At 73.4% G+C, this 42899-nt stretch carries 34 protein-coding genes; 20 read left to right on the forward strand and 14 right to left on the reverse strand.

Translation table 11 applies throughout. From position 1 onward, the window contains the following. Positions 1 to 115: 115 nt before the first annotated feature. The 5 genes from AB0G16_RS31830 to AB0G16_RS31850 all read right to left on the reverse strand — a co-directional run bounded on the left by AB0G16_RS31830 (position 116) and on the right by AB0G16_RS31850 (position 6084). Complete coding sequence (locus tag AB0G16_RS31830; protein ID WP_362813415.1) at positions 116 to 1483, reverse strand: DUF58 domain-containing protein; 1368 nt, start codon at positions 1481 to 1483, stop codon at positions 116 to 118. Positions 1484 to 1485: 2 nt separating this feature from the next. Next, positions 1486 to 2439, reverse strand: coding sequence for a MoxR family ATPase (locus tag AB0G16_RS31835; RefSeq protein ID WP_362813507.1), 954 nt, complete (start codon positions 2437 to 2439; stop codon positions 1486 to 1488). 299 nt (positions 2440 to 2738) lie between these two features. Beyond that, positions 2739 to 3983, reverse strand: coding sequence for a DUF4350 domain-containing protein (locus AB0G16_RS31840; protein ID WP_362813418.1), 1245 nt, complete (start codon positions 3981 to 3983; stop codon positions 2739 to 2741). Then, positions 3980 to 4615 (reverse strand): DUF4129 domain-containing protein, encoded by a 636-nt coding sequence (locus AB0G16_RS31845; protein WP_362813421.1) that lies wholly within the window; start codon positions 4613 to 4615, stop codon positions 3980 to 3982. The genes AB0G16_RS31840 and AB0G16_RS31845 overlap by 4 nt, the downstream gene beginning before the upstream one ends. Next, positions 4615 to 6084 (reverse strand): hypothetical protein, encoded by a 1470-nt coding sequence (locus tag AB0G16_RS31850; RefSeq protein ID WP_362813424.1) that lies wholly within the window; start codon positions 6082 to 6084, stop codon positions 4615 to 4617. The genes AB0G16_RS31845 and AB0G16_RS31850 overlap by 1 nt, the downstream gene beginning before the upstream one ends. Before the next feature lie 372 nt (positions 6085 to 6456). Here AB0G16_RS31850 and mtrA point away from each other — a divergent pair, with 372 nt between their 5' ends. The 6 genes from mtrA to AB0G16_RS31880 all read left to right on the forward strand — a co-directional run bounded on the left by mtrA (position 6457) and on the right by AB0G16_RS31880 (position 13668). Beyond that, positions 6457 to 7134 (forward strand): MtrAB system response regulator MtrA, encoded by a 678-nt coding sequence (gene mtrA, locus AB0G16_RS31855; RefSeq protein ID WP_030907316.1) that lies wholly within the window; start codon positions 6457 to 6459, stop codon positions 7132 to 7134. A 23-nt stretch (positions 7135 to 7157) separates the two neighbouring features. After that, positions 7158 to 8894: an MtrAB system histidine kinase MtrB gene (gene mtrB, locus AB0G16_RS31860; RefSeq protein WP_362813428.1), complete on the forward strand. Its 1737-nt coding sequence runs from the start codon at positions 7158 to 7160 to the stop codon at positions 8892 to 8894. Beyond that, positions 8884 to 10692, forward strand: a complete 1809-nt coding sequence (locus AB0G16_RS31865; RefSeq protein ID WP_362813431.1) for an LpqB family beta-propeller domain-containing protein — start codon at positions 8884 to 8886, stop codon at positions 10690 to 10692. Before mtrB ends, AB0G16_RS31865 begins: the two co-directional genes overlap by 11 nt. 276 nt (positions 10693 to 10968) lie before the next feature. Next, entirely contained in the window at positions 10969 to 11673 is a 705-nt protein-coding gene (locus AB0G16_RS31870; protein ID WP_362813436.1) for a phosphoribosyltransferase family protein, read from the forward strand. 530 nt (positions 11674 to 12203) lie between these two features. Next, a complete protein-coding gene (raiA, locus tag AB0G16_RS31875; RefSeq protein ID WP_362813439.1) occupies positions 12204 to 12869 on the forward strand; it encodes a ribosome-associated translation inhibitor RaiA in 666 nt (221 codons plus the stop codon). 94 nt (positions 12870 to 12963) lie between these two features. Continuing rightward, positions 12964 to 13668: a response regulator transcription factor gene (locus tag AB0G16_RS31880; protein WP_362813442.1), complete on the forward strand. Its 705-nt coding sequence runs from the start codon at positions 12964 to 12966 to the stop codon at positions 13666 to 13668. A gap of 109 nt (positions 13669 to 13777) precedes the next feature. On the opposite strand, the gene AB0G16_RS31885 is transcribed toward AB0G16_RS31880, so the two are convergent. Together AB0G16_RS31885 and AB0G16_RS31890 are read right to left on the reverse strand one after the other, a co-directional pair. Beyond that, positions 13778 to 14980, reverse strand: coding sequence for a crosslink repair DNA glycosylase YcaQ family protein (locus tag AB0G16_RS31885; RefSeq protein ID WP_362813445.1), 1203 nt, complete (start codon positions 14978 to 14980; stop codon positions 13778 to 13780). A 142-nt stretch (positions 14981 to 15122) separates the two neighbouring features. Continuing rightward, complete coding sequence (locus AB0G16_RS31890; protein ID WP_362813447.1) at positions 15123 to 15428, reverse strand: HGxxPAAW family protein; 306 nt, start codon at positions 15426 to 15428, stop codon at positions 15123 to 15125. A gap of 250 nt (positions 15429 to 15678) precedes the next feature. Here AB0G16_RS31890 and secA point away from each other — a divergent pair, with 250 nt between their 5' ends. Then, on the forward strand, positions 15679 to 18492 hold the full coding sequence (gene secA, locus AB0G16_RS31895) for a preprotein translocase subunit SecA (protein ID WP_362813450.1): 2814 nt from the start codon (positions 15679 to 15681) through the stop codon (positions 18490 to 18492). Between the two features lie 72 nt (positions 18493 to 18564). On the opposite strand, the gene AB0G16_RS31900 is transcribed toward secA, so the two are convergent. The 3 genes from AB0G16_RS31900 to AB0G16_RS31910 all read right to left on the reverse strand — a co-directional run bounded on the left by AB0G16_RS31900 (position 18565) and on the right by AB0G16_RS31910 (position 21930). Further along, complete coding sequence (locus AB0G16_RS31900; RefSeq protein ID WP_362813453.1) at positions 18565 to 19272, reverse strand: Rv3235 family protein; 708 nt, start codon at positions 19270 to 19272, stop codon at positions 18565 to 18567. Positions 19273 to 19509: 237 nt separating this feature from the next. Next, a complete protein-coding gene (locus AB0G16_RS31905) occupies positions 19510 to 21066 on the reverse strand; it encodes a PTS transporter subunit EIIC (protein ID WP_362813455.1) in 1557 nt (518 codons plus the stop codon). A gap of 123 nt (positions 21067 to 21189) precedes the next feature. Next, positions 21190 to 21930: a GntR family transcriptional regulator gene (locus tag AB0G16_RS31910; RefSeq protein WP_362813458.1), complete on the reverse strand. Its 741-nt coding sequence runs from the start codon at positions 21928 to 21930 to the stop codon at positions 21190 to 21192. 160 nt (positions 21931 to 22090) lie between these two features. Between AB0G16_RS31910 and AB0G16_RS31915 the strand changes: the two genes are divergently transcribed. From AB0G16_RS31915 to AB0G16_RS31945, 7 genes are all read left to right on the forward strand, one after another. Then, the gene (locus AB0G16_RS31915; RefSeq protein WP_362813461.1) at positions 22091 to 23125 is read left to right on the forward strand and encodes an SIS domain-containing protein; all 1035 of its coding nucleotides are present in this window, start codon (positions 22091 to 22093) and stop codon (positions 23123 to 23125) included. A gap of 242 nt (positions 23126 to 23367) precedes the next feature. Next, the gene (locus AB0G16_RS31920) at positions 23368 to 23604 is read left to right on the forward strand and encodes a PTS glucose/sucrose transporter subunit IIB (protein WP_362813464.1); all 237 of its coding nucleotides are present in this window, start codon (positions 23368 to 23370) and stop codon (positions 23602 to 23604) included. A 43-nt stretch (positions 23605 to 23647) separates the two neighbouring features. Next, positions 23648 to 24103 (forward strand): PTS glucose transporter subunit IIA, encoded by a 456-nt coding sequence (locus tag AB0G16_RS31925; RefSeq protein ID WP_362813470.1) that lies wholly within the window; start codon positions 23648 to 23650, stop codon positions 24101 to 24103. A gap of 84 nt (positions 24104 to 24187) precedes the next feature. Next, complete coding sequence (locus tag AB0G16_RS31930) at positions 24188 to 25006, forward strand: HAD family phosphatase (protein WP_362813472.1); 819 nt, start codon at positions 24188 to 24190, stop codon at positions 25004 to 25006. A gap of 61 nt (positions 25007 to 25067) precedes the next feature. Beyond that, complete coding sequence (locus AB0G16_RS31935; RefSeq protein WP_362813474.1) at positions 25068 to 25325, forward strand: HPr family phosphocarrier protein; 258 nt, start codon at positions 25068 to 25070, stop codon at positions 25323 to 25325. After that, positions 25322 to 27004 (forward strand): phosphoenolpyruvate--protein phosphotransferase, encoded by a 1683-nt coding sequence (gene ptsP / locus AB0G16_RS31940; RefSeq protein WP_362813476.1) that lies wholly within the window; start codon positions 25322 to 25324, stop codon positions 27002 to 27004. The genes AB0G16_RS31935 and ptsP overlap by 4 nt, the downstream gene beginning before the upstream one ends. Positions 27005 to 27106: 102 nt before the next feature. Next, positions 27107 to 28456: a glycoside hydrolase family 3 protein gene (locus AB0G16_RS31945; RefSeq protein ID WP_362813478.1), complete on the forward strand. Its 1350-nt coding sequence runs from the start codon at positions 27107 to 27109 to the stop codon at positions 28454 to 28456. A 94-nt stretch (positions 28457 to 28550) separates the two neighbouring features. Here AB0G16_RS31945 and AB0G16_RS31950 read toward each other — a convergent pair whose 3' ends face one another. Beyond that, entirely contained in the window at positions 28551 to 28694 is a 144-nt protein-coding gene (locus AB0G16_RS31950; protein ID WP_362813481.1) for a hypothetical protein, read from the reverse strand. Positions 28695 to 28760: 66 nt separating this feature from the next. Continuing rightward, positions 28761 to 33323, reverse strand: a complete 4563-nt coding sequence (locus AB0G16_RS31955) for an HAD-IC family P-type ATPase (protein ID WP_362813484.1) — start codon at positions 33321 to 33323, stop codon at positions 28761 to 28763. 143 nt (positions 33324 to 33466) lie between these two features. Between AB0G16_RS31955 and AB0G16_RS31960 the strand changes: the two genes are divergently transcribed. The 6 genes from AB0G16_RS31960 to AB0G16_RS31985 all read left to right on the forward strand — a co-directional run bounded on the left by AB0G16_RS31960 (position 33467) and on the right by AB0G16_RS31985 (position 40813). After that, positions 33467 to 34978, forward strand: a complete 1512-nt coding sequence (locus AB0G16_RS31960) for a hypothetical protein (RefSeq protein ID WP_362813487.1) — start codon at positions 33467 to 33469, stop codon at positions 34976 to 34978. A gap of 788 nt (positions 34979 to 35766) precedes the next feature. Further along, entirely contained in the window at positions 35767 to 36411 is a 645-nt protein-coding gene (locus AB0G16_RS31965; RefSeq protein WP_362813490.1) for an HAD family phosphatase, read from the forward strand. Positions 36412 to 36583: 172 nt separating this feature from the next. After that, the gene (locus AB0G16_RS31970) at positions 36584 to 37090 is read left to right on the forward strand and encodes a hypothetical protein (protein WP_362813493.1); all 507 of its coding nucleotides are present in this window, start codon (positions 36584 to 36586) and stop codon (positions 37088 to 37090) included. A 72-nt stretch (positions 37091 to 37162) separates the two neighbouring features. After that, positions 37163 to 37783 carry an HAD hydrolase-like protein gene (locus AB0G16_RS31975; protein WP_362813496.1) on the forward strand — a complete coding sequence of 207 codons (621 nt, stop codon included), beginning with the start codon at positions 37163 to 37165 and terminating at the stop codon, positions 37781 to 37783. A gap of 226 nt (positions 37784 to 38009) precedes the next feature. After that, positions 38010 to 38744, forward strand: coding sequence for a haloacid dehalogenase-like hydrolase (locus AB0G16_RS31980; protein ID WP_362813510.1), 735 nt, complete (start codon positions 38010 to 38012; stop codon positions 38742 to 38744). Positions 38745 to 38854: 110 nt separating this feature from the next. Beyond that, the gene (locus AB0G16_RS31985; RefSeq protein WP_362813498.1) at positions 38855 to 40813 is read left to right on the forward strand and encodes an acetoacetate--CoA ligase; all 1959 of its coding nucleotides are present in this window, start codon (positions 38855 to 38857) and stop codon (positions 40811 to 40813) included. 117 nt (positions 40814 to 40930) lie between these two features. On the opposite strand, the gene AB0G16_RS31990 is transcribed toward AB0G16_RS31985, so the two are convergent. Next, on the reverse strand, positions 40931 to 42535 hold the full coding sequence (locus AB0G16_RS31990; protein ID WP_362813501.1) for an FAD-binding oxidoreductase: 1605 nt from the start codon (positions 42533 to 42535) through the stop codon (positions 40931 to 40933). Positions 42536 to 42636: 101 nt separating this feature from the next. Further along, on the reverse strand, positions 42637 to 42899 hold a 263-nt coding region (locus AB0G16_RS31995), incomplete at its 5' end, for a ferredoxin (RefSeq protein ID WP_362813504.1).

Here is a 42899-nt window from a genome sequence, read left to right on the forward strand (position 1 = left end):
CGGGACCTGCGCGTCCGCGCCACCGCGCCCGGCGGGGGTCCCGGACGTCCGCGTCCCCCACGTCCCCCACGTCCCCCGCGTCCCCCGCGCCCGGCGGGTTCGCGAGGGCTCGCCCTCAGAGCCGTCCGGCCGCCTTCAGCGCCAGGTAGGCGTCGGCCAGGGCCGGGGCGAGCCGGTCGGGGGCGGCGTCCACCACCTCCACGCCCTGCGCGCGGAGCAGGGCGGTGATCCTGCGCCGTCCCGCGGCCAGGTGCTCGGCCGCCGCGGCGCCGTAGACCAGCTCGGAGGTGCCGCGCCCGGCCGCCATCTCCGCCACCTGGGGGTCCGAGACCGCGGCCAGGAGCACCAGGTGCCGCGAGGAGAGCCGTGGCAGCACCGGGAGCAGGCCCTCCTCCAGCGCCGCCGGGTTGAGGTCGGTCAGCACCACCACCAGGCAACGCCGCCTGGCCCGCGACAGGACGGCCGCGACCATCCCGGCCGAGTCGGCCTCGACCAGCTCGGCCTCGATCGGGGCCATGGTGGTCACCAGCGAGGAGAGCAGCTCCGTGCGCCCCGTGCCGGACACCCAGGCCCGTACGGCACGGTCGTGCGCCATGAGGTCGACCCGGTCGCCGGCCCGGGAGGCCAGCGCGGCCAGCAGCAGCGCCGCGTCCATCGACCAGTCCAGGCGGGGCCAGCCGGGCACGACCCGCGGCTCGCCGGCCCGGCCGGTCGAGGGGGGCTCGGCGCCGGCCGTGGGGACCGGGGCGATGCCCACCCGTCCCGCGGAGGTACGGCCGGTGTCCAGCACGATCAGCACCCGCCGGTCGCGTTCGGGCCGCCAGGTGCGCACCACGACGTCGTCGCGGCGCGCGGTGGCCCGCCAGTCGATCGAGCGGACGTCGTCGCCGGCCACGTACTCCCGCAGCGAGTCGAACTCGGTGCCCTGCCCGCGGACCATCGAGGGGTGCTGCCCCTCCAGCTCCCTGAGCCTGGACAGCTTGGCGGGCAGGTGCTTGCGGCTGAGGAAGGGCGGCAGCACCCGGACCGACCAGGGCACCCGGTGCGAGCCCTGACGCGCCGCGACGCCCAGCGGGCCCAGCGTCCGCACGGTCACCGTGACCGCCTCGCGGTCGCCCCTGCGGGTGGGGGTGAGCGTGGTGACCAGGCGGCGGCGCTCGCCCGGGGGCACGTCCAGCGGCAGGTGCCTCGGCGCGGCCCCCGCCGAGGGGGGCCAGGCGTCCCTGAGCACGCCGCGCGCCCTGCGGGGGCCGGGGTTCTCCACGATCAGCTCCACCGTGACCGACTCGCCGAGCCGGACCAGCCGCTCGCCCGCACGGGTGAAGCGCAGCGAGCGTACGCCCCCGGCCAGCAGCAGGTCGGCCACGACCAGCGCCGCGATCAGCAGCGCCACCGCCGCCATCGCCAGGCCCGGCCGGGGGGCGAACAGCACGGCCAGGGTGCCCACCAGGGCCAGCAGGGCGGCCCGTCCCGTCAGCGCCATGGTCAGCGGGGCACGGGGACGGAGGCGAGGATGGCGTCGATGAGGCCGTCGGCGCTCGCGCCCTCCAGCTCGGCCTCGGGCCGCAACTGGATCCGGTGCCGCATCACGGGCCTGGCCAGCGCCTTGACGTCGTCGGGCGTCACGTAACCGCGGCCGGACAGCCAGGCCCACGCCCGGGACGCGGCCAGCAGCGCGGTGGCGCCACGCGGTGAGACGCCGAGCCGGAGCGCGGGCGACTGGCGGGTGGCCCTGACGACGTCCACGATGTAGCCGAGCACCTCGGGGCTCGTGTGCACCCGGCCGGCCGCGGCGCGCCCGGCGGCGAGGTCGGCGGCGCCGGCCACGGCCCGGACGTGCGACAGGTCGCGCGGGTCGAAGCCGAGCGCGTGCCGCTCCAGCACCGCGATCTCCTGGTCGCGAGGCGGCAGCGGGACGGTCAGCTTGAGCAGGAACCGGTCGAGCTGCGCCTCGGGGAGCTGGTAGGTGCCCTCGTACTCCACGGGGTTCTGGGTGGCGGCCACGATGAACGGGTCGGGCAGGGCGCGCGCGTCCCCCTCCACGCTGACCTGCCGCTCCTCCATCGCCTCCAGCAGCGCGGCCTGCGTCTTCGGGGGCGTGCGGTTGATCTCGTCGGCGAGCATGAGGTTGGTGAAGACCGGTCCCTCGCGGAACTCGAACTCCGAGGTCTTCGCGTCGTAGATCAGCGAGCCCGTGATGTCGCCGGGCATCAGGTCGGGGGTGAACTGCACCCGCTTGAAGTCGAGCGAGAGCGCCGCGGCCAGCGTCCTGACCAGCAGGGTCTTGGCGACGCCCGGCACCCCTTCGAGCAGGACGTGCCCCCGGCAGAGCAGCGCGATCACCAGGCCGGTGACCACGGCGTCCTGGCCGACGACCGCCTTGGAGACCTCCGTCCTGAGGGCCGCCAGCGCCTGCCGCGCGGCGTCCGCGCCGGGCACCTCGCCCGCGGCCGGGACGGCCGGGACGTTCGGGACGTTCGGCGCGCCCCACGTCCCGGGCACTCCGGAAGGCCCGGAAGGACCGGAGGGCCCATGAGGTCCGGAAGGCCCGGGGGCCCCGTAGGTCCTTCGGGTCTCGGACGTCGCCGGTGCTCCGGGACCGTCCGGCGTTCCCGGTGCTCCGGGACCGTTCGGTGTTCCCGGCGCGTTGGGGCCGTTCGGCGTCCCGGGCGTGCCCGGCTCGGTCCCGGCGGGAGAGGAGACCCCTGCGGCGAGATCGCCGTTCCCCGGTGGTGTGGTCACGACTTTCCGACCTGCCTTTCCACGAAGTCCATGTATGCGGCCAGGGCCACCAGCCCGGCCTCGTCGACCGGCGGCGGCCCGTACAGGGCGGCGCCGACGCGCGGCGCGGCCTGGCCGGTCCGCTCGGCGATCGCGTTCACCACGGCGTCGGCCCCCGCCCCGTAGGGCAGTCCGAGCCGGGGGGTGACCCGGTCGACGAAGCCCGCGCGCAACGCCGCGGCGGCCCGGTCCCTGGCGCGCCTCGCCCGGTACAGCCTGGCACGTCCCTCGACGGTCTCGGCCGCCCTGACCACGACGGGCAGCCGCTCGGCCACCACCGGGCCCAGCCTGCGGCCCCGCCACAGCGCGAGCAGCAGCACCGCGACGAGCACCTGCGCCACGGCCCACTTGACCCCGTCGGGAACCAGGTCGTAGAACCCCGGCGCCCCGGCCGCCCGGGGCCCGCTCTCGGGTGTCGTCAGCCAGATCAGGGTGGGCCTGGCGCCGGCGAGGTTCATCGCCAGAGCGGCGTTGCCGTCCTCGGCGAGCCGCAGGTTGGTCATGAAGTCGTCGTCGCCGGTCACGGTGACGGTCCTGTTCCCGGCCGTCAGGGAGACCAGGGTGGGTTTCCGGGCCGAGGGGTAGCAGCCGACGGCGCCGGTGGGGAGGGTGAGGGTCACGCCGCCGAGGTGGGCGCTGCCCGCCCGCGCCGCGGCCGGCAGGTCGCACGCGGGTTCGCGGGAGCGTGCCCGCGCCTCACCGTCCGGGCCCACGCCCGGGGCCAGCAGCCGCAGACGAGAGCGCACCCCGGCCAGCAGCAGGTCGGAGGGCGTCGTGGCGAGCCGCTCGGCCTCGTCGGCCGTGAGCGGGAAGCCGGAGCTCACCAGCAGCGTGCTGCCCGCCGGGCCCGCCCGGTCGGACAGCGAGGCGGCCTCGGCGACCGAGGTGACCCGCGCCACCCGTACGCCACGGGCCTGTACCAGCCGGGCCAGGCCCTTGCCGCCCGACAGCGAGGTGTCGGCGGGGTCGAGGGGTCTTCCGGTCTGGCCCTGCCCGCCCAGCAGCACGGCGGCCAGGGCGCCGGCGACCATCATGACCGTCACCAGCAGGACGCTCCTGCCGCCGCGCCAGAGGCCGGCCGCGGTCGGGGAGACGGAGGTCCCGGTGACGGCCGCGCGTGCCGCGGGGGGCGGGGGCGCCGCGAGCGCGGGGGAGGGGGGCGTGCCGGGAGCCTGCGCCCGGCCGGGCGCGGACGGGCTCACGGCGCCGCCTGGCCGGCGGGCGCCGGGCGGGCCGCGCGCAGGCGCTCGTCGAGATCGCGCATGATCCCGTACGCCTCGGGCGTGCCGGGCACCTCGCCGTAGGTCACGTCGTCGAACACCCTGGCCGCCACGGCCAGCTCGGCGGCCAGGGCGGGCAGCGCGCGCCCGGCCTCGGCCGCCAGCTCCCCGGCGGTACGGCCCGGGACGACGTCGACGATCACACGGTCCTCCAGGTCACGGGCGACGGCCCGGAGCCGTTCGCGGATCGCCTCGGCCCACCTGCCCTGCTCCGCCAGCCGCTCGGCGGCCTCGCGGTGCTCGGCGGCGGTGAGACGGCGCTCGCCGAAGACCCCCTTCGCCCGCGCGGTGCCCCTCCCGGCCGTCCTGCGGGCGACCAGGAGCAGGGCGACGACGACGCAGACCACGATCACGACGAGGGCGACCCGCGCGGCCACGCTGCCGACGACGCCGATGGACTCCTGGTCGAGCAGGTCGCCGAGGAACTGGTCCGTCCACCGCCAGAAGCGGTCGAACAGGGACTCCCTGGCGTACCCGGGTTCGAGGAGTTCCCCGACGGCCCGGCGGCGGGCCTCCTCGCGGTCGATGCCGATCGGTGAGGTCAGGAGCGCCATCACGAGGCTCCCCGGTCCGGACGCCCCTGCCCGGCGAACACGCCGGGGGTGACGGAGGGGGCCCACAGGTCGTCGACCGGGACCTGCGCCCGGCCCTGCCGCCGTTGTTCGAGCGTCTCGGTCTGCAGCACCAGGTCGAACGCCTCGGCGCGCATCCGCCGGTCCGCGTACAGCAGGCCGTTGACCCCGGCCCGCAGGGGCTGGGCGATCGTCGCGCCCACGGTGACGCCCACCGTGATGAGCACGGTCGCGGTGATCTGCGAGGCGGGGAAGTCGCCCAGCGTGCCGACGAGGGTCCCGGCGAGCACGAAGGGCAGGCCCAGCACCTGGCCGACGAGGAAGGCGATGAACTGGGTGAGGAGCAGGATGCCGAGGGTCCGCCAGAAGCCGCCCGAGACCAGTTGCCAGGATCTGCGCAGCGAGCCGGCGACCCCGAGCCGCTCCAGCACCGCGACGGACGGGGCCAGCGCCAGCCGTGTGGTGAGGAAGGCGAGACCGGCCAGGAAGGCCAGCGCTGCCAGCACGCTCACGAGCGTCGTCACCACCTCCCCGGCCCCGGCCGCGCCGAGCACGGCGAGGAGCCCCAGGATCAGGAACAGCGGGACGAGCACGAGGAGGAGGATGACGAGGACCAGCCCGAACAGGGTGGGCACCCGGCCGCGGGTCCGCGCCCAGGCCTCGCCCGCCGTCATCGTGCCGCCGAAGACCGCGCGGCCCAGGATGGCGGTCAGCATGCCGGTCAGCAGCGTGATCACGACGAACTCCACCCCGTAGGAGAGGAGGGTGTCGCCGATCAGGGAGCCGAACCCCGGGGCGGCGGGCTCGTCCAAGGAGGTGATTGTCGTGTTGCCCGAGGGGCCCTGGCTCAGGTCGGGCAGGTCGATCGTGCCCAGGAAGACCACCTGCGCGAGGGCCGTCAGCGTGGCGGCGACCGCGGACAGGCCCAGGACGCTTCTGCGGTTGGAGCGGATCAGCTTGGTCGCGCCGTCCAGGATGTCGCCCAGGCCGAGCGGGCGCAGCGGGATGATCCCCTGAGGCGTCGCCGGGGGAGGCGTCCGCGCGCCGTGCGCCGGCGTCCCGTGGGGGCCCTGCGGGGGCGCTACCTCGTCGTACGGCGGCCAGGGGCCCGGGGTGGCCTGCGGCCCGGGCTCGGCGAGCGGGACCGCGAAGACGCCGGGGACACCGGGGACACCGGGGACACCGGGGACACCGGGGACGCCGGGACCCCTGCCGGGTGTGGCCCACGGCGCCCCCTGGGCTCCGGGGCCTCCCGGGCCTCCCGGGGCTCCCGGGATTCCCTGGGACTCCGGGGTGCCGCCGTAGGGCGGTGGGCGGTGGGACGCCCAGCCCGAGGGTGCCCCGGAAGCGCCCGGATGCCCCGGAGCCCCGGAAGCGCCCGGAGCATCCGGGGAATCCGGGGAACCCGGGGAACCCGGTCCGCCGGGAGCGGGGCCGTGACCGTCTGACATATCCCAATCCTGGCATGTGGACACACCGGTCGGGGTGATCGGGTGATCCCGGCGCCCTTCCACCCCGCAAGACCGCCCCCGGGCGGCCCTTTCCGTCCCGGAGATCGACGGAGATGACCGAGAGATGGCCGAGACGCCGTCGTTTACCGCAGACTGGGACCGTGGTCATCACCGCCCGGTGTCCGCAGTCGCCGGGGCCGGAGACGGCCGTGCGGGGGCATCACTGCGCGCTCCACGTCGTGTACGCCTAAAATTCGTCATTCGGACGCCCGGTCGTCGACCGGTGTCATCTGGTAGGCGGACGAGGGTAATCTTCGACCACCGAGCGGTTTATCCCATTACTCCCGAACTGCGTAAACCGAATGAGGGGCCATGAAAGGACGCGTGCTGGTCGTCGACGACGACGCGGCTCTCGCCGAGATGCTCGGGATCGTGCTGCGCGGGGAGGGTTTCGAGCCTTCCTTCGTCTCCGACGGGGACAAGGCGCTCGACGCGTTCCGCGACACCCGGCCGGACCTGGTCCTGCTCGACCTGATGCTGCCCGGTGCCGACGGCATCGACGTCTGCCGGCGCATCCGGGCCGAGTCGGGGGTGCCGATCGTCATGCTGACGGCCAAGAGCGACACCATCGACGTGGTCCTCGGGCTGGAGTCGGGGGCCGACGACTACATCGTCAAGCCCTTCAAGCCCAAGGAGCTCGTCGCCCGGGTGCGCGCCCGGTTGCGCCGCACCGACGAGCCCACGCCGGAGATCCTGCAGATCGGCGACATCACGATCGACGTCGCCGGGCACTCGGTCAAGCGGGAGGAGGAGACCATCAACCTCACCCCGCTGGAGTTCGACCTGCTGGTCGCCCTGGCCCGCAAGCCGCGTCAGGTCTTCACCCGCGAGGTCCTGCTCGAGCAGGTCTGGGGGTACCGTCACGCGGCCGACACCCGCCTGGTCAACGTGCACGTCCAGCGGCTCCGGGCCAAGATCGAGAAAGACCCCGAGCACCCCGAGATCGTGGTGACGGTCCGAGGGGTCGGGTACAAGGCCGGACCGGCCTAGCCACGGCTCCCCCCGGACCCGAGATGCCTTCCGCACCCAAGAGACGCCGTCGCACCCCGCGCCAGCTGCTGCGGGGTGTGCGGCGGCGTACCCGGCGCGCGGCCGGGCGGGTGCGCCGGATCTTCTGGCGCTCGCTCCAGTTGCGCGTGGTCACCAGCACGATGGTCATCTCCATCGTGGTCGTCGCCGTGCTCGGCGTCTTCCTGATGCAGCAGATCGTCAGCGCCACCCTGGAGAACAGGGAGCGCGCCGCCAAGAGCGAGGCGCAGGCCGACAGGAACGCGGTGCTGGGCTACCTCAGCCAGCCGGCCGCCGAGGCCGCCAAGCAGCCCGCCGACGCCGGCCAGGTCCTCCCGGGGGCGGGCGACACCCCGCTCGGCCAGGCCACCGCCGCGCTGGCCCGCCGCGCCGGGTCCGCCAGCCGCTACTCGGTGATCATCCGCAACGAGACGCGGCCGGGGGAGTTCTACGGGACCACGGACATCGACCCGCGCAGCATCCCGGCCAGGCAGCGCGAGGAGCTGTTCAAGAAGGAGCCCGGCGAGGAGAGCACCTGGTACACCCCGCTGCACTACGTGGGGCAGAAGACCGTCCCCGGCATCGTCATCGGCACCCGCCTGGACACCTCGGGCACCGCCCTGGACTCCTCGTACGAGATCTACCACCTGGTCCCGCTGGAGCGGGAGGAGCTGATCCTCGCCTCGGTGCAGCGGATGCTCGTCCTGGTCGGGGCGGGGCTCGTGCTGCTGCTGGCCGCGATCGCCTCGCTGGTCACCCGGCAGGTCGTCACACCGGTCCGGCTGGCCAGGCAGGCCGCCGAGCGGCTGGCCGCGGGCCGCCTGGACGAGCGCCTGAAGGTCCGCGGCGAGGACGACCTGGCCCGGCTGGCCGCCTCCTTCAACGAGATGGCCGCGAACCTGGCCCTCAAGATCCACCAGTTGGAGGAGCTCTCCCAGGTCCAGCGGCAGTTCGTCTCGGACGTATCGCACGAGCTGCGCACCCCGCTGACCACCGTGCGGATGGCCGCCGACCTGCTCTTCGACGCCCGCGAGGACTTCGACCCCATGGCCGCCCGGTCGGCCGAGCTGATGCAGAACCAGCTCAACCGGTTCGAGGAGATGCTCGCCGACCTGCTGGAGATCAGCCGCTACGACGCGGGCGCGGCCGACCTCGACGTCGACTCCGTCGACGTCAGGGACGTGGTGCTGCGCGCCGTGGCCGACTCCGAGGCGCTGGCCGAGCGCCACTCCACCCGCTTCGACCTGCGCCTTCCCGGCGAGCCCTGCATGGCGGAGATGGACAGCCGCAGGGTCGAGCGGATCCTGCGCAACCTGCTGTTCAACGCGATCGAGCACGGCGAGGGCCGCGACGTCGTGGTCTCTGTCGCCGCCGACAGGGACGCGGTGGCGGTGGCCGTACGCGACCACGGGGTGGGGCTGAAGGCCGGCGAGGAGAACATGGTCTTCGACCGGTTCTGGCGGGCCGACCCGTCCCGGGCGCGCACCATCGGCGGCACGGGCCTGGGCCTGGCCATCTCCCGCGAGGACGCGATCCTGCACGGCGGCTGGCTGCAGGCGTGGGGCGCGCACGGGGAGGGCTCGCAGTTCCGGCTCTCCCTGCCCCGGGTGGCCGGGGCGGTGCTCCGGGGCTCGCCGCTGCCGCTGGTCCCGCCGGAGGTGGAGATGCGCCGTACCTGGCGTGGTCAGATGACGCCGGTGCTCTCGCCGGCGGCGGCCGACGGGGGGCGGGATGCCGACTAGAGGCGGCCCGCGGCGCCACGCGCGCCGGGCCGGGGAGGTGCTCCCCGCCCTGGCGCTGAGCCTTGCCCTGCTGGCGGGGACCACCTCCTGCTCGGTCATCCCCACCGGCGGCAGATCCGTCATGTCCGTCGACGACGAGAGCAAGGGCAGCCCGCTGGGCGATCCGTACGCGCGGGTCGTCGCCATGCCGCCGAAGGCGGGCTGGTCCCCCGAGGAGGTGGTCACCGGGTTCCGCGCCGCCATGGCGAGCCTGGACGACTCCGACTTCCGGATCGCCCGCCAGTACCTCGCCGCCGACTTCGCCGCCAAGTGGAACCCGCGCAGCGGCGTCACGGTCTACCGGCAGGGCGCGTACGACAAGTTCGCGCCGATCGGCGCCGAGGACAGGCAGGCCCAGGTCACGCTCAAGGGCACCAAGATCGCGGTCATCGACCCGGACGGCCGCTACCGCCCGAGCGGCGGCCCGCTGAACCAGCCGTTCACGCTCGCCAGGCAGGCCGACGGGGAGTGGCGCATCAGCACGGCCCCGGACGGGCTGCTGCTGTCCGAGGCCGACGTCGCCCGCGGCTACCCGCCGGTGGACCTGTACTTCCTCGACGCCCGGCGCGAGGCGCTGGTGGTCGACCAGGTCAGGGTGCCGATCGACCCCGGGGCCAACTTCGCCAAGACGACGGTCGAGCGCCTGCTGCGGGGGCCGAGCAGTTCCCTGGCGGACGCGGTGCGCACCGCCTTCACCGGCATCGGGCTCATCGACGTCACCACCGAGAACAACCGGGTCGTGGTCGATCTCGACGGCAGGGTGGCCGCCGACCTGGTCGACCCGATGTCGGCCCAGCTCGCCGCGACGCTGTCCGCGCTCACCAAGGGGGGCTGGGGCTTCGAGGTGAAGGTGAACGGCGAGTCCTACCACCCGGACGCGCCGCTGCGCGTCGACGCTCAGAAACAGTCGAGCTTCGACCCCTGGCTGGCCCCCGGCGCCGTCGACCCCTACTACCTGGCGGGCGACGGCCTGCGGCTGCTGGGCAAGGAGAACACCGGGCAGCCCGTACCGGGCAGGGCCGGGCAGAAGCGGCTCGGCCTCGACCCGCCGGCGATCAGCGGGCAGAGCGCCCGGCAGGTGGCGCAGCGCTCCGCGGACCGCAGGAGCCTGTCGGTCGCACCGCTCGCCGCGGGGGGCGAGTGGCGGGTGTGGGCCACCGGGGAGTCGCTGGCCCCGCCCTCCTGGGACCGCTACGGCACGCTCTGGGCGGTGGACCGGCCCAACGACCACACCTCGGTCCTGACCCGCTACGACGGCGACGGCAAACGGCACTACCGGGTGACGGCCCCCGACCTGGAGACGGCCTACGTCAAGTCGCTCAAGGTCGCGCGGGACGGGGTGCACGTCGCGGTGATCGTCAGGGACGGGCTGGGCGAGCAGGTCCGGGTCGGCACCGTGGTCGGCGAGAGGGAACGCACCCGCATCACCAACCTGCAGACCGTGGTGGACAGCGAGAACGGCCGGAAGATCAAGGACATCACCTGGAACGACGGCAAGACCCTCTACGCGCTCACCGACAGGTCCGAGCTCCTGGAGGCCTCGGTCGCCGCCGAGCCCGCGTCGCTGGGCACCGGCTCGCGGATCGAGAGCATCGCCGCCCTGGACGGCAGGCTGCTGGCCGGGAGCAGCGACGAGCAGGGCGGCCGGCAGATCTTCTACTGGACCTCCAGCAAGTGGGAGGCGCTGGTCAAGCACGAGAACGGCACGGCCGACTTCGTGGAGAACGGTCCCTCCTTCCCGGCCTTCCCCCTGGGCTGACCTCGCCCTTCCCCGGGCCGGCCCTCCCGGCCCCCGGGCCGGTCTTCCCCCGGACCGGTCCTCCCGGCCTTCCCGGTCTTCTCCCGGACCGGTCCTCCCGGTCTCCTCCCGGGGCCGGGCGCCGCCGGGCACCCCGTCGCCGGGGACATGATCGGGGGCCGGGACCGGGGGCCGGGACCGGGGGCCGTCGCCGGGAGGCGGGCGACGGCGCGTCCCGGCTCCCCGCCGGTGCCCTGGGCTGGGCTTTTTGTCGGTGCGGTATGGCACGGTGGGTGTGTGACGACCGCCATGCTCGACCTGATCCTGCCGCCCCGCTGCGCCGGATGCGACGCGCCGGGCGCCCTCGTCTGCCCCCGTTGCGCGGCGGAGCTGCACGGGGAGCCCGCCCGCCGCACCCCCGACCCCGCCCCGCCCGGCCTGCCCGAATGCTGGTCGGCGGCCGAATACACCCCCGCCGTGCGGCGGGCGATCATCGCCTACAAGGAGCGCGGGCGCACCGCGCTGGCCCCGCCCCTGGCCGGGGCGCTGGCCCTGGCCGTCGCCACCGCGGCGGGCGAGCGACCGGTGCTGCTGGTGCCGGTGCCCAGCGCCCGCCCGGCCCTGCGGCGCCGCGGGCACGACCCGGTGGCCCGGCTCGCCGAGCTCGCGGCCGGTTACCTCCGCGAGGCCGGCTGGCCGGCCACCGTGGCGCGGGTGCTCGCCCAGCGCCGCCGGGTCGCCGACCAGGCGGGGCTGAGCTCCCTCCAGCGGGCCGCGAACCTCTCCTCGGCCTTCACGGTCGCGGTCGGCCGCAACGCGCCCGTGCCGCGCTCCTGGGGCGGCACGGAGGCGATCGTGCTGGTCGACGACGTCGTCACCACCGGGGCGACGCTCGCCGAGGCGGCCAGGGCGCTGCGGCAGGTGGGCGTGACCCCCTCGCTGGCCGCCACGGTCGCCGCGACACGCCGGAGGACACGATCCGAAGATCGTGACGGAGGGTGAGACGTCCCCCGCCGGAGCCTTCTCGCCCGGTGGCCGTCTCCGGTCACACCCACCCCACCCGTTCGTCCCGTCGGCGCTGATCAACGGCGGGCCCGGCTCCCGCCCCGCCGCCCGGCCGTCCCGGCCGGCGACGGCCCGCGAAGGCCGTCGCCGGGCCGCGGATCACGCAAAGTGATCCCTCGATCGGCCGTCGCGGTGACATTCGGCCTGGATACGGATAGCGTCTGAGCCATGGCACCCGCTCGGGTCCGTGGTTGCACCGGACCGACCTCAGGAATGAGGCCGGCCCGGCTAGCCGATGCCAGCCGCAGGCGAAACGGTCCACGTAAGACGACTTCTCGTCGATCGATCACGGTGCGGCTTAGAGGTAAGTCCTGCCTTCCCAGGGAGCCAGATGTTCCTTGCCAGGAGAGAAGGGCATGTAGTGGCAAAGAGCTGCGAAACCCTCAGCAGGCGGATGTGGGGACGAAGACCAGGTCGGCCGAGCGGGTGTCGCAATACCACCGTCGAGGTTCGAAGGGGGGCTGTGCATGGAGATCATCGTCAAGGGTCGGCACACCGGAGTGAGTGACCGATTCCGTGACCACGTGAACACCAAGCTGGCCAGGATCGAGCGTTTGGACCACAAGCTCATTCGCGTTGACGTGGAGGTGTCCAAGGAACGTAATCCGCGCATCGTCGACCAGCGGGAACGTGTCGAACTCACCATCCACTCACGTGGTCCGGCGGTCCGCGCGGAGGCTTCCGCCGACGATCGCTTCGCCGCCCTTGACATAGCACTCGGAAAACTCGAAGGACGGCTGCGGCGCCTGGCCGACCGCCGGAAGATCCACCACGGCAACCACTGCCCTCCGTCGGTCGCCGAGCTGACGGCCGGCGCGCTGGCGGAGTCGCTGGAGAGCGACTCCGGCTCGGTGCTCACGCAGCAGCCTCCGGCCGAGGTGGAGACGGACAAAAAGGACGATCTCCCCGAAGATGAGTCGCTCATCCCGATCGAGATGGACGGCGACGGGCCGCTGATCGTCCGCGAGAAGTCCCACCAGGCCGAGCCGATGACGATCGACCAGGCGCTTCTCGAGATGGAGCTGGTCGGGCACGACTTCTATCTCTTCCGTGACAAGGAGAGCGGGCAGCCCAGCGTCGTGTACCTCCGCCAGGGGTACAACTACGGCGTACTGCGGCTCGTCGAACCCTGACGAACGCGTTCGAAGATCCTCTCCGACCAACCGAGGACCATGAAACCCGTGTCATCATGGCGGTCCACCGGCTCTGGCCCCCCGAGGAGGAGGCGTGACGGAACCCGACGACGCGACCGGCGCGACCGGGCGCGGCGAACCGATCCGCGTGCTGATCGTTGACGATCACGCGCTGATCCGGCGCAGCCTGGAGATGGCGCTGGCCGCCGAGACGGACATAGAGGTGGTCGGTGAGGCCAGCGACGGTCAGGAGGCCGTCGAGCTCGCCGACCGCCTCACCCCGGACGTCATGCTCATGGACGTCCGGATGCCACGGAGGAGCGGCATCGAGGCCACACGCGAGATCAAGGCCTCGGTGCCGAGCACGCGGATCATCATGTTGACGGTCAGCGACGAGGAGGAGGACCTCTTCGAGGCGATCAAGGCGGGCGCCACCGGCTACCTGCTGAAGAACGTCCAGCTCGACGAGGTCCCGGAGGCCGTGCGCGGCGTCCACGAGGGACAGTCGCTGATCAATCCGGCGATGGCCGCCAAACTCATCAGCGAGTTCGCCAACATGAGCCGCAAGGAGGCCGAGCGGCCTCCGCAGCTCCCCGTGCCGCGCCTGACCGAGCGGGAGATGGAGGTCCTCCGCCTGGTCGCCAAGGGGATGAACAACCGAGAGATCGCCAAGCAGCTGTTCATCTCGGAGAACACCGTGAAGAACCACGTCCGGAACATCCTGGACAAGCTCCAGCTCCACTCCAGGATGGAGGCGGTGGTCTACGCGGTCCGCGAGCGGATGCTGGAGATCACCTGATCCACCGCCGGCGGGCCGGGCGCGCTTCGCGCCCGGCCCGCCGGTTCCGTCTCCGGCTCCGCCCCGCGGGTCTCCCCGCCGGGGCCGGCCCCGGCCGCTCCGGCCGCCGTCAGGGTGCCCGGACCTCGGCGTCCTGGCTCAGGGCCTCCCGGAGAGGCCCGGCCAGCAGGGGGTCCACCCGGTCGACGCGGACGGTCTGGCAGCCGACCCATCCGGCCGCCTCCCTGAGCGCCGCCGCCAGCGGTGCCGCGCCCCTGGCGGGGGTGACGCCCGCCTCCAGGCTCACCTGGCGGGCCACCAGCTCCGAGCCCTCCCGTGCCGGGTCGACCCGGCCGATCAGGCGGCCTCCGGCCAGGAGCGGCATCGTGAAGTAGCCGTGGACGCGCTTCTCCTTCGGCACGTACGCCTCCAGGCGGTGGTTGAAACCGAACACCCGCGCGGTGCGGGCGCGGTCCCAGACCAGGGAGTCGAACGGGGAGAGCAGGGTCGTGCGGTGGCGGCCGGAGGGCGCGGCCTCCAGCGCGGCGGGGTCGGCCCAGGCGTCGGCGGCCCGCTCCGGCCACCCGGGGACGCGGACCGGCACCAGCCCGGAGGTCCCCTCGGCCAGGCACCGGTCCAGCAGGAGCGCCTCGGGCGCCTTCAGGCGCAGGAAGTCGACGAGGTCGGCGCGGGTGGCCACCCCGAGCGCCCGCCCGGCCGTCCCGGCCAGGCGGGTGACGCACTCGGCGTCGGAGAGGTCCTCGGCCAGCAGGTCCGCCGGGACCGCCCGCTCGGCCAGGTCGTAGACGCGGCGCCAGCCCACCCGGCGCGTGCAGACGACCTCGCCGGTGTCGAGCAGCCACTCAATGGCGATCTTGGAGTCCGACCAGTCCCACCAGGGGCCGCCCTTCTTGGCGCCGCCGATGTCGGCGGTGGTGAGCGGGCCGTTCTCGCGGACCAGGTGCAGCACCTTGTCGACGCTGTCGGGCACCTCGTGCCAGCGGAACCTCCTGGCCTTGAAGTACCTCCGGCGGAAGGCGTACAGCGGCCAGTCGCCGATCGGCAGGACGCACGCGGCGTGACACCAGTACTCGAAGGCGCGGGCGGGCTCGTCCCAGTAGGCCCGCTCCACCGCGGCCCGGCCCACGGCGCCCAGGCGGGCGTAGGCCACCAGCTCGTGGGAGCGGGCCAGCACGGAGATCGTGTCGAGCTGGACGGCCCCGAGCCGGCGCAGGGTCGCGGGGACGCCGCCGCGCCGGGCCCGCGCGCCCAGGAACCCCTGGGCGTGCAGGATGACCCGGCGGGCCTCGTCGGGGGAGAGGGAGAGCTTCATGACCGCCCCAGGGGAGACAACACGTTCGTACGGCCGAGGCTAACGCCTCACACCGACGAAAACGCTATGCCGGTGTCAGCCGGGCGTCGCCACCGGCACGCGCCGGCCCACCCCGGGTCGCGTGCCGGGCCGAGCGCCGGGTTCAGTCCAGGACGCTCTCGCCGCGCCGGTCCTCGCCGGTGTTCGTGCGCGGGGCGTCCACGACGACGTCGGAGAAGACGTTGAAGACGAGCGTCAGTACCCCGCCCATCGCGCAGACACCCACGCCCATCCACAGGACGGGCCAGTTCGGGCCGAGACACAGGGCGATTCCCGCGATCGCGAAGCCGAGCAGGACGACGGTCACCGCGAGCCAGGACGACGCCCTGCCCCCGTGACCGCCCTCGGGCGTCTCCCGCGTCCTGGGGTGCTTCTCCTCGGTGGCCCTGGGATGCTCTTCCGCCGTCACGGCTGCTCCTTCCGGGTGCGGCGACATGTCCGTAGATCAATCCTCGCGGAAGTGACAAACTCCGACATACCCTTTAAAGCTGGTCGTACTCTCTCAAAGAAGCGGGCAAGGAACTCCATGGGCCACAAGAGCGTCTTTGAGGGTGGCTGTGTCTGGTGGCAGAACCGCCTACGATGGCAGCGGAGAACCATGTCTCGTCCTCAGCCGGGCCGGTCCGGCCGCGGAAGACCTGCGAGGAGCTTTACCTAAAGTGCCAGCCTTTCTCGATAGAATTCTTCGCGCCGGCGAAGGCAAGCTTCTGCGTAAGCTCAAGCGGATCGCCGACCAGGTCAACTCCATCGAAGACGACTTCACGAGCCTGACCGACGCCGAGCTTCGCGCGCTCACCGACGACTACAAGAAGCGTTACGCCGACGGCGAGAGCCTCGACGACCTGCTTCCCGAGGCCTTCGCCACCGTTCGCGAGGCCTCCCGGCGGGTGCTGGGCAAGCGCCACTTCGACGTGCAGATCATGGGCGGGGCCAACCTGCACATGGGGAACATCGCGGAGATGCGCACCGGTGAGGGCAAGACCCTCACCTGTACGCTGCCCACCTACCTCAACGCCCTGTCGGGCAAGGGCGTCCACGTCATCACGGTCAACGACTACCTGGCCAAGCGCGACGGCGACGAGATGGGCCGCATCCACCGCTTCCTGGGCCTCGAAGTGGGCGTGATCCTGGCGAACATGCCCGCCGACGAGCGCCGCAAGCAGTACAACGCGGACATCACGTACGGCACGAACAACGAGTTCGGCTTCGACTACCTGCGCGACAACATGGCGTGGTCGCTCGACGAGTGCGTGCAGCGCGGCCACCACTTCGCCGTGGTCGACGAGGTCGACTCGATCCTCATCGACGAGGCCAGGACGCCGCTGATCATCTCCGGCCCCGGCGAGCAGTCCGGCAAGTGGTACTCGGAGTTCGCCAAGATCGTTCCCCGGCTCCGCAGGGGCACCGAGGGCAAGGACGGCGAGGAGAACACCGGCGACTACGCCGTCGACGAGAAGAAGCGCACCGTGGGCATCTTCGAGTCCGGCGTGGAGAAGGTCGAGGACTGGCTCGGCATCGAGAACCTCTACAAGCCCGAGCACACCCACCTGGTCGGCTTCCTGAACAACGCGCTGAAGGCCAAGGAGCTCTACAAGAAGGACAAGGACTACATCGTCGTCGACGGCGAGGTCCTGATCGTCGACGAGTTCACCGGTCGAGTCCTGCACGGCCGCCGCTACAACGAGGGCATGCACCAGGCCATCGAGGCGAAGGAAGGCGTGAAGATCAAGGACGAGAACCAGACCCTCGCCACGATCACGCTGCAGAACTACTTCCGCCTCTACGAGACGCTGTCGGGCATGACCGGAACCGCGGCGACCGAGGCCAACGAGTTCCACCAGACCTACAAGCTCGGTGTCGTCCCGATCCCCACGAACAAGCCGATGATCCGCAAGGACCAGGCCGACGTGGTCTACAAGACCGAGGACGCCAAGTTCCTGGCCGCGGTCGAGGACATCAAGGAGCGCTACGACCGGGGCCAGCCCGTCCTGGTCGGCACCACCAGCGTCGCCAAGTCCGAGCGGCTGGCCAAGGAGCTCAAGCGCCGGGGCGTCAAGCACGAGGTGCTCAACGCCAAGAACCACGCGCGTGAGGCGGCGATCATCGCCGAGGCGGGCCGCAAGCACGCCGTCACCGTGGCCACCAACATGGCCGGTCGTGGCACCGACATCATGCTCGGCGGCAACCCCGACTTCCGCGCCGACCTGGAGCTGCGCGCCCGCGGCCTCGACCCGGTCGAGACCCCGGAGGAGTACGACAAGGCCTGGGGCGAGGCGCTGGACAAGGCCAGGGAGGCCGTCCAGGCCGAGCACGACGAGGTCACCGAGCTCGGCGGCCTCTACGTCCTGGGCACCGAGCGGCACGAGTCGCGGCGTATCGACAACCAGCTCCGCGGTCGTTCCGGCCGTCAGGGCGACCCCGGCGAGTCGCGCTTCTACCTCTCGCTGGAGGACGACCTGATGCGGCTGTTCAACTCGGCCAGGGTCGAGATGATCATGACGCGCCTCAACATCCCGGACGACGTGCCGATCGAGTCGAACATCGTCTCCAAGGCCATCGCCTCGGCCCAGCACCAGGTCGAGCAGCAGAACTTCGAGATCCGCAAGAACGTCCTGAAGTACGACGAGGTGATGAACCGGCAGCGCAAGGTGATCTACGCCGAGCGCCACCGGGTCCTCGAGGGCGCCGACCTGCGCGACCAGATCCGCGGCTTCGTCAACGACGTGATCGACGAGTACGTCACGGCGGCCACCTCGGAGGGCTTCGCCGAGGAGTGGGACCTCGACAAGCTGTGGAAGGCGCTCGGCCAGCTCTACCCGATCGGCATCACGATCGACGAGATCGTCGAGGAGGCCGGGAGCCGCGAGGAGCTCACCGCCAAGCTCCTGGAGGAGCGGGTGAAGGCCGACGCGATGGCCGCCTACGACCGTCGCGAAGAGCAGATCAACACGCAGGCCATGGACCCGGAGGGCATGCGGGTCCTGGAGCGCCGCGTCATCCTGTCGGTCCTCGACCGCAAGTGGCGCGAGCACCTGTACGAGATGGACTACCTCCAGGAGGGCATCGGCCTGCGCGCGATGGCTCAGCGTGACCCGCTGATCGAGTACCAGCGCGAGGGCTTCGAGATGTTCACCCAGATGCTCGAAGGCATCAAGGAGGAGTCGGTCGGCTACCTGTTCAACCTCGAGGTCGAGGTGCAGAGCAACCCGATCGTCGAGGAGGCCGACCCCTCCGAGGACGCGGCGGTCGCGGAGGCCCGCTCGATCATCGCCCGCGGCCTGCGCGGCCCGGAGCGCCCCACCGAGCTGGAGTACACGGCTCCGGGCGAGAGCGGCGAGGCCGAGCACACGCGGGTCAGCACCAAGGCCCAGCGTGACGCGTACGGCAACGTCGAGCGCAACGCCCCGTGCCCCTGCGGTTCGGGCAAGAAGTACAAGCGCTGCCACGGCGACCCCAAGCACGTCCAGGCCTGATCGCCGACCGGAGGGCCCGCACGTCGCGTGCGGGCCCTCCGGCATGTCACGGACCCGGGCCGCGGAACGGCGTCAGGGGGTCGTCTCGACCGCGACGCACAGCCATCGCACGCCCCTGCGTTCCAGCCTCAGGGCCAGCACGCGCGAGCGCTCGCCGCAGTCGACCACGGCGCACATCTCCACCACCCCGTCCTCCGGCCGGGAGACGTGCACCCTGCCCGCCCGGGGAGGACGGGTGCACCGCATCGCCCTCCCGCTCCCGGCGAGCTGGGCCTGGGCCCTGGTGGTCAGATGGGCCGAGACGGTCGCCGGGGGACGCCTGCCGGCCAGGATCTCGGCGACGGCCTGGACGAGGGCGCGCAGCCACCGCCCGTCGGGGGTCCCGTCCGGCGGTCTCGCGCCCGAGGAGCCCGGTGGTCCCGCGTCCGCCGGCCCCGGGGGTCTCGTGGCTGCGGGCTCCGGCGGCCTCGTGGCCGGGAAGCCCGACGGCCTCGCCCCCGGAGCGCCCGAGGGTCTCGTGGGCGGCGGGCCGGGTGGTCTCGTGGCCGGAGGGGCCGGAGGGGCCGGGGTCTTGGGGGCGGGGCGCCGGCTCAGGCCGGGCCTGCGTGCCGGGGACGGCGGCTCCCGCTCCTCGGGGCCGAGGACGAGGGCGAGGGTTCCCTGCACGTACGGCGGTGCGGCCGAGCCGTCCCCTCCGGTGCGGTCGTCGTCGTAGGGCGGTTCGGCGGCGGGGGAACGCGCGAGGCGGGGGAGCGCCGGCGGGCGTCGAAGGGGGGACATGGGCGACTCCGTGATGGTCGGCTCATGGGCGGCTCATGGGCGGTGAGACGTACACATCAAGGAGGTTCCGGCCCGCCGCCCAGATACGCCGTCCGCCAACTTCCGTGAGATCCCGGTGGTTTCGTCCTGGTCGGCGAGGAAGGTGACCACGGGTTGGGGTGGTCGGTCGCTCCCACCAGCGGGTTCCGGTCCGGTCGGTGATCGCAGGCGGACGGCCGGAACCGTCCCGGGGGGTCGTCAGGGCCCGGCGGGCTCGACGGGTCCGCCGGGCGCGGGAGACGCCACCGCCCCGCCGGAACCGATGGGTTCGGCGGGCTTGGCGGCTCTGGCGGGCCCGGCCGGTGGCGTGGGCCCGGCCGGGAGGGCGGGTTCGACCGGTGCGGTGTGCCCGGCCGTGGGGGGCTCTGCTGTTGGGGGCTCGGTTGCGGGGGATTCGTCCGAGTCGACGTCCGGTTCCGGCTCCCGGCCCGGGGTCATGATGTTCAGCCTCCTGATCAGGAAACTGAACAGGGTGTAGTAGATCACCGCGTAGGCCAGCCCCATCACGATGATGATCGGTATCCCCCGGGCGTTGGGCGCCGTCCCGTACAGGACCAGGTCGATCAGCCCGGAGGAGAAGCTGAAGGCTAGCTTGGCGCCCAGGGCGGAGGCCAGGGCCAGCGAGATCCCGGTCAGCACGATGTGGATCACGAACAGGACCGGCGCGACGAAGACGAAGGCGAACTCGATGGGTTCGGTGATCCCGGTGAGGAACGCGGTGAGCGCCGCGGAGATCATGATCGAGCCGACGGCGGTGCGCCGGTGCGGCGGCGCGGCCCGCCAGATGGCGAGCGCGGCGGCGGGCAGCCCGAACATCAGGACCGGGTAGAAACCGGCCTCGAAGCCGCCGTGGCCGACGGCGCCGTTGTTGAAACAGATCAGGTCCCCGGCGAGCCTCTTGCCGTCGACCACGCACTCGGGGACCTGCGTCCAGATCACGTTGTTGACGATGTGGTGCATGCCGAGCGGGAGCAGGGTGCGGTTGACCATGCCGTAGATCCCGGCGCCGAGCTCGCTGTTGGAGGCGAGCCAGGTACCGCAGGCGCGGACCCAGCCGCCGAGCACGGGCCAGACGGCCCCGAGGACCACGCCGATCACCAGCCCGGCGAAGGCGGTCAGGATCGGTACCAGGCGGCGTCCGCCGAAGAAGGCCAGCCAGGTGGGCAGCCGGGTGCGGTGGTAGCGCTGCCAGAGCAGTGCCGACACCAGGCCCATGACGATGCCGCCGAGGACCCGGGTCGGGTTCTGCGCGCCGAGGTCGAGCACCACGTCCGGGACGCCGGGGGTGCTCCTGTCGAACACCTCAAGGGTGATGGACTCCCGCATGTCGGCGTCGAAGAGGATGAAGAACATGTTCATGCTGACGGCGTGGAAGACCAGGTAGCCGACGAGCGCGGCCAGCGCGGTGGAACCGTCGGCCTTACGGGCGAACCCGATGGCGACGCCGATCGCGAACAGCACGGGCAGGTTGTCGAAGAGGGCGCCGCCCGCGGTGCCGACGACGCGGGCCACGTCGTCGAGCAGCGCCTCGTCGGTCCGGCCGAGGAGGTCGTCCTGCCCGAGCCGCAGCAGCAGGCCCGCCGCCGGCAGGACCGCGATCGGCAGCATCAGGGAACGTCCAAGGCGCTGGAGCACGCTCATCACGGCGGACCCGGCCGAACGGTTGCCCGCGGCGGACCCGGCCGAACGGTTGCCCGCGGCGGACCCGGCCGGGGGGGAGGCGGATGGTCCCGCGTCCGCCGGAGGGGGACTCATGCGAGTTTTCCTCCAGGGGCTGGAAGGAAGAAGGTCGGTGGGAGCGGGCCAACCGTGGCGGGCCAACCGTGGTGGGCCGTCCGTGGCGGGCCGTCCGGTGCGGGCGGCCCGCTCCTCGCGGGGTCAGCCGCGACGGGCCGGTGTCTCCAGGATGGTACGGAGCTGGTAGCGGTCGGCGCGATAGGTGGAGACGCCGAGTTCGGCGCAGACGCCCCCGGCGAACGAGCGCCGCTGGAGCAGCAGCACGGCCCCGCCGCGCGGCAGCTTCAGCAGGTCCGCGTCCCCGGGGTCGGCGATCCCGCCGTCGATGGTCAGCTCGCCGGCGTCCAGCACCAGGCCGTAGCGGGTCTCCAGCAGGGCGTACAGGGAACGGCCGGTCAGGTCGTGGGTGTCCAGGTCGGGCGCGAGGGAGACGGGGATGTGGGCCCGCTCGATGCACATGGGCTCGTCGGCCGCGGTCCGCAGCCGCTCGATGAAGTGCACCTCGTCACCCGGCCTGATACCGAGCTCCCTGGCCAGGTGGGCACTGGCCCTGACCACCCGGCGGTCCAGGTCGCGGGAGCCGGGCTCCATGCCGCGGGCGCGCATCTCGTCGCTGAAGGAGGTGAGCCGCAGGGACATCTCGATCTTGGGGCGGGCCACGAAGGTGCCCTTGCCGGCGACCCGCTGGAGCCTGCCCTCGGAGACCAGGTGGTCGACGGCCTGCCGCACGGTCATCCGGGAGAGCCCGAAGCGCTGGCAGAGCTCGCGTTCGGACGGGATCGCCGTGCCGATGGCCAGCTCGTGGTTCTCGATCAGGTCGAGCAGGATCTCCCGTAGCTGGAAGTACTTGGGGACCGGGCTGTCCGGATCGATGTGGGCCATGAGATTCCTCCCCTCTCGATCTGAGATGCCTGATGAGTTATGGTTCGTACTGGTCTAGTCCGGACTAGACCACAGGCCGGAAAAGGGTGTCAACGTGCGGACCGGCGACGGATCGATAACGGCCCGATCTCGTCCGTCCGAACCGAAGGATGAGCTCGAGATGACGACCAAGATGCGCAGCGAGATCGCCGAGCAGCCCGCTGCGTTGCGAGCCACGCTCGACGCCCTCCTCCCCAGGACCGCGGAGGTGGGGCGGCTCGCGGGGCAGACCCGCCAGCTGCTGTTCATCGCCCGCGGCACCTCGGACAACGCCGCAGTCTACGGCCGATACCTGGCCGAGACGCACACGGGCAGGCTCTCCACCCTGGCGGCCCCCTCGATCGCCACCACCTACCGGCGCAGGCTGGACCTGGACGGCGTGCTGGCCGTCGCGCTGTCGCAGTCGGGCCGTACCGAGGAGATCGTCGAGACCCTGGCCTGGGCCAAGGACTGCGGCGCCCGGACGGTGGCCATCACCAACGGCGGCGAGGGCACCCCGCTCGCCCAGGCCGCCGACCTCGCCCTGTGCACGGTGGCGGGCGAGGAGAAGGCCGTCCCGGCCACCAAGACGTACACCACCGCGCTGGCCGCGCTCGCCGTGCTCGCCCTCGGCCTGGGCGCCGACGTCGACCCCGACGACCTGCGCCGGGTTCCGGACGCGGTGGAGAAGCTGGTCACCGATCCGGGGGACCTGGAGGCGATCGTCGAGGGCCTGGCCGACAAGCCGGGCGTGGTGGTCTCCGGCCGGGGGCTCGCCTTCTCCACCGCGCTGGAGCTGGCGCTCAAGCTCAAGGAGGCGTGCTACCTGCACGCCATGGGCCTGTCCTACGCCGACCTGCTGCACGGCCCGATCGCGGTGGTGGACGCCGACACCCCGGCCCTGCTGGTCGCGGCCGGTGACGGGCCGACCCTGGCCGGTACGGTCGCGCTCGCCGAGCGGGTGACCGGCGCCGGAGCCGCGGCGTACACGGTCGGCGGCGGCACCGCGCTCTCCTCGGTCGCCACCGCCGCGCTGAACGGCCCCGACCTGCCCGAGTGGGTGGCCCCGATGGGCCTGATCGTCCCGGGCCAGCTCCTCACCGAGGCCCTGGCGCGGAGACTGGGGATCGACCCCGACGCCCCGCGCGGTCTCAACAAGGTGACGCAGACCGACTGACACCGGCTGACACCGATTGACACCGATTGACACCGATTGACAGCGAGCGGGCCACGCCGGCCGGCAGGACGGACGCGGCGGAGCGCGACGGACACGGGCGGCGCGCGGCATCGGCTGACATCAGGTGACATCGGTTGACATCAAGGGATGTCGGCGGATGCCGGTTGACGTCCCGACGACGGGAACGCCTCCTCTAGCCTGGTCATGGCCCGGGAGCAGGGTGATCACAATTGGAGGGCGACATGGCGGTCGACGCCGACGCGATCATCGCCGGACTCGGTGGTGCGGGCAACATCATCGAGATCGAACCGTGCATCACCCGGCTGCGCACGGAGGTGCGCGACGCCTCCAAGGTCGACCGGGCGGCCCTGCGGGCGGCCGGGGCGCACGGCGTCATGGCCGCGGGCAACGTCGTCCAGGTGGTGGTGGGGCCCGAGGCCGACACGATCGCCGGCGACATCGAGGACATCATCGGCTGACGGGACCGTCCTCGCGGGCGGTGGGCGTGCCGAGGGGAGTGCGGTGACCACGGTTCTGGCACCGGTCACGGGGGTGGCCGTCAGGCTCGGCGCGGTGCCCGACCCGGTCTTCTCCGAAGGCCTGGTCGGTCCCGGCATGGCGATCGAACCCGACAGGGCCTCCGGCACGGCGGTCGCCCCCATCGCGGGCACCATCGTCAAGCTGCACCCGCACGCCTTCGTCGTCGTCGGCGACGACGGCCGGGGGGTCCTCGTCCACCTGGGCATCGACACGGTCCAGCTCAGGGGCGAGGGGTTCGAGCCGCTGGCCGTCGAGGGCGACCGGGTGAGCGCGGGCCAGCCGGTCGTGGCGTGGGACCCGGCCGGGGTCGAGGCGAGCGGACGGCACCCGATCTGCCCGGTCGTGGCGCTGGACGCCGCCGCGGGCACGGTCTCCGGCCTCGTGGCGGGCGCGGTGACGGCGGGGGACGACCTCTTCGAGTGGGATGACCCCGCCTGAGGGGTCGCGGCCCGCCGGGTCGGCGAGGATGCTGGAACGGGGACGGCGCCGAGGACGGACGACGCCGGGAAGGTGGGCTCAATCATGGAACCGGTCACACCGGCCGCGAAGACCGCGGGAACCACGCAGGGCACGGGAACCGCGCAGGGCACGGGAACCGCGGGGACCGCGAACACCACGGGAACCGCGCGGGCCGCAGAAACCGCGGGAGCCGCGGGAGCCGCGGGAACAGAGGAGGGCGCGAGGGCCAGGAGCGTCCCGGGGACGCCCGTGAAGGCGGCGCTCTTCGACCTGGACGGCACGCTGATCAACAGCGAGCGGCGGAGCATGGCCATGTGGTCGATGCTGCTCGACCGGCACGGGGTGAGCCACGACGAGGCCGTGCTGCGCGCGTTCATGGGGCGGCGGGGCCGCGACGTGCTGGCCGAGCGGGCCGACCTCTTCCCCGGCAGGGAGATCGAGGACCTGATCGTCGAGGTCCTCTCCTTCAAGGACCATCCCGGCCTGCCCGACATCGTGCCGGTTCCCGGGGCGGCCGAGTTGATCCACGCCGTCGCCGCCCACGGCTCGCCGATCGCGGTCGTCACCTCCGCCGGCCGCGACTGGGCCGAGGAGCGGCTGACGCGGATCGGCGTCCGTGACCTGCTGGACACGCTGGTGTCCGCCCTGGACGTGACCGTGGGCAAGCCCGACCCCGAGGGGTTCCTGCTCGCCGCCTCACGCCTGTCGGTCGATCCGGCAGACTGTGTGGTGTTTGAGGATTCAATCGCCGGGATCGCGGCGGCCAAGGCGGCCGGGATGGCCTGCGTGGGCATAGCGACGACCCACGCGGGCACGGAGCTGGCCGCGGCCGACCTCGTGGTCGCGGACCTGACGGGGGTCGCCTGGCCCCCCTCGACCTGACTCCGGCACGACAGACGATCCGCGCGGTCTGGACCGCGCGGCCGAACCACAGGAGGAACACGTGGCCGAGCGCCAAGTCACCGTGAAGTCGGAGGTCGGCCTGCACGCCCGGCCCGCCGCGACGTTCGTGCAGACGGCGTCGAAGGCGTCCCTGGACGTCACCATCGCCAAGGGCTCCGGCCCGCCGGTGAACGCCAAGAGCATCCTGTCGGTGCTCTCCCTGGACGTCAGGGAGGGCGACACGGTGGTGATCAGGGCCGAGGGCGAGGGCGCGGACGAGCTCCTCGACGCGCTGGCCGGGATCGCGTCGGCGCCGTGAGCGTGCTGACGGGGGTGGGCGTGAGCCCCGGGGTCGGTCTCGGCCCCGCCTACGTGCTCGCGTACGAGGCACCCGTCCCGGAGGCGGGGGCCCGTCACGACGGGGACGCCGCCGCCGAGCTGGCCAGGGCCGTCCGGGCGCTGGAGCACGTCGCGGCCGACCTGGAGGAGCGCGGCGCCAGGGCCGCCGGTGAGGCCGCGGGGATCCTGGAGGCCCAGGCCATGATGGCCCGCGATCCCGGTCTGGCCGCCGGGGTGGCCGAGCTGGTCGAGGCGGGCACCGCCGCGGCCCGCGCGGTCCACGAGACGTTCGGCCGCTACCGGGAGGTGCTCGCCGCCTCGGGCGGGTACCTCGCCGCGCGCGTCGCCGACCTGGACGACGTCAGGGACCGGGCCGTCGCGGTGATCGAGGGCCGGCCCCTCCCCGAGGTGCCCGCCGGGGGCGGGGAGCCGTACGTCCTGGTCGCCAGGGACCTGGCGCCCGCGGACACGGCGCTGCTGTCACCGGACGTGGTGGCGGCCTTCGTCACCGAGCAGGGCGGGCCCACCAGCCACACCGCGATCCTCGCCCGCGCCATGGGGGTGCCGGCCGTGGTCGCCTGCCCCGGTGCGACCTCGATCCTCCCGGGCACCGAGGTGCTGGTGGACGGAGCCTCCGGCCTGGTGCGGCCCGCGCCCTCCGGCGAGGAGGTGCTGGCCGCGCGTGACGCCGGCGCCGCGCGGCAGGCCGTGCTGGCCGCCGTGAGCGGCCCGGGGACGACCGCCGACGGGCACGCCGTGCCGCTGCTCGCCAACATCGGCGGGCCGCGCGACGTGGCCGCGGCCCTGGAGCACGGGGCCGAGGGGGTCGGCCTCTACCGGACCGAGTTCCTCTTCCTGGACCGGGCCGAGGCGCCGTCGGCGGCCGAGCAGGAGGAGGCCTACCGGGAGGTGCTGGACGCCTTCCCGGGCGGCAGGGTGATCGTGCGGACACTCGACGCGGGCGCCGACAAGCCCCTGGTGTTCCTGCCGGCGGGGGCGCACGAGCCCAACCCGGCGCTGGGGGAGCGCGGGGTCAGGTTGTTCCGGACACACCCGGACATCATGGCCACGCAGCTCGCGGCCCTGGCGGCAGCGGCGGCGCGCTCGGCGGGCAGGCTGCAGGTGATGGCGCCGATGGTGGCGACCGCCGAGGAGGCCGCCTGGTTCGCCGCCGCCTGCGACGCGGCCGGGCTGCCGTCGGCGGGCGTGATGATCGAGGTGCCCGCCGCGGCGCTGCGCGCCTCCGACCTGGCCCTGCACGCGGGCTTCCTCTCGGTCGGCACCAACGACCTGACCCAGTACGCGCTCGCCGCCGACCGGCAGCTCGGCGCGCTGACCGGGCTCCAGGACGCCTGGCAGCCCGCCGTGCTCGACCTGGTCGGCCTCGCCGCACAGGGCGCGGCCGAACGCGGCAGGCCGTGCGGGGTGTGCGGCGAGGCCGCGGCGGACCCGGCGCTCGCCTGTGTGCTCGTCGGGCTGGGGGTCACCTCGCTGTCGATGTCGGCACCCGCGCTGCCCGCCGTGCGGGCGGCGCTCTCGCGACACACCCGGGATCAGTGCGTGCTCGCGGCCGGCGCCGCGCGGGCCGCGACCTCTCCCGGGGACGCGCGCGCCGCGGCCCGTTCCCACCTGCCGGGCCTGGCGGATCTCGCCCTCTGAGAACGGGCGCGCCCGGGGAGGGCGCCGGGCGGGTCGCGGGAGGGTCAGCCGTGCGGGCGCCGGGGCGTCCGCACGGATAGCGTAGGCGTCATGCTTCGGTGGATGCGTGTGACGGTGATCGCCGCGACGGCGGCGACGGCGGCGATGGCGGCCGGGTGCGCCGGCTCGGCGAGGACGGCCCCGCCCGCGCCCGGCGCCGCGCCGGGTGAGGCCCCCGCGGGAGCCACCCCGGCCGGACCGGCCCGTACGGGGGGCGGCGCGGAGAGCCCAGCGGCCTCCCCGGCCCCGGCGGCCCCGGCGGGCCGGGGTGTGGAGGCGGTGCTCGCCTCGATGAACGTGGAGGAGAAGGTCGGCCAGCTCTTCATGCCCGTGCTGTACGGCCAGGCGGCCGACACCGTCTCGGGCGAGAACCAGGCGAGGTTCGGCGCGGGCACCCCGGCGAAGGTCGTCGCCCGCCATCGTCCCGGCGGGGTGATCCTGTTCCCGTGGGCGGGCAACATCAAGAGCGTCCGCCAGGTGGTGGCGCTGACCAACGGGCTGCAGAAGGCGTCACCGGAGATCCCGCTGCTGATCGCCGCCGACCAGGAGAACGGCAAGGTCTCCCGGCTCGCCCCGCTGGTCACCGACATGCCGGGCGCCTCGGTGATCGGTTCCACCGGGGACGCCTCGCTGGCCCGCCGGGCGGCCGAGGTGACCGGCACGGAGATGCGCGCCCTGGGGATCAACCTCGACTTCGCCCCCGTGGCCGACGTCAACATCAACCCGCGCAACCCGGTGATCGGCCCGCGCGCGTACGGCTCGGACCCGAAGAAGGTGGCGCCGATGGTGGCCGCGGCGGTCCGGGGGTTCCACGACGCCGGGATCGCGGCCACGGCCAAGCACTTCCCCGGCCACGGCGACACGAGCGTCGACAGCCACACCGGCCTGCCGGTGATCAAGCACTCCCGCGCGCAGTGGGGCAGGCTGGACGCCCCGCCGTTCGCCGCCGCCATCGGCAGGGACGTCGACGCGATCATGACGGCGCACGTCGTCATGCCCCGGCTCGACCCCTCCGGCGACCCGGCCACGCTCTCCAGGCCGATCCTGACCGGCCTGCTGCGCGAGAAGCTCGGCTTCGACGGGGTCGTCTCGACCGACGCGCTGGACATGGAGGGCGTGCGGAAGAGGTACGGGGACGGGCAGGTCGCGGTGCGGGCGATCCAGGCGGGGGTGGACCTGTTGCTGATGCCGCCGGACTACGACGAGGCCCACCGCGCGGTGCTGTCCGCCGTACGGTCCGGGAAGATCTCCAAGGCGCGGCTCGACCAGTCGGTCCGGCGCCTGTTGAAGCTGAAGGCGGCCCGCGGCCTGCTGGAGAGGGCGCCGGTCGCCGATCCGGCCAGGGCCGAGCGGGTCCTGCGCTCGGCCGAGCACCTCAAGGTCGCCAGGCTGATCACCGCGAAGGCGCGCTGAACGCGGCCCGGTGCCGCACGTCCGAGGTCAGGCGCCCTGTGCCGGGCGCCCCGCGCCCGATGGCCGGGCCGGTTCCCGGAGGCCGCGTGCCGGATCAGGCGAGGCCGAGGTTGCCGGTCCTGCCGAAGTTTCCCGTCCTGGAGAGCGAGACGACGAGCGACTGGACGATGCGCGTGAGAAGGGCTTCCAGCAGCATCACGACCGCCTTGGCGAGCACGGTGGAGAGGAATCCGGACATATTAGCCTCACAGGGAGAAGGAACGCTTAAGGCGATAATTCATACCAAACGTCGCTAAGTCACCTATCAGGAGGTTGCTGTTCGGTGAACGTTCGGTGACGCCTCCTGGGCGGCTCCCTGGGTGACCGCCTGGAACGCCACCGCCGCGGCCGTGGTGGCGGCGGCGCTGCCGAGGGCGACGGCCCACCCCGCCGGGCCCAGGAAGTGGCAGCCGAAGAACCGGCACAGGCCCGGCACCGAGACGGTCAGGCCCAGTACGGCCAGGGAGACCAGTGAGGCCAGCACCACCATGCGGTCCCGGCTGCCCATGACCAGCGTCTGGAGCAGCTGCGTCGCCACCAGCGCGACCAGGCCCATCGTGTCCGCCCTGCCGCGCGTACCGGTCAGCCTGCCGATCGCCCAGGCCGCGCCGGCCGCGCTCGCCGTGGTGACGGCCCGCAGCTGGATGTCACGGGTCAGCGAGGCGCCCAGAGAGGCCTCCGGCCCCTCCTGGAGCAGCCTCTCGGGGCTGGTCGCCGCCGGGGGACGGGCGGCGACCGCCATCGCGGGCAGCATGTCGGTGAGCAGGTTGACCAGGAGGAGCTGGCGGGTGTTCAGCACGTTGGCGCCGCTGATCAGGCTGGACCCGACCGCGAAGACGATCTCGCCGATGTTGCCGCCGAGCAGGATGCTCAGCGCGTCGCGCACCGAGCTCCACATGGCCCTGCCCTCGATGATCGCGTCCACGATCGTCTCGATGCGGTCGTCGGTCACCACGATGTCGGCCGCCGACCGTGCCGCCGGGGTGGCGCGGGACCCGAGGGCGATCCCCACGTCCGCGCCCCGGATCGCGGGGGCGTCGTTGGCGCCGTCACCGGTGACCGCCACGACCTTGCCGGCCCGGCGCAGGCACTCGACGATCCGGGCCTTGTGGGCCGGGGTGGTCCTGGCGAAGACCGTCACGTCGGGCAGCGCCTCCACGAGCGTGTCGTCGTCCAGGGCGTCCAGGTCGGGACCGGTCATGATCCGCCCGCCGTTCAGCACGTTCAGCTCGGCGGCGATCGCCTCCGCGGTGCTGGGATGGTCGCCCGTGATCATCACGATGCGCACGCCCGCCCGCGTCAGGCGGCCGACGCTCTCGGCCGCCGTGGGCCGCACCGGGTCGGCCATCCCCAGGAAGCCCAGGAAGCACAGGTCCTGGATGCGGGACTCGTCGAGGTCGCGGCGGTCGGAGGCGGCGCGTTCGGCGACCGCGAGCACGCGGTAGCCCTGGCGGGCGAGCTGGTCGAGCTCCTTGTGCAGCTCCGCCTCGACGACGTCGGTGAGCGGGACCACCCGGCCGTCGCGCAGCACGCTCGTGCAGCGGGTGACCACGATCTCCGGAGCACCCTTGACGCTGAGCAGCGGTCCCGCGCCTCCCGTGCCGAGCACGGCGTGGTAGCCGCGTCCCGGCTCGAAGGGGAGCTCGTCGACCCGTTCCCAGCGCCCGCCGCCCTCCTCGGGGGTCACGCCCAGCCGCTCGGCCCCGTTCAGCACGGCGCGGTCGGTGGGGTGCGGGACGGGCCGTCCGTCGTCGTGCCGGGGACCGGCCCGCAGTCCCGCCGCCACGACCCGCCTCAGCTCGGGCGTGAGCGCCTCGACCAGGCGTTCGTCCTGGCCGTCCGAGACGCACCGCAGGCTGATGCGTCCCTCGGTGAGGGTGCCGGTCTTGTCGAAGCAGAGCACGTTCACCCGGCCGAGGGCCTCGATCGTGGAGGGGTTGGGCACCAGGGTGTTGCGGGTCGACAGCCGCCGCGCGGCGGCGAGCTCCGCGACCGAGGCGACGAACGGCAGCCCCTCCGGTACGGCGGCGACCGCGAGGCTCACCGCGGGCGCCAGCGCCGCGGGCAGCGACCTGCCGCGCATCAGGTCGGCGACCAGCAGGATCACCCCCGACCCCAGCGCGACCGGGAGGATGCGCCGGCTCAGCTCCCGCAGCCGTAGCTGCACGCCCGAGGCGGGGGGCCGCTTCTCGGTGAGCCTGGCGGTCCTGGCCGCCTCGGTGGACTCGCCGGCCGCGACCACCACGGCCAGCCCGACGCCGGCGGCCACCGTCGTCCCCTCGTAGACCATCGAGCTCCGGTCGGCGACGGCGGGCGCGCCGACCGGCGCGGGCGACTTGGGGACGAGCTGGGACTCGCCGGTCAGGGCCGACTCGTCCATCTCCAGGTTCGTCGCCCTGAACACGCGGCAGTCGGCCGGCACGGTGTCGCCCGCGCGCAACTCGATCACGTCGCCCGGTACGAGACCGTCGACGGTGGTGCTCACGGGCCGGTGGGGGCGCCTCACCCGTACCGGGGTCGCGACCGCCTCGGTCAACCGGCTCAGCGCCCGGTCGGCGCTGAAGCGCTGGCCCCCTCCGATGAGCGCGTTGGCGGCCACCACCGTGGCGATCATCACCGAGTCGGAGACCGAGCCGACCATGGCGGACAGGCCGGCCCCGGCCGCCAGGACCGGCGTCAGCGGGTTGGCCAGTTCCTCCAGGGACGCGCGGAGCAGGGAGGGCGGGCCCTGCGTCCTCTGCGATCTCGCCGAGGTCCTGCGGAGGGCGGCCTCGTCCTCGGTGATGCCGCCGGGCGTGGACCTCAGCAGCGAGAACACGTCCTCCACCCGCATCGCGTGCCAGGGAGTCCGGTCGTTGCGGACCGGGGGAGCCTCCCGGCCGGCGCGCCAGCCCGCCCACTCGGCCGTGCCGATGACCGCGATCGCGGTGAAGTCGCTCACGAGCTGGGCCTTGCCCAGCGCCTGCGCCGCGGGCCCGAACGCGGTCAGCGCCCCGCCGATCGCGTTCCCCGCGGTGGTGAGCCACACGGCCCGCTCGCTCGTCCTCCTGGCCGGCGCCAGGCAGCTCAGCAGCAGGTGCGCCTCCTCCAGGTCGGCGATCACGTCCGAGTCCCAGGGCGTACGGCGCGACCGGCCCGACACGCCGATCCCCAGGTCGGCCTGGGCCAGGGCGGCCATCCGCCGGGCCGACACCACGGCGACGCCGTGTCCCTGGGCCTGGAGCGCGCGGACCGACCGGGCCAGCCGGGAACCTCCGGGTACGGACTCCTCCACCCCGAGCCGCGCGCCCAGCTCGGGGCCGCCGCCGGCCAGCAGCACGGAGCACGTGCCCCCGGCCGTGGCCGCGGTGACGATCGCCTCCGCCAGCGGGTCCACCCCGGGGGCCACGCCGACGAGGGCGACGGGGACGCCACGCCTGCACACGCGGACGGCCCGCAGGCCCCCCACCTCCCAGCCCGCGGCCTCCGGCGCGACGAGCACGGCCGGACCCTCGACCGGCTCGGCCGTCCACCCGTCGCGTTCCCGCCGCGCGCCCGGGTCGGTGAGGTCGAGCAGGGAGTACAGCCGGGCGTGCAGCCCGCCGGTGTCCTCCGGATCGCCTCCGTCTCCCTCTCCCGTCCCGGCCGGCGTGTCCGTCCCGTCCTTCTCGTCCGTCCTGTCCGCCGTGTTCGCCTCGTCGCCCAGGAGGACGACACGGTCGATCTCCCAGGAGCCCGTACAGAGCACGCCGGCGTCCAGGACGACCGTGTCGATGCCGTCCATGTGGCGCAGGGCGCGGGCGTCGAGCACGATCGCCCCGCGTCCGGCCAGGGCGCGGGCGGTCGCGGACGCGAAGGACTCCCGGCCCTGCTTGGCGGCCCTGGGCGTCGTCGCGGTGAGCATGGCGACGGTCCGTCGCCGGTCGCGGCCGAGGAGCTGCGTCAGGCCGGAGATCCCCACCGCGGCCGGGCTCGCGGCCCGCTCGAACCGCTCCACCGGGCTGTGCTTCAGGGGGGCGGGGCGCGGCCTGCGAGGGGCCCGGATGTGACGGTAGGAGCCGTCCGCGGATCCCAGGTCGCTCTCGCGCGCCTCCCACGACCGGCGCGTGTCACGCGCCTCCAGGTAGTTCCCGGCGGCGATGGCCGACTGGATGAGCATGCCCAGCGGGCGCAGCGCCAGCGTGTGGGTGACGATGTTCGCCGTCACGAGCAGATCGAACGTGGTCGAGACACCCAGGCGGCGTTCCAGCTCGGAGCGGACCTTCGGGGTGGACTCGGCCAGGTTCAGCAGCGCCGGGACGATCGGGGGCAGGGACGGTGCGCGCACGGTTCGGCCGGCGATCGCCAGGCCCGCCCCGAACAGGGTCGCACCGAGCCGGACGCCGGCCCGGGCGTGGCGCTCCACCAGCTTGGCGGCGTGATGCTCCGCGATCATGGAGACGAGGGTGGCGGGCCCCGCCAACGGGTCCCTCGCGGACTCCGGGTCGTCATCGGATTCCGGCTCGTCGTCGGTGTCGTCGTCCGCGATCTCGTCGGTGTCGTCGGTGTCGTCGGTATTGGTGTCGGTGGCGTCCTCGTCGTCGGTGTCATCGCCGTCGAACGCCTCGACCAGTTCGATCACCTTCTCCACGTCGATCGAGCCGGGGTCGCATCCCACGAAGACGGAGCCGAGGGCGCCGTTCACCTCCGCGCGGCAGATCCCCTCCAGCCGTAGCAGCGCGTTCTCCAGCCGCCGCGCCCTCCCCTCGCTGCCCGGACCACCGATCGTCCGCAGCTCAACGTGGAGCCCGTCGGGACGGACCACCCTGCCACGGGACCGCGGCAGCAGGCCGCGGATCGCTTCGGGCATGACGCCCCAAAGGGTGTGGGCAGGAGGTGAGAGCAGGCGGGGCATGAACATTCAGAACTCCGGTGGACGAGATGACGAGGCCGATCAGGCCGAGGTCGCGCGCGGCCCGATCGGCCCCATCACTTGATCACCCGGACGCGCTCTTGCTGGCCGAGCCCCTTGACCGCGAGGTGGACGCCCTGGCCCGGGAGGCCGTCGTCCGTGACGTGGCCCTCCGGGACGTGGCCGTTCCGCGCGAGGCGGCCGTCCGGGACGCGGTTCCGGTCCGCTTGGTGGACGCCGAGGCCCTGGACGCCGGTTTCGTGGTGCGCGCGGCGGGCTTGGCGGTCCGCGACGCGGGCTTCCTGGCACGCGACGCGGGCTTGGCGGCCCGCGAGGTGGACGCCGCCGCCCGGGACGTGCCGGTGGACCGCGACGTGGCCGCCGAGGTCCGAGCCGTGCCGCTCCCGGCACCGGACGCGGACCTCGACGGGGTGGTCCGCGCGGTCCGGGACGTGGTGCTCGCGGTGCGCGAGGCGGGCCCGGTGGACCTGGACGTGCCGCCCGTCGTACGTGACGCCGATCCCCCGGCGCGTGCGGTGGAGCCCGTGGCACGCGACGTGGTGGTCCTGCTCCGCGACGTGGAGCCCGCCGCCCGCGACGCCGGTCTCGTCCCTCCGGTGGCCGAGGCCGCCGTACGGGAGGAGGCGCTCCGGCTACGGGAGGCGGGGCTGGTGGTCCTGGACGCGGCGCTCGCCGTACGTGACGCGGGCGTCCTGGTCCTGGACGTGCCGCCCGTCGTGCCCGTCGTGCGGGCTGTGGCGGTGCGGGTCCGCGAGGTGGTGCCCGCGGCGCGGGTGGTGGGCGTCCTGGTCCGTGAGGTGGTGCTCGCGGCACGGGTGGCCGGTGTCCTGGTCCTGGACGTCGTGCCGGTCGCGCGTGAGGTGGTGCCCGCGGCGCGGGTGGTGGACGTCCTGGTCCTGGGCGTACCGCCGGTCGTGCCCGTCGTGCGGGATGTGGCGGTGCGGGTCCGCGAGGTGGTGCTCGCGGGGCGTGAGGCCGTGCTCCGGCTACGGGAGGTGGAACTCCCGGTCCGGGAGGCGGTCCCCGTGGTCTTGGCCGTACCGCTTCTCGCGCGGGAGGCGGTGCCGGTCGCGCGTGAGGTGGTGCTCCGGCCGCCCGAGGCGGAACCCGCCGTCCGGGAGGTGGTGCCGCCGGTGCGGGAGGCCGCTCCCGTCGCCCGGGAGGTGGAGCCGGCCGTACGAGAGGCGGACCCCGTCGCACGGGACGCCGAACCGCTCGTGCGTGAGCCGGTGCTCGCCGTACGGGACGTGGTGCCGCCGGTGCGTGAGGCACCGCTCGCCGTGCGGGACGCCGAGGGTCGCGAGGCCCGGGACGCCGTGCCGCCGGACCGTGCGGTGCCGGATCGTGCGGTGCCGGTGCGGGAGGCGGAACCTCCCGTACGGGACGCGGACCCCGTGTCGTCGGAGCCGGTCAGCGCGGACATCGGGCTCGCGCTCCGCGAGGCCGAGCCGGTGGAGCTCCCGGTACGGGAGGCGCCGGACGACCGGCCCCTTCCCCGTGCGCGCTGGGCGATCAGCGTCCCCACCCCGATGGCGGCCGCCACCGGCCACTCGATGAGTCCCACCACCGCGAGGGCGCCGAGCCCCCCGTAGTAGGCGATGCGTTCAGCCGGAGGGAGGAACGATTTGGCGGTGTCAGTGGCCTGACTCGCCCCCTGCATGTCGACATGTGGCATACGGACGTTCGGGGGCCGGAGCTGCACGCTCAGCATCGGAAGATTGAGCGTTAGCGAGTTGCCGTCGCGCTTCCGGTCCGTCGTTGCATTCGTGGCTGATGCGGCCGGTCTGGACGCCGTACGGGCGCGCGAGCGGCTCGTCTGAGTTACTGCCATGATCCCTCCTCATGGGAACCGAGGGAAGGTGCGGATGGAGCCCGCAGGAGGTTGATCACGCCTTCTACGTGCGGTTATATGGCATGAGTGCCATTCTCATAATCTTCCTCGGATTAGAGCAGCGAAACTCGCACTAGGCCTGGAATCGGATGTTAGGGGATGAATCTCCGGTCAATGGAGCGGTTCTTGTGTCGTTCGGGGAGAGATACGGCTTGAACTCGCGATGGCACGCCGCCGCACGGGCGGACGTCGCCGCGACGTGTCACGGTGCGTGGGATCGGGCCGGGGACGACCCGTCCGGGGGGCGTGTGCGCGACGGTGACGTGACGGCGACGCGACCGAGCAGGAGCCGGAGTCGGAGCAGGAGCGGGACGGAAGCGGCGCGGTGCGGGAACGGGACGCCGCGGGAACGGGACGCCGCGGGAATCGGAGGACGACGGGGGCCGTGACGGGACGGGAGCCGGGGCCGTGCGAGGTGTGAGCCGTCCCCGCGCTCCGGTCGTCCGCCGGACACACTTACCCTGAAACCCGTTCCATCGAGGAGGGCAGATGTTCAAGGGCGTGCTGATCGACTGGGGTGGCGTGCTCACCGTCGGTCTTTCCGAGGCGGTCGCGGAGTGGATCGTCGAGGAGAGGCTCGACGCGGACCACTACCGGCAGGTGATGATCGAGCTGGTGTCGCACGCGTACGAGGGCTCGGAGAGCGAGGAGAACGCGATCCACGCCCTGGAGCGCGGGGAGATGTCCGGGCTGGACTTCGAACGGCACCTGGCCTCGCGGCTGGTCACCACGGACGGCGTGCCGCCGGAGGCCGAGGGACTGCTGTCCCGGATGTTCGCCCGCTTCCACCGGGTCGAGCCGATGTACGAGATGCTCCGCGAGGCCCGCGCCGCCGGGCTGCGGACCTGCCTGCTCTCCAACTCGTGGGCGAACGAGTACCCCCGTGAGGGCTGGGACGACGTCTTCGACGAGGTGGTCATCTCCGGCGAGGTCGGCATGCGCAAGCCCGAGCCGAGGATCTTCGAGCACGCCCTCGGCAGGATCGGCCTGGCGGGGGAGGAGTGCGTGTTCGTCGACGACGTCCAGGCCAACATCGAGGCGGCCCGCGAGCTCGGCATCGTCGGCGTGCACCACCGCGACCCCGACCTGACCATCGCCGAGCTGGAGCGCCTGCTCCGGATCCCGCTGCGCTGAGCCGGTCCCGCCGCCCCCTGCGCCGAACCGGCCCCGCCCCCCGCGCCTCGCCCGCGCGCGGGGGGTCAGCTTCGGGCGGGGGGTGCCACCGCGGGTCGCCGGTACTGGCACACTCGATGGATGAATCGGCGCCGAACCGGCGCCGACGTGGGAGAGACAGATCGAGGCATGGATGCGCGTCTACCTGCCGTGTACGCTCCCGGCGCTGGCCCGCGTGGCCGGTGCGGGGGAGCTCGGCCCGGGTCCGCTGACCGGTTACGCGGTGACCCCCGCGCTGATCGAGTGGTACGTCTCGGGTGACACCGAGGAACTGGAGTACGTGGCCCTGACCGAGGCGGCCAGGGCCTCGCTGCGGATGCTGGCGGCCGACCGCGCGGACGGGGTGGAGGTCGCCGCGAGAAGGGTCGTCGTGGCCGTGGACGTACCCGACGGTGACGTCGCCGCGGGTGCGGACCTGGAGGAGCGTGCCCGGGTACGGCTCGCCGCGGCGGTCCCGCTGGCGCGGGTCGCGGCCGTTCACGTGGACGAGCCGGAGGCGGTCAAGGACGTCGAGGCCGCCATCGCGGCGCTGCCCGCCGCCGACCGCGGCGACGACGACGCCCGGTTCACCGTTGACGGCGCCGAGGCCAACGAGCTCCTGTGGTACGCCACCCAGGAGATCCCCGACCTGATCGGCTGACCTCCTCCGGCCACGGCGGCCCCTTCTCTCGATGGCGGTTTTGGCTATCCTTGGAGGCATATGAGACACATCGTGTGGGATTGGAATGGCACGCTTTTTCATGACATCGACGCCGTCGTCGGTGCCACGAACGCGGTGTTCGAGCCGTACGGGCTGGGCTCCTACGACGCCGACCGCTTCCGTGCCGTCTACACGCGCCCGATCTGGGCCGCCTACGAGCGCATGCTCGGCCGTCCCCTCCGCGAGGGCGAGTGGGAGGCCCTGGACCTCGGCTTCCACGAGAGCTACCACCGCCTGATGCTGGAGTGCGGGCTGGCCGACGACGCGCTCTCCACCCTGGAGGCGTGGAAGGCCACGGGCGGCCGGCAGTCGCTGCTGTCCATGTGGGAGCACGACCGGCTGGTGCCCAAGATCACCGAACTCGGCATCGACCACCACTTCACCCGGATCGACGGCCTGCGCGGTGTCCCCGGGGGGCACAAGGCCGAGTGGATGGCGGCCCACCTCGTCGCGCTCGGCATCGACCCGGCCGACGTCCTGGTGATCGGCGACAGCCTGGACGACGCGCACGCCGCCCAGCACGTCGGCGCGCGGGCGGTGCTCTACACCGGCGGCATGACCAGCAGGGCCGACCTGATGGCGTGCGGGGTGCCGGTGGTCGACACCCTCACGGACGCCCTGAACCACGCCTGACACCCCGGCCCGGTCCGTGAGCCCCGGTCGGGCCCGGCTCGTCCCGGCCCGTGACCTGCCGTGCCGCCGGTCCGGTCCCGTCCGGTCCCGTCCGGGTCCGGGGAACCGCGAGGTACCGCCCGGTGTCGGGAGACATCCTGAAACAAGGTGCTTTCGGCATCGGAGGCGGTCGCCGGCCGCCCCTGGCCGTACGCTGGGCATCCGCACCCATTCCGGGAGGCCCCCGATCGACCGCCTCGTTCTCTGGAACATCGACCTCACCCTGGTGGACGTCTCCATCGTCACCCGTGAGGCGTACGCGGAGGCGTTCCGCGCCGTCACCGGGCGCCCCCTGGTCAAGCTGACCCAGGCCAACGGCCGCCCGGACTCGGAGATCGTCTTCGAGATGCTCGCCATCAACGGGATCGTCGCCGAGGACGAGCACCTCCCCAGGTTCCTCGACGCGCTGGCCGCCTCCTTCGGGGCAAGGCGCAAACGCCTGGCCAAGGAGGGGCGGATGATGACCGGGGCGCGTGACGCGCTCAAGGCGGTGGCCAGGCTGGACGGGGTGGTGCAGTCGGTGCTCACCGGAACGATCAAGAGCAATGCCGCGCACAAGCTGGCCGCGTTCGGCCTGGACAAGTACGTCGACATCGAGATCGGTGGTTACGGCGAGGAGGTCTACCCCAAGGCCACCCTGTTGCAGGTCGCGCAGGGGCGGGCCGGCCGCAGGCACGGGACGGTCTTCGACGGGCGCAACACCGTGCTGATCGGCGACTCGGCCAGGGACGTCCAGGCGGCCAGGATCGCCGGGGCCTCGATGATCGGCGTGGCCTCGGGCAGGTCCCTCCCGGCGGAGCTGCACGAGGCCGGGGCCGACGTGGTGCTGCCCGACCTCTCCAACCCCTCCGAGGTCGTCGCCGCCGTCGCCGGCCTCACCTCGCCGGTCCGAGGTGCCGGCCGCTTCCCCGCGAGCCGCTGACCCCCGCCGGCCCGCCGGGACCTCGTACGTGGAGCCTCCACACGCTCGGGGGACATGCTGTGTGGACCCCGGGGATGACATTCGGGTGGGGCGTCGAGAGGATGGGGGGCATGGTTGAGGAAGGTGCGCTGCTCTGGGAGCCCTCCCCGGAGGTCGTGAGGGACGCCAGGATCACCCGCTACGCGCGGTGGCTGGGCAGGAGTCCCGACTACGAGGCTCTCTGGCTGTGGTCGGTGGACGCCCCGGCCCAGTTCTGGACGTCGATCTGGGACTACTTCAAGGTCGTGGGAGAGCGCGCCGAAGGACCGGTCGTCTCGGGGGAGATGCCCGGGACCGAGTGGTTCGGCGGGTCGACGCTGAACTACGCGGCCAACGCGCTGCGCAGGGCCGCCGCCGAACCGGAGCGGCTCGCGGTGGTCTTCCGCGACGAGGCGGGCGGGCGGCGGGAGCTCACCCTGGGCGAGCTGGCCGAGGAGGTGGCGCGGGTCCGCGCGGGCCTGGTCGCGCTGGGCGTCGGCCGGGGTGACCGGGTCGCGGCCTACCTGCCGAACATCCCCGAGGCGTTGGTCGCCTTCCTGGCGACCGCCTCGCTGGGAGCCGTCTGGTCCTCCTGCTCGCCCGACTTCGGCGCGCCCAGCGTGATCGACCGCTTCACCCAGATCGAGCCCAAGGTGCTGCTCGCGGTCGACGGCTACGACTACAACGGCAGGCACTTCGACCGGAGCGCCGTCGTGGACGACATCGCCGGCAGACTGCCGACCCTGGTGGCGCGGGTACGCGTCCCCGCGGGCTCCCCGGCCTCCCCGGACTCCCCGGGCTCCCGGGAAACCGGAGGAGCCGGGGTACGCGCCCTGGACTGGGCCGCGTTGCGAGCGGTCGAGGCGCCGCTCGACTTCGAGCCCGTGCCGTTCGCGCACCCCCTGTGGATCGTCTACTCCTCGGGCACCACCGGGCTGCCCAAGCCGATCGTGCACGGCCACGGCGGCGTGGTGCTCGAACACCTCAAGGCGCTCTCCTTCCACCAGGACCTGGGCGAGGACGACGTCTTCTTCTGGTACACCACCACCGGCTGGATGATGTGGAACTACCTCGTCGGCGGCCTGCTGGTCGGGTCGACGGTGGTGCTCTACGACGGCTCGGCGACCCACCCCGGCACCGACGCGCTCTGGCGGCTGGCCGCCGAGGAGGGGGTCACCTACTTCGGCACGGGAGCCCCGTACCTGATCGCGTCCATGAAGGCCGGTCTGAAGCCGTCGGGCCTGGAGCGGCTGCGGGGCCTCGGTTCCACCGGTTCGCCGCTGCCGCCCGAGGGTTTCGCCTGGGTGCACGACACGCTCCCCGACGTCCCGCTCGGCTCCTTCTCCGGGGGCACCGACGTGTGCACCGGTTTCGTGGGCCCCGTCCCGCTGCTCCCGGTACGGGCGGGCGTGATCCCCTGCCGCTGCCTGGGGGCCAGGGTCGAGGCCTTCGACCCGTCCGGCGAGGCGGTGATCGGCGAGGTCGGCGAGCTGGTGCTGACCCTGCCGATGCCGTCGATGCCGGTGATGTTCTGGAACGACCCCGACGGGTCGCGCTACCGGGACAGCTACTTCTCCGAGTATCCCGGCGTCTGGCGGCACGGCGACTGGATCAAGATCCTCCCCGACGGGAGCTGCGTCATCTACGGCCGTTCCGACTCGACCCTGAACCGGGGCGGCGTGCGGATGGGCACCAGCGAGTTCTACCGCGTGGTGGAGCGCTTCGAGGAGATCGCCGACAGCCTGGTGATCGACACGGGGCAGCTCGGCCAGGAGGGGCGCCTGCTGCTGTACGTGACCATGGTCGAGGGCGCCGTCCTGGGCGACGACCTCGTCGCCCGGCTGCGCGGGGAGCTGCGGGAGGCGCTCTCCCCCCGCCACGTGCCGAACGAGATCGTCGAGGTTCCCGGCATCCCGCGCACCCTCAGCGGCAAGAAGCTGGAGGTGCCCGTTCGCAAGATCCTCCTGGGCGTCCCCCCGGAGAAGGCCGCGAACCTCGACGCCATGGCCAACCCCGAGGTGCTGTCGCACTTCCTGCCGTCCGGCGACTGACACCCGCCGACTGACACCCGCCGACCACGCCTCGAACCCGGGCCCCGGGAACCGCGCCTGACATCCGGACACCCGGGAACCGCGCAGAAGCCCGGGCGCCCGGCCGCGGGACGCCGGTCAGATTCCCTGGGGCAGGCGGAACAGGCGGCCCGGGTCGTAGGCCGCCTTGACGCGGGCCAGGCGGGCGGCGTTCGGCCCGTAGTAGGCCGAGCGCCAGCCCGCAAGGCCCGCGTCGACGTAGTTGACGTAGGCGTGGTCGCCGAAGTGGGGTCGCATCGCCGCGCGCGCGGTCCTGGTCCAGGTCGCGGCCCCGGCGCGGTGGGCGTAGTACTGCACGCTGTAGAGGGCGGCCCGGTGCGGGAAGGCCGTGGCGTCGGGGCGGACCCGGGCGACGGCGCCGCCCAGGGCGTCCAGCAGCACGGTGTGCTCGCCGGCGCGGGCGACCTGGGCGACCAGCGTCCTGGCCCCGGCCTCCGACAGCGGCCGGTAGGCCATGTGCGACGTGGCCGAGAACCTGTCCCGCGACAGCCGCCCGCCCCGGGTCTGCCCGGGAAGGGACCCGCCCAGGTGGCACTGGCCGACCGAGAGCGAGCCGCAGCCCGCCATGGTCAGCATGGCCTGCCGGTAGGAGGTCCGGCGGACGTGGCTGGACGACGGTGGGCCGGCCGCGTCGGCCAGCCGGTCGAGGAGCCGCTCGCAGCCGGCCCTGCCGCCCAGGTAGAGCCCGACGACCTGCACGTCCGTGCCGCCGTCGCGGCTGAGGTGCATGCCCGACCACATCGCGTCCGGCGCCGAGGGCGCCCACGCCTGCCAGGCGCGCAGCGTCCTGACCGCCCTCGACCACGGCCAGTGCAGGAAGAACACGGTGACCTCGCGGGCCGGGTGGGTGCGGAACTCGAAGGAGACGGCCACCCCGAGGTTGCCGCCCCCGCCGCCACGCGAGGCCCAGTACAGGTCGGGGTGACGGTCGGCGTCGCAGGTCAGCAGCCGCCCGTCGGCCGTGACGACCCGGACCGACTCCATCACGTCGCAGGTCAGGCCGTACCTCCTGGAGACGACCCCGATCCCGCCGCCCAGGGCCAGCCCGCTCACCCCGACCGTGGCGCAGGTCCCCGCCGGGATGCTCACCCCGCCCGCGGCGAGCCTGTCGTAGACGTCGACGAGCCTGGCGCCCGCCCCGACGGTGGCGCGCCCGGAGGCGTGGCGCACCGTGCTCATCCGCGACACGTCCAGGACCAGGCCGGTCCCGGTGGACCAGCCGGCGTAGGAGTGCCCGCCGGACCGTACGGCCAGCGGCACGCCCAGCCGGCGGGCGAAACCGACGCACTCGGCGACGTCGGACGGGTCGGCGCAGTAGGCCACGCCCGCGGGCCGTACCGCGTCGAAGGCGGGGTTGAACAGCCGCCGCGCCCCGTCGTACGCGGCGTCGCCCGGCCGGACGAGCGATCCCTCCAGCCCTTCGGCCAGCGCCCGCCAGTCGGCGGGCCGCGGCGCGCCCGCCGCCGCCCGCCCGGTCGCACCGGCGGCGGCACCTCGCCCGGACGCGCCCGCGGTGTCCCGCCCGGCGGTACCGGCCCCGCCGCCCGCACCGGCGGCGTCCCGCCCGGACGCGCCGGCGGCGCCCAGGGCGGGGGTGCCCGGGGCGCCGAGTGCCGTGCCGAACGCGAGGGCGGCCAGGCCGCCGGTCCGGAGGAATGCCCGCCTGTCCGGAGGGTTCCGCATGTCGTTCTCCCCGAGGGTTCGTGTCGACTGCTGAATAGGACGACCGATCCGCCGATCCGGTTGGTCACATTCGCGTCACCGTTCACCGGACGGGGAGCCGTTCACACCCCCTGGGCCACGCGCAGCGCGAGGGCCGGGCACATCTCGACGGCCCGGCGTGCCATCCGCCGGAACTGGGCGGGCACGGTGTCGAGGCCGAACACCGGGTAGCCGTGCTCGTCGAGGTGGACCAGGTCGGGGGCGAGCCGGGCGCACAGGCCGTGGCCCTGGCAGCGGGTCCAGTCCACGGTCAGTCTCACCTCCGGCTCGTTCTCCTGCGGCGGCAGCGGGAGCACGCCGTGCACCGGGCGCCCGCAGGTGCCGT

Origin of the sequence: Streptosporangium sp. NPDC023615 (assembly GCF_040640155.1) — a bacterium.
Classification (GTDB): Bacteria; Actinomycetota; Actinomycetes; order Streptosporangiales; family Streptosporangiaceae; genus Streptosporangium.

What these genes read in the sequence shown, in the direction of transcription:
- AB0G16_RS31830 (WP_362813415.1), bottom strand. Translation starts at nt 1,483, where the DNA reads ATGGCGCTGACGGGACGGGCCGCCCTGCTGGCCCTGGTGGGCACCCTG.
- AB0G16_RS31845 (WP_362813421.1), bottom strand. Translation starts at nt 4,615, where the DNA reads ATGGCGCTCCTGACCTCACCGATCGGCATCGACCGCGAGGAGGCCCGC.
- AB0G16_RS31850 (WP_362813424.1), bottom strand. Translation starts at nt 6,084, where the DNA reads ATGTCAGACGGTCACGGCCCCGCTCCCGGCGGACCGGGTTCCCCGGGT.
- mtrA (WP_030907316.1), top strand. Translation starts at nt 6,457, where the DNA reads ATGAAAGGACGCGTGCTGGTCGTCGACGACGACGCGGCTCTCGCCGAG.
- mtrB (WP_362813428.1), top strand. Translation starts at nt 7,158, where the DNA reads ATGCCTTCCGCACCCAAGAGACGCCGTCGCACCCCGCGCCAGCTGCTG.
- AB0G16_RS31865 (WP_362813431.1), top strand. Translation starts at nt 8,884, where the DNA reads ATGCCGACTAGAGGCGGCCCGCGGCGCCACGCGCGCCGGGCCGGGGAG.
- raiA (WP_362813439.1), top strand. Translation starts at nt 12,204, where the DNA reads ATGGAGATCATCGTCAAGGGTCGGCACACCGGAGTGAGTGACCGATTC.
- AB0G16_RS31885 (WP_362813445.1), bottom strand. Translation starts at nt 14,980, where the DNA reads ATGAAGCTCTCCCTCTCCCCCGACGAGGCCCGCCGGGTCATCCTGCAC.
- AB0G16_RS31900 (WP_362813453.1), bottom strand. Translation starts at nt 19,272, where the DNA reads ATGTCCCCCCTTCGACGCCCGCCGGCGCTCCCCCGCCTCGCGCGTTCC.
- AB0G16_RS31905 (WP_362813455.1), bottom strand. Translation starts at nt 21,066, where the DNA reads ATGAGTCCCCCTCCGGCGGACGCGGGACCATCCGCCTCCCCCCCGGCC.
- AB0G16_RS31910 (WP_362813458.1), bottom strand. Translation starts at nt 21,930, where the DNA reads ATGGCCCACATCGATCCGGACAGCCCGGTCCCCAAGTACTTCCAGCTA.
- AB0G16_RS31915 (WP_362813461.1), top strand. Translation starts at nt 22,091, where the DNA reads ATGACGACCAAGATGCGCAGCGAGATCGCCGAGCAGCCCGCTGCGTTG.
- AB0G16_RS31920 (WP_362813464.1), top strand. Translation starts at nt 23,368, where the DNA reads ATGGCGGTCGACGCCGACGCGATCATCGCCGGACTCGGTGGTGCGGGC.
- AB0G16_RS31930 (WP_362813472.1), top strand. Translation starts at nt 24,188, where the DNA reads ATGGAACCGGTCACACCGGCCGCGAAGACCGCGGGAACCACGCAGGGC.
- AB0G16_RS31945 (WP_362813478.1), top strand. Translation starts at nt 27,107, where the DNA reads ATGCGTGTGACGGTGATCGCCGCGACGGCGGCGACGGCGGCGATGGCG.
- AB0G16_RS31950 (WP_362813481.1), bottom strand. Translation starts at nt 28,694, where the DNA reads ATGTCCGGATTCCTCTCCACCGTGCTCGCCAAGGCGGTCGTGATGCTG.
- AB0G16_RS31955 (WP_362813484.1), bottom strand. Translation starts at nt 33,323, where the DNA reads ATGCCCGAAGCGATCCGCGGCCTGCTGCCGCGGTCCCGTGGCAGGGTG.
- AB0G16_RS31965 (WP_362813490.1), top strand. Translation starts at nt 35,767, where the DNA reads ATGTTCAAGGGCGTGCTGATCGACTGGGGTGGCGTGCTCACCGTCGGT.
- AB0G16_RS31970 (WP_362813493.1), top strand. Translation starts at nt 36,584, where the DNA reads ATGCGCGTCTACCTGCCGTGTACGCTCCCGGCGCTGGCCCGCGTGGCC.
- AB0G16_RS31985 (WP_362813498.1), top strand. Translation starts at nt 38,855, where the DNA reads ATGGTTGAGGAAGGTGCGCTGCTCTGGGAGCCCTCCCCGGAGGTCGTG.
- AB0G16_RS31990 (WP_362813501.1), bottom strand. Translation starts at nt 42,535, where the DNA reads ATGCGGAACCCTCCGGACAGGCGGGCATTCCTCCGGACCGGCGGCCTG.